Source organism: Streptomyces sp. NPDC031670 (genome assembly GCF_055580545.1).
Map to the genome: position 1 here is coordinate 277,244 of NZ_JBVILC010000002.1, position 56,076 is coordinate 333,319.

54 protein-coding genes (2 of these 54 only partly in view) are annotated in these 56,076 nt (G+C 72.5%); 13 read left to right on the forward strand and 41 right to left on the reverse strand.

All coding sequences use genetic code 11. The features are described 5' to 3' along the window. The 7 genes from ACZ5ID_RS05295 to ACZ5ID_RS05325 all read right to left on the reverse strand — a co-directional run. A protein-coding gene (locus ACZ5ID_RS05295; RefSeq protein ID WP_468893621.1) for a hypothetical protein crosses the window boundary here: on the reverse strand, positions 1-35 show its beginning. The gene continues 1,252 nt to the left of window position 1, outside the view; 35 of the gene's 1,287 nt are visible here — the first part of the coding sequence; the start codon lies at positions 33-35; the stop codon falls past the left edge of the window. Then, positions 32-703, reverse strand: coding sequence for a SigE family RNA polymerase sigma factor (locus ACZ5ID_RS05300; RefSeq protein WP_406555246.1), 672 nt, complete (start codon positions 701-703; stop codon positions 32-34). Before ACZ5ID_RS05300 ends, ACZ5ID_RS05295 begins: the two co-directional genes overlap by 4 nt. 295 nt (positions 704-998) lie before the next feature. Further along, positions 999-2,054, reverse strand: a complete 1,056-nt coding sequence (locus tag ACZ5ID_RS05305; RefSeq protein WP_468893623.1) for an aspartate-semialdehyde dehydrogenase — start codon at positions 2,052-2,054, stop codon at positions 999-1,001. Further along, complete coding sequence (locus ACZ5ID_RS05310) at positions 2,051-3,331, reverse strand: aspartate kinase (protein WP_406555248.1); 1,281 nt, start codon at positions 3,329-3,331, stop codon at positions 2,051-2,053. The genes ACZ5ID_RS05305 and ACZ5ID_RS05310 overlap by 4 nt, the downstream gene beginning before the upstream one ends. Before the next feature lie 206 nt (positions 3,332-3,537). Beyond that, a complete protein-coding gene (locus ACZ5ID_RS05315; protein ID WP_468893626.1) occupies positions 3,538-4,197 on the reverse strand; it encodes a DUF5063 domain-containing protein in 660 nt (219 codons plus the stop codon). Next, positions 4,190-4,789 carry a recombination mediator RecR gene (gene recR / locus ACZ5ID_RS05320; protein WP_406555250.1) on the reverse strand — a complete coding sequence of 200 codons (600 nt, stop codon included), beginning with the start codon at positions 4,787-4,789 and terminating at the stop codon, positions 4,190-4,192. Before recR ends, ACZ5ID_RS05315 begins: the two co-directional genes overlap by 8 nt. Before the next feature lie 126 nt (positions 4,790-4,915). Beyond that, a complete protein-coding gene (locus ACZ5ID_RS05325; protein ID WP_358833675.1) occupies positions 4,916-5,251 on the reverse strand; it encodes a YbaB/EbfC family nucleoid-associated protein in 336 nt (111 codons plus the stop codon). A 338-nt stretch (positions 5,252-5,589) separates the two neighbouring features. On the opposite strand from ACZ5ID_RS05325, the gene ACZ5ID_RS05330 reads away from it, so the two are divergent. Continuing rightward, positions 5,590-6,315 carry an SLATT domain-containing protein gene (locus ACZ5ID_RS05330; RefSeq protein ID WP_468893629.1) on the forward strand — a complete coding sequence of 242 codons (726 nt, stop codon included), beginning with the start codon at positions 5,590-5,592 and terminating at the stop codon, positions 6,313-6,315. Between the two features lie 403 nt (positions 6,316-6,718). Here ACZ5ID_RS05330 and ACZ5ID_RS05335 read toward each other — a convergent pair whose 3' ends face one another. The 5 genes from ACZ5ID_RS05335 to ACZ5ID_RS05355 form a co-directional block, all read right to left on the reverse strand. Beyond that, entirely contained in the window at positions 6,719-7,594 is an 876-nt protein-coding gene (locus ACZ5ID_RS05335) for a class I SAM-dependent methyltransferase (RefSeq protein WP_468893631.1), read from the reverse strand. A gap of 92 nt (positions 7,595-7,686) precedes the next feature. Further along, positions 7,687-8,337 (reverse strand): hypothetical protein, encoded by a 651-nt coding sequence (locus ACZ5ID_RS05340; RefSeq protein WP_283142795.1) that lies wholly within the window; start codon positions 8,335-8,337, stop codon positions 7,687-7,689. 176 nt (positions 8,338-8,513) lie between these two features. Then, entirely contained in the window at positions 8,514-10,928 is a 2,415-nt protein-coding gene (locus ACZ5ID_RS05345; protein WP_468893633.1) for a glycosyltransferase, read from the reverse strand. Continuing rightward, positions 10,925-11,590, reverse strand: a complete 666-nt coding sequence (locus ACZ5ID_RS05350; protein ID WP_406555676.1) for a GntR family transcriptional regulator — start codon at positions 11,588-11,590, stop codon at positions 10,925-10,927. Before ACZ5ID_RS05350 ends, ACZ5ID_RS05345 begins: the two co-directional genes overlap by 4 nt. Positions 11,591-11,763: 173 nt before the next feature. Further along, a complete protein-coding gene (locus ACZ5ID_RS05355; RefSeq protein ID WP_468893635.1) occupies positions 11,764-13,125 on the reverse strand; it encodes an aminotransferase class III-fold pyridoxal phosphate-dependent enzyme in 1,362 nt (453 codons plus the stop codon). 418 nt (positions 13,126-13,543) lie between these two features. Here ACZ5ID_RS05355 and ACZ5ID_RS05360 point away from each other — a divergent pair, with 418 nt between their 5' ends. Further along, complete coding sequence (locus tag ACZ5ID_RS05360) at positions 13,544-15,364, forward strand: serine/threonine-protein kinase (protein WP_468893637.1); 1,821 nt, start codon at positions 13,544-13,546, stop codon at positions 15,362-15,364. Between the two features lie 146 nt (positions 15,365-15,510). Here the strand turns inward: ACZ5ID_RS05360 and ACZ5ID_RS05365 are convergent, their stop codons facing one another. After that, positions 15,511-16,794, reverse strand: a complete 1,284-nt coding sequence (locus ACZ5ID_RS05365; RefSeq protein WP_358832208.1) for an adenylosuccinate synthase — start codon at positions 16,792-16,794, stop codon at positions 15,511-15,513. Positions 16,795-16,937: 143 nt separating this feature from the next. On the opposite strand from ACZ5ID_RS05365, the gene ACZ5ID_RS05370 reads away from it, so the two are divergent. Then, positions 16,938-17,777, forward strand: a complete 840-nt coding sequence (locus tag ACZ5ID_RS05370; protein WP_468893639.1) for a diacylglycerol kinase family protein — start codon at positions 16,938-16,940, stop codon at positions 17,775-17,777. A gap of 21 nt (positions 17,778-17,798) precedes the next feature. On the opposite strand, the gene ACZ5ID_RS05375 is transcribed toward ACZ5ID_RS05370, so the two are convergent. From ACZ5ID_RS05375 to ACZ5ID_RS05450, 16 genes are all read right to left on the reverse strand, one after another. Beyond that, entirely contained in the window at positions 17,799-19,058 is a 1,260-nt protein-coding gene (locus ACZ5ID_RS05375; RefSeq protein WP_468893642.1) for a cytochrome P450, read from the reverse strand. A gap of 400 nt (positions 19,059-19,458) precedes the next feature. Beyond that, the gene (locus tag ACZ5ID_RS05380; protein WP_468893644.1) at positions 19,459-20,169 is read right to left on the reverse strand and encodes a response regulator; all 711 of its coding nucleotides are present in this window, start codon (positions 20,167-20,169) and stop codon (positions 19,459-19,461) included. Continuing rightward, on the reverse strand, positions 20,166-21,479 hold the full coding sequence (locus tag ACZ5ID_RS05385) for a sensor histidine kinase (protein WP_468894200.1): 1,314 nt from the start codon (positions 21,477-21,479) through the stop codon (positions 20,166-20,168). The genes ACZ5ID_RS05380 and ACZ5ID_RS05385 overlap by 4 nt, the downstream gene beginning before the upstream one ends. Positions 21,480-21,712: 233 nt before the next feature. Next, a complete protein-coding gene (locus ACZ5ID_RS05390; RefSeq protein ID WP_468893646.1) occupies positions 21,713-22,603 on the reverse strand; it encodes an alpha/beta hydrolase family protein in 891 nt (296 codons plus the stop codon). A gap of 550 nt (positions 22,604-23,153) precedes the next feature. Continuing rightward, a complete protein-coding gene (kynU, locus tag ACZ5ID_RS05395; protein ID WP_468893648.1) occupies positions 23,154-24,344 on the reverse strand; it encodes a kynureninase in 1,191 nt (396 codons plus the stop codon). Further along, complete coding sequence (locus ACZ5ID_RS05400; protein ID WP_468893650.1) at positions 24,337-25,170, reverse strand: tryptophan 2,3-dioxygenase family protein; 834 nt, start codon at positions 25,168-25,170, stop codon at positions 24,337-24,339. The genes kynU and ACZ5ID_RS05400 overlap by 8 nt, the downstream gene beginning before the upstream one ends. A gap of 102 nt (positions 25,171-25,272) precedes the next feature. Continuing rightward, positions 25,273-26,100 carry a DUF3152 domain-containing protein gene (locus tag ACZ5ID_RS05405; protein WP_468893652.1) on the reverse strand — a complete coding sequence of 276 codons (828 nt, stop codon included), beginning with the start codon at positions 26,098-26,100 and terminating at the stop codon, positions 25,273-25,275. 210 nt (positions 26,101-26,310) lie between these two features. Continuing rightward, positions 26,311-26,724, reverse strand: coding sequence for a DUF3151 domain-containing protein (locus ACZ5ID_RS05410; RefSeq protein WP_468893654.1), 414 nt, complete (start codon positions 26,722-26,724; stop codon positions 26,311-26,313). Positions 26,725-26,918: 194 nt separating this feature from the next. Next, the gene (locus ACZ5ID_RS05415; protein WP_468893657.1) at positions 26,919-28,376 is read right to left on the reverse strand and encodes an MFS transporter; all 1,458 of its coding nucleotides are present in this window, start codon (positions 28,374-28,376) and stop codon (positions 26,919-26,921) included. A gap of 97 nt (positions 28,377-28,473) precedes the next feature. Then, the gene (gene fbaA / locus ACZ5ID_RS05420) at positions 28,474-29,502 is read right to left on the reverse strand and encodes a class II fructose-bisphosphate aldolase (protein ID WP_468893659.1); all 1,029 of its coding nucleotides are present in this window, start codon (positions 29,500-29,502) and stop codon (positions 28,474-28,476) included. A 307-nt stretch (positions 29,503-29,809) separates the two neighbouring features. Further along, complete coding sequence (pyrE, locus tag ACZ5ID_RS05425) at positions 29,810-30,349, reverse strand: orotate phosphoribosyltransferase (protein WP_468893662.1); 540 nt, start codon at positions 30,347-30,349, stop codon at positions 29,810-29,812. 10 nt (positions 30,350-30,359) lie between these two features. Then, positions 30,360-31,166 (reverse strand): aldose epimerase family protein, encoded by an 807-nt coding sequence (locus tag ACZ5ID_RS05430; protein ID WP_468893664.1) that lies wholly within the window; start codon positions 31,164-31,166, stop codon positions 30,360-30,362. Between the two features lie 69 nt (positions 31,167-31,235). Beyond that, positions 31,236-32,279: an SRPBCC family protein gene (locus ACZ5ID_RS05435; protein WP_468893666.1), complete on the reverse strand. Its 1,044-nt coding sequence runs from the start codon at positions 32,277-32,279 to the stop codon at positions 31,236-31,238. Between the two features lie 105 nt (positions 32,280-32,384). Then, positions 32,385-33,965 (reverse strand): polyamine aminopropyltransferase, encoded by a 1,581-nt coding sequence (locus ACZ5ID_RS05440; RefSeq protein ID WP_468893668.1) that lies wholly within the window; start codon positions 33,963-33,965, stop codon positions 32,385-32,387. A 122-nt stretch (positions 33,966-34,087) separates the two neighbouring features. After that, the gene (locus tag ACZ5ID_RS05445; protein WP_468893670.1) at positions 34,088-34,612 is read right to left on the reverse strand and encodes a DUF2617 family protein; all 525 of its coding nucleotides are present in this window, start codon (positions 34,610-34,612) and stop codon (positions 34,088-34,090) included. Between the two features lie 334 nt (positions 34,613-34,946). After that, positions 34,947-35,243, reverse strand: coding sequence for a hypothetical protein (locus tag ACZ5ID_RS05450; protein WP_468893672.1), 297 nt, complete (start codon positions 35,241-35,243; stop codon positions 34,947-34,949). 86 nt (positions 35,244-35,329) lie between these two features. Between ACZ5ID_RS05450 and ACZ5ID_RS05455 the strand changes: the two genes are divergently transcribed. Further along, on the forward strand, positions 35,330-36,532 hold the full coding sequence (locus tag ACZ5ID_RS05455; RefSeq protein ID WP_468893673.1) for a pyridoxal phosphate-dependent aminotransferase: 1,203 nt from the start codon (positions 35,330-35,332) through the stop codon (positions 36,530-36,532). 111 nt (positions 36,533-36,643) lie between these two features. After that, positions 36,644-37,780 (forward strand): hypothetical protein, encoded by a 1,137-nt coding sequence (locus ACZ5ID_RS05460; RefSeq protein ID WP_468894202.1) that lies wholly within the window; start codon positions 36,644-36,646, stop codon positions 37,778-37,780. A 10-nt stretch (positions 37,781-37,790) separates the two neighbouring features. Here ACZ5ID_RS05460 and ACZ5ID_RS05465 read toward each other — a convergent pair whose 3' ends face one another. The 4 genes from ACZ5ID_RS05465 to clpB all read right to left on the reverse strand — a co-directional run bounded on the left by ACZ5ID_RS05465 (position 37,791) and on the right by clpB (position 43,052). Next, positions 37,791-38,345, reverse strand: coding sequence for a type III secretion system chaperone family protein (locus ACZ5ID_RS05465; protein ID WP_468893674.1), 555 nt, complete (start codon positions 38,343-38,345; stop codon positions 37,791-37,793). Between the two features lie 120 nt (positions 38,346-38,465). Then, positions 38,466-39,056, reverse strand: coding sequence for an RloB family protein (locus tag ACZ5ID_RS05470; RefSeq protein WP_468893676.1), 591 nt, complete (start codon positions 39,054-39,056; stop codon positions 38,466-38,468). Next, positions 39,034-40,314 carry an AAA family ATPase gene (locus ACZ5ID_RS05475; RefSeq protein WP_468893678.1) on the reverse strand — a complete coding sequence of 427 codons (1,281 nt, stop codon included), beginning with the start codon at positions 40,312-40,314 and terminating at the stop codon, positions 39,034-39,036. The genes ACZ5ID_RS05470 and ACZ5ID_RS05475 overlap by 23 nt, the downstream gene beginning before the upstream one ends. A 140-nt stretch (positions 40,315-40,454) precedes the next feature. Next, the gene (gene clpB / locus ACZ5ID_RS05480; RefSeq protein WP_468893680.1) at positions 40,455-43,052 is read right to left on the reverse strand and encodes an ATP-dependent chaperone ClpB; all 2,598 of its coding nucleotides are present in this window, start codon (positions 43,050-43,052) and stop codon (positions 40,455-40,457) included. Between the two features lie 117 nt (positions 43,053-43,169). On the opposite strand from clpB, the gene ACZ5ID_RS05485 reads away from it, so the two are divergent. Beyond that, positions 43,170-43,622: a pyridoxamine 5'-phosphate oxidase family protein gene (locus ACZ5ID_RS05485; RefSeq protein ID WP_468893682.1), complete on the forward strand. Its 453-nt coding sequence runs from the start codon at positions 43,170-43,172 to the stop codon at positions 43,620-43,622. Between the two features lie 140 nt (positions 43,623-43,762). On the opposite strand, the gene ACZ5ID_RS05490 is transcribed toward ACZ5ID_RS05485, so the two are convergent. After that, positions 43,763-44,083 (reverse strand): Rieske (2Fe-2S) protein, encoded by a 321-nt coding sequence (locus ACZ5ID_RS05490; RefSeq protein ID WP_283142738.1) that lies wholly within the window; start codon positions 44,081-44,083, stop codon positions 43,763-43,765. Between the two features lie 398 nt (positions 44,084-44,481). On the opposite strand from ACZ5ID_RS05490, the gene ACZ5ID_RS05495 reads away from it, so the two are divergent. Further along, complete coding sequence (locus tag ACZ5ID_RS05495) at positions 44,482-45,411, forward strand: helix-turn-helix transcriptional regulator (protein ID WP_406555640.1); 930 nt, start codon at positions 44,482-44,484, stop codon at positions 45,409-45,411. Positions 45,412-45,429: 18 nt separating this feature from the next. Here the strand turns inward: ACZ5ID_RS05495 and ACZ5ID_RS05500 are convergent, their stop codons facing one another. Together ACZ5ID_RS05500 and ACZ5ID_RS05505 are read right to left on the reverse strand one after the other, a co-directional pair. After that, positions 45,430-45,936 (reverse strand): hypothetical protein, encoded by a 507-nt coding sequence (locus tag ACZ5ID_RS05500; RefSeq protein ID WP_468893685.1) that lies wholly within the window; start codon positions 45,934-45,936, stop codon positions 45,430-45,432. A 13-nt stretch (positions 45,937-45,949) separates the two neighbouring features. Then, positions 45,950-46,333 carry a helix-turn-helix domain-containing protein gene (locus ACZ5ID_RS05505; protein ID WP_406557461.1) on the reverse strand — a complete coding sequence of 128 codons (384 nt, stop codon included), beginning with the start codon at positions 46,331-46,333 and terminating at the stop codon, positions 45,950-45,952. A 588-nt stretch (positions 46,334-46,921) separates the two neighbouring features. Here ACZ5ID_RS05505 and ACZ5ID_RS05510 point away from each other — a divergent pair. The 4 genes from ACZ5ID_RS05510 to ACZ5ID_RS05525 all read left to right on the forward strand — a co-directional run bounded on the left by ACZ5ID_RS05510 (position 46,922) and on the right by ACZ5ID_RS05525 (position 50,702). Continuing rightward, a complete protein-coding gene (locus ACZ5ID_RS05510; protein ID WP_468893686.1) occupies positions 46,922-47,437 on the forward strand; it encodes a hypothetical protein in 516 nt (171 codons plus the stop codon). Continuing rightward, a complete protein-coding gene (locus tag ACZ5ID_RS05515; protein ID WP_468893688.1) occupies positions 47,434-47,637 on the forward strand; it encodes a helix-turn-helix domain-containing protein in 204 nt (67 codons plus the stop codon). The genes ACZ5ID_RS05510 and ACZ5ID_RS05515 overlap by 4 nt, the downstream gene beginning before the upstream one ends. Before the next feature lie 287 nt (positions 47,638-47,924). Next, on the forward strand, positions 47,925-49,355 hold the full coding sequence (locus ACZ5ID_RS05520) for a vanadium-dependent haloperoxidase (RefSeq protein WP_468893690.1): 1,431 nt from the start codon (positions 47,925-47,927) through the stop codon (positions 49,353-49,355). 75 nt (positions 49,356-49,430) lie between these two features. Further along, positions 49,431-50,702 (forward strand): lactonase family protein, encoded by a 1,272-nt coding sequence (locus ACZ5ID_RS05525; RefSeq protein ID WP_468893692.1) that lies wholly within the window; start codon positions 49,431-49,433, stop codon positions 50,700-50,702. A 135-nt stretch (positions 50,703-50,837) separates the two neighbouring features. On the opposite strand, the gene ACZ5ID_RS05530 is transcribed toward ACZ5ID_RS05525, so the two are convergent. Continuing rightward, on the reverse strand, positions 50,838-51,725 hold the full coding sequence (locus ACZ5ID_RS05530; protein WP_468893694.1) for a sigma-70 family RNA polymerase sigma factor: 888 nt from the start codon (positions 51,723-51,725) through the stop codon (positions 50,838-50,840). Between the two features lie 117 nt (positions 51,726-51,842). On the opposite strand from ACZ5ID_RS05530, the gene ACZ5ID_RS05535 reads away from it, so the two are divergent. Together ACZ5ID_RS05535 and ACZ5ID_RS05540 are read left to right on the forward strand one after the other, a co-directional pair. Then, positions 51,843-52,283 carry a hypothetical protein gene (locus tag ACZ5ID_RS05535; protein ID WP_468893696.1) on the forward strand — a complete coding sequence of 147 codons (441 nt, stop codon included), beginning with the start codon at positions 51,843-51,845 and terminating at the stop codon, positions 52,281-52,283. Positions 52,284-52,308: 25 nt separating this feature from the next. Further along, positions 52,309-52,566: a hypothetical protein gene (locus ACZ5ID_RS05540; RefSeq protein WP_468893697.1), complete on the forward strand. Its 258-nt coding sequence runs from the start codon at positions 52,309-52,311 to the stop codon at positions 52,564-52,566. Between the two features lie 130 nt (positions 52,567-52,696). Here ACZ5ID_RS05540 and ACZ5ID_RS05545 read toward each other — a convergent pair whose 3' ends face one another. The 4 genes in view from ACZ5ID_RS05545 to dnaK are tightly spaced (at most 45 nt apart) and all read right to left on the reverse strand, a layout consistent with a single transcriptional unit that may run on beyond the window. Next, on the reverse strand, positions 52,697-53,143 hold the full coding sequence (locus ACZ5ID_RS05545; RefSeq protein WP_468893699.1) for a heat shock protein transcriptional repressor HspR: 447 nt from the start codon (positions 53,141-53,143) through the stop codon (positions 52,697-52,699). Position 53,144: 1 nt separating this feature from the next. Continuing rightward, positions 53,145-54,329 (reverse strand): molecular chaperone DnaJ, encoded by a 1,185-nt coding sequence (gene dnaJ / locus ACZ5ID_RS05550; protein WP_468893701.1) that lies wholly within the window; start codon positions 54,327-54,329, stop codon positions 53,145-53,147. A 45-nt stretch (positions 54,330-54,374) separates the two neighbouring features. Beyond that, the gene (gene grpE / locus ACZ5ID_RS05555; protein ID WP_468893703.1) at positions 54,375-55,034 is read right to left on the reverse strand and encodes a nucleotide exchange factor GrpE; all 660 of its coding nucleotides are present in this window, start codon (positions 55,032-55,034) and stop codon (positions 54,375-54,377) included. Next, positions 55,034-56,076, reverse strand: the 3' portion of a protein-coding gene (gene dnaK, locus ACZ5ID_RS05560; protein WP_468893705.1) for a molecular chaperone DnaK. Its footprint extends 811 nt past the window's final position; only the last 1,043 of its 1,854 coding nucleotides appear in the window; its start codon lies off the right edge, out of view; the stop codon is at positions 55,034-55,036. Before dnaK ends, grpE begins: the two co-directional genes overlap by 1 nt.

Consider the following 56,076-nt stretch of genomic DNA (forward strand, 5'->3'; position numbering starts at 1 on the left):
CTGTCCCCGAATCCCGCATTCCACTTGGCGCTCATACCGGTGCCTCCATGGCTATCCGGAGGGCCGCGATACCGCGCGAGCCGTATGCCTTCACCGAGCCCAGGGATATCCCCAGCGTCTCGGCGACCTGGGACTCGGTCATGTCCGCGAAGTACCGCAGCACGAGCACCTCGCGCTGGCGGCGCTGGAGGCCGCGCATGGCCTTGATCAGCGCGTCCCGCTCCAGCTGGTCGTACGCCCCCTCCTCGGCGCTCGCCATGTCGGGCATCGGCTTGGAGAGCAGCTTCAGCCCGAGGATGCGGCGGCGCAGGGCGGAGCGGGAGAGGTTGACGACGGTCTGGCGCAGATACGCGAGGGTCTTCTCGGGTTCACGCACGCGCGAACGGGCCGAGTGCACGCGGATGAAGGCCTCCTGGACGACGTCCTCGCAGGAGGCCGTGTCGTCGAGCAGCAGCGCGGCGAGCCCGAGCAGCGAGCGGTAGTGCGCGCGGTAGGTCTCGGTGAGATGGTCGACGGTGGTCCCTGCGGCCATGGTGTCGTCAGTGCCCTCGCGGGCCGACGTCGGCTGCGCGGGGACGCGGGTGGGGCGCGCGGTCGGCATGGGGGCGATCACCGGCATGCCGCCGGCAGGCCACGGCCGCCGGAGCGGACGGACCACTGCGCCGCGTACCGGAATCGCGGTGATATCGAGAACCTCTGCCACGCCAGTTGGACACGCTTCCCCCCGTCAGGGTTGTACGCGTACGACACCGTTTTTGACAGTGCGACAAATGCCCTCATGCGTACTCGCTCTTCCCCAATGCCCCGATATTTACGGCACCTTGATGGGCGACCGCATAGACGCTCCATGCCGGGCTGCCGGTTGCAGGGACACGGAAATGAATCGTGTAACAGGGCAACGGCGCAGTTCAAGTGGTACAGACCAGCGACTTGCTCACAGAGCGTTCACAGATCGTACAAACTCTGTGGCCTTCTCCGCCGGGAAATCGCTCGGGTGTTCAGCGGGGGAATTCGCCGGCCGCCAGCTCGGCGATCTGAGCGGCGTTCAAAGCCATGCCCTTGCGGAGGTTGTCTCCGCAGACGAAGAGATCGAGCGCGCACGGATCGTCGGGCGAGCGCCGGACCCGTCCCACCCAGGCGGGATCGGTGCCGACCGCGTCGGCGGGCGTGGGGAACTCCCCCGCGGCCGGGTCGTCCAGGAGCACCACGCCGGGCGCGGTCGCCAGGATCTCGTGGGCCCGCGCCACCTCGACCTCGTTCTCGAAGGTCGCGTGGACGGAGACGGAGTGGGTGGTGACCACCGGGACCCGGACACAGGTCGCGGCCACCGCGAGCCGCGGCAGGCCGAGCACCTTGCGGGTCTCCTCGCGCAGCCCCAGCTCCTCGCTGGACCAGCCGTCCCCGGCCGGGTCCCCGGACCAGGGCACCACGTTGAGCGCCACCGGCGCCGCGAACGGCCCGGTGTCCTCGCCCACGGCCCGGCGCACATCGCCGGGCGCGGTGCCCAGTTCCGTACCGGCGACGAGGGAGAGCTGTCCGCGCAGGGCCGCGACACCGGCCCGGCCGGCGCCGCTGACCGCCTGGTACGTGGAGACGACCAGCCCGCTCAGGCCGTACTCGGCGTGCAGCGCGCCCACCGCCACGATCAGCGCGAGGGTGACGCAGTGCGGGGAGGCCACGATCCCGCGCGGACGCAGCCGTACGGCATGGGGGTTGACCTCGGGCACCACCAGCGGCACGTCCGGGTCCAGCCGGAAGGCGGCCGAGGTGTCGACGACCACGGCGCCCTTGGCCGCGGCGACCGGCGCCCACTGGGCGGCGACCTGCTCGGGCACCAGGAAGAGGGCGACGTCGACGCCGTCGAGCGCCTCCTCGTCCAACGCGAGGACCTCGCACTCCTCGCCGCGCACCGCGAGCTTGCGGCCCGCCGAGCGCGCGGAGGCGACCAGCCTGATCTCGCCCCAGACGTCCGCGCGCTGGGACAGGATCCGGAGCAGCACCGCGCCGGCGCTCCCGGTCGCACCGACGACCGCGAGCGCCGGCTTGCGGGTCATCGTCCGGTGCCCCCGTAGACCACCGCTTCGTCGGAGTCGGAGTCGAGGCCGAAGGCGGTGTGCACGGCGCGGACGGCCTCGTTGACGTCGTCCGCGCGGGTGACCACCGAGATACGGATCTCGGAGGTCGAGATGAGCTCGATGTTGACCCCGGCGTCGCTGAGCGCCTCGAAGAACCCGGCCGTGACACCCGGGTTGGTCTTCATCCCGGCGCCGACCAGCGAGATCTTGGCGATCTGGTCGTCGTAGCGCAGCGACTCGAAGCCGATGGTCGCCTTGGCCCGCTCCAGGGCGTCGATGGCCTTGCGGCCCTCGGACTTGGGGAGCGTGAACGAGATGTCGGTCAGCCCGGTCGAGGCGGCCGACACGTTCTGCACGACCATGTCGATGTTGATCTCGGCGTTGGCGATGGTCCGGAAGATGGCCGCGGCCTCGCCCGGCTTGTCGGGGACCCCGACGACCGTGATCTTCGCCTCGGAGACGTCGTGGGCGACTCCGGAGATGATGGCGTGCTCCACCTGCTGACCTTCCGCCCGGGTACGTGGTTCGTTGCTGACCCAGGTGCCCTGAAGTCCGCTGAAGGACGAGCGCACATGGATCGGGATGTTGTATCGGCGTGCGTACTCGACGCAGCGGTGCAGCAGCACCTTGGAGCCGGACGCGGCCAGCTCCAGCATGTCCTCGAAGGAGATCCAGTCGATCTTCCGGGCCTTCTTGACCACCCGCGGGTCGGCGGTGAACACCCCGTCGACGTCGGTGTAGATCTCGCAGACCTCGGCGTCGAGCGCCGCCGCGAGGGCGACCGCCGTGGTGTCGGAACCGCCGCGGCCGAGCGTGGTGATGTCCTTCTTGTCCTGGGACACGCCCTGGAACCCGGCCACGATCGCGATGTTGCCCTCGTCGAGGGCGGTGCGGATGCGGCCCGGCGTGACGTCGATGATCCGCGCCTTGTTGTGGACCGAGTCCGTGATGACGCCGGCCTGGCTGCCCGTGAACGACTGGGCGTTGTGGCCCAGGTTTTTGATCGCCATGGCCAGCAGGGCCATGGAGATCCGCTCTCCGGCGGTCAGCAGCATGTCGAACTCACGGCCGGTAGGCATCGGGGATACCTGCTCGGCGAGATCGATCAACTCGTCCGTCGTGTCGCCCATCGCGGAAACCACGACAACGACCTGGTGGCCGTTCTTCTTGGCTTCCACGATCCGCTTGGCGACGCGCTTGATGCCCTCGGCATCCGCAACGGAGGAGCCTCCGTACTTCTGCACGACAAGGCCCACGTGCGCTCCTCGCTCAGTCCATTACTGCGGTCGGCTCAGTCTAACGAGCGGGCCGGATCCGCCCGGGAGGTGCCACATCGTGAGATGTCCCGCTCGCGATGCGGCGAGTCCCGGGAGGGGGGGTCGGATCCGGTCCGCTCGTGAAGGCGCACCTGCCCCTCCACCTCGCGGATACGCACGGTGTGGGACGGCTCACAGACCGCGGGCTACTTGACCGTACGCAGACCCAGCGGGCCCGCGATCTCCTCGGCCATCACCCGGCCCGCCGCGTCCGCGAGCGACTCCTCGGACAGGTCCTCGTCCGTGTCCAGGCCGTCCAGCTCCTCCAGGGGCTGGTTGAGGCGGACATGGGCGACCAGGGACTGAAGGGCGCGCAGGGTGGCGGAGGCGGTGGAGCCCCAGTTGGAGAAGTAGGAGAACTGCCACCACCACAGGGCCTCGCTGACCCGGCCCGCGCGGTAGTGGGCGAGGCCGTGGCGCAGGTCGGTGACGACATCGGCCAGGTCGTCGGAGATCCGGCAGGGGACGGGCGCCTTGCGCGGCTCGTACGGGTCGAAGACCTCCGAGTACACGTCGATCGGCTCCAGCAGGGCGGCGAACCGCTCGCGCAGGTCGTCGACGTCCGGCTCGGGGCCGAGGTCCGGCTCGTACCGCTCGTCCGGGACGATGTCCTCGTGCGCGCCGAGGCGGCCCCCGGCGAGCAGCAACTGGGAGACTTCCAGGAGCAGGAACGGCACGGCGCTGTCCGGCTCGTCGCCCTTGGCCACCTCGGTGACCGCGACGATGAAGGACTCGACCTGGTCGGCGATCTGGACCGCGAAGGAGTCCGGATCCTGGTTGACCGCGTGCAGCGTTGCGTCAGACATCGAGAAGTCGCCTTCCTTCAAAGGCCCGCCCGAGCGTGACCTCGTCCGCGTACTCAAGGTCTCCCCCGACGGGGAGTCCGCTGGCCAGCCGGGTGACCCGCAGGCCCATCGGCTTGATCATGCGGGCGAGGTACGTCGCCGTGGCCTCGCCCTCCAGGTTCGGGTCGGTGGCCAGGATCAGCTCGGTGACCGTGCCGTCGGCGAGCCGGGCGAGCAGCTCGCGGATGCGCAGATCGTCCGGGCCGACCCCCTCGATGGGGCTGATGGCTCCGCCGAGCACGTGGTAGCGGCCCCGGAACTCACGGGTCCGCTCGATCGCCACGACGTCCTTGGGCTCCTCCACCACGCAGATGACGGCCTGGTCGCGGCGCGGGTCGCGGCAGATGTTGCACCGCTCCTCCTGCGCCACGTTGCCGCACACCGCGCAGAACCGGACCTTGTCCTTCACTTCGAGCAGGGCGTGCGCGAGGCGGCGCACATCGGTGGGCTCGGTCTGGAGGATGTGGAAGGCGATCCGCTGCGCGCTCTTGGGACCGACGCCGGGCAGCCTGCCCAATTCGTCGATGAGGTCCTGGACCACGCCTTCGTACAACGGACTGCCTCTCGTGGGTCTTCCGGGTGCTTACGGTAGTTGGTGGGCGGGCGCCGCAGAAGGGCGGACCCGCGTTGTTCACCACTGTTCACATGGGCGGTACGGACGGCCGGGGCGCGCCCCGGCTCAGAAGGGCAGGCCCGGCATGCCGCCGAGGCCCTGCGCCAGCGGGCCGAGCTTCTGCTGCTGGAGCTGCTGGGCGTTCTCGTTGGCCGCGCGGACGGCCGCGACGATCAGGTCGGCGAGGCCTTCGGTGTCCTGCGGATCGACTGCCTTGGGGTCGATGACGAGGCCGCGCAGCTCGCCGGAGCCGGTCACGGTCGCCTTCACGAGACCGCCGCCGGCCTGGCCGTCGACCTCGGTCGCGGCGAGCTCCTCCTGCGCGCGGGCGAGGTCCTGCTGCATCTGCTGCGCCTGCTGGAGCAGCTGCTGCATGTTGGGCTGGCCACCACCAGGGATCACGGTGCACTCCGTCTTCGCGTCGACTACTGCTGTCTGCTCGGTGCCGGAAGGGTCCGGCACCGCCGGAAGGGTCCGGCATTCCGAGCCTACGTGGTCTCCCCGCGCCCTGCTCCGCAACTCTTTCGAGTGACTCGACGGAGGTTCTCCGACCTGATCAAGACCCACTTACGGGGTGAAATCCCGGGATATCGGCCCTGGCTCCCACCATTCGGCGGTAGGAAGGGCCGTCACGTCTCGGGAAAGGCCGAAAGACGTAACTGTACGTTACGTCACCGTCACTGTCGCCGTCCGTCTGCGGTGACGTGGGATGTCGATACGCACCGCGGAGGGAGCGCCGGGTGAGCCAGCCGGAGATGCAGCCCGAGGGGCCCCCGGGACCGCCCCGGGACGAGCGCGACCTGACCGGACGCCCGTTCCCGCTCGGCGACTGGGGCGAACCCGCGGAACGGCTGGACGAGCTGTACCGGTGGGTCGAGGCGGGGGCGCTGCGCACGGCGGAGTGGTACCTGGCGGACCGGCTGTGGAAGCGGCGCGGGGCGCGGGTGCTGCGGGTGTGCACGGCGGGAGGCGCGATCGCGGGGGCCGCGCTGCCGCTGCTCGATGTGACGGGGGCGCTGTCGGGCGCCGCCGGCTGGGGCTATGTCTTCCTCCTGCTCGGCGCGGCCTGCCTGGCCTGCGACCGCTACTTCGGGCTGACCTCCGGGTGGATGCGGGACGTGGCGACGGCGCAGGCGGTGCAGCGGAGGCTGCAGGGTCTCCAGTTCGACTGGGCGTCGGAGAGCGTGCGGGAGGTGCTGGGGCCTACGGAGGGGACGGCGGGGGAGGCCGCGGAGCGGTGCCTGTCGGTGCTGCGGCGGTTCTCGGAGGACGTGACGGAGTTGGTGCGGTCGGAGACGGCGGACTGGATGGTGGAGTTCCGGTCCGGGCCGGCGCCGCTGGTGACGCAGTCCCTGGCGTCGTCGTCGCCCCGGCCGGACGTGGTGCCGGGGCCCGGGCGGTTCCCGCTTCCGCCGGGGACCCGGCCGAATATGCCGCGGCAGCGTCCGCCGGAGTCGCCGCGGTAGCGGTTACCCGGGGGGTGGGGGGGTGAGGTGGGGTGGGCTGCCGCGGGTGCCTGCCCCCGGGCCCCCTTCTTTGTTCTTTTGTCAGCGGCTCCGGTGGTGGGCTGGTCGCGCAGTTCCCCGCGCCCCTGGGGGGTACGGGCCCGGGCAACTCCAAGCCCTCGGGCGGTGGGGCGATATCCGGGGCCAGGCACCTCCAGCCCCTCCGGCGTTTGAGGAGCGGGGGCCGGGGCGGAGCCCCGGGCGGGGTGCAGGGGCCGCAGGCCCCGCCGGGGGGCGGGCGCGGAGCCCCGGGTGGGGTGCAGGGGCCGCGGGCCCCGCCTGGGGGGTCGGGGGCGGAGCCCCCGGGAAGACCGTTCCCGCCCCCACCCCCGGAGGGTTCAGGGAAGGGGCGGGGTGGGGGGACTCAGCGGCGCGGCAACAGCGTCCTCGCCAAGCGGCGCGTCAGCGGGGCGCGCGGCTTCGGCGTCGCCGCCACCGGCGCGGGCCCGGGCTCGGGCTCGGGCCGCGGGGTCACGGCCGCGTGCCGGGATCGCGGGTGCTCCGGCGCCACCGCCTTCTTGCCGGAGATCCGGATCAGCGGCGCCCCCGCCACCTCCTCCACCCCGTGCCACAGGTCGGGACGCGACCCCAGCCACGCGAGCAGCTCGGACCGCACCGGCTCCGGATCCGACCACGTGCCGTAGAACTTCGTGCCCGTGATGCACACCGGCCGCAGCCCGTGCGTCGCCACCGCGCCCCACACCGCCGCCGCCACCCCGGGGCAGTGCTCCGCCCGGAAGTCGTCGAACGCCACGATCCCGTCCGGCGCGATCAGCTCCCGCGCCGCCTCGATGTCCCCGTACACGTGCTCGTACAGATGCGAGGCGTCCACGTGGACGAAGCGGCAACTGCCGGGCCGTACCCGCGAGGTGATCACCGATGTGGGGGCCTGGACCACCACCGGCAGCTCGTCGTGGAAGGCGAGGTAGTTCGCCTCGAAGGCCCGCCGCGTCAGGGTCGCGTACGAGCGGTCCATCTCCTCGCTGTTGGGGTCGTCCGGCGCGGGCGAGTCGAACAGGTCGCAGACCGTGAACGTCTCGCCCGCCCGCAGGTACGACCCGAGGAAGATCGCGCTCTTGCCCAGGTACGCGCCGAGTTCCAGCAGGTCACCACGGAGTTCCTGGCGCTCCTGGCGGGCCAGGAACCAGTCGAAGAGCAGTTGGTCGGCGGGCCAGAACCACCCCTTGACGTCGGAGAAGCGGGCCGGAGCGGCGCTCGGGGCGCTCGTCGTTTGTGCCATGGACCCGGTCCTACTCCCGCCCGATGGCGCGGAGTTTACGGCGAGGGGTGGGGCGGGTGGTGCCCCGGCGACATCCCCCCGCCGACCGGGCCCTAGCTGAAGATGATCATGGAGCCCTGCGCCAGCGACCGCGTCGCCGCCGCGTGCAGCCCCAGCCACACATGCCGCTCCCGGGCGAAGGGGCTCTCGTCGTACGGAATCGGCCCGGCCGGCTCCTCCAGCGAGGTCGGGCGGTCCGGCGGGGCGGGCGCCATCGGCGGGTTCACCGGGTCTATGCCGATCGCGGGGGCCACGAACTCCAGCTCCCGCAGCAGCCCGTGGGTGGAGCCCAGCGGGCCGCCCCCGGCCAGCAGCTCCTCGTTGGCGAGCGGGGTGCGGAAGTCCACCGGCACATACGCGCCCGCGTGGTCGTAGTGCCAGACCAGATGGGACTGCTGGGCCGTCGTCTCGAACATCTCCAGGAGCTGTTCGTAGTCGCCGCCGAGCTCGTCCACCGGCGTCACCGCGAGGCGGCAGAGCTGGAGGAGGTAGGCGCGGCGCAGGAAGTGCAGCGCGTCGTAGTCGAAGCCCGCGACCGGGGCGACATCGCCCGAGAGGCCGGGCATGTACGCGAAGACGGGCACGGGCGGCAGCCCTGCCTCACCGAGCGCCTTGTCGTACGAGGCGATCTCCTCGGCGAACGGGTTGTCGGGGCTGTGGCACAGCACGTCGACGAGGGGGACCAGCCACAAGTCACAGGCCACGGGGCTCCTTACGAGGTCGCGATGGTCGGGACAGCGTAGTCCGCCGAGCACGCTCCGCGAAGCTCGCCCGTCAACTCCCGTGCGGAGTACGCGTCAACGCGCCGCCCGGGCATCGACTCAGCAGTCCCACACGCCTCAGAAGACCCGTGGGGACGCATACCCATGGCGGCGGGAGCTCAACGGCCCACGTCCCAGATCCATACCCCGTCCACCCGGCGGCCCTCCCTGCCGAGCAGCCGTGACACCGTCGTGTACAGCGCCTCCTCGTTGTCCTGCGGCGGCAGGACGACGAGCCCGGCCCTCCAGTACGCCAGGTCCGTCCGCGCCCGGGCGCGCCAGCCCTCGTCGATGTCGGGGATCGCGGCGCCGTAGCGCACATCGCGCAGCAGATTGGAGGTCCAGCGCGGCGAGGCGCCGTAGATGCCGATCCGGTCCGGGCCCCAGGGGCCGTTGAAGTAGCCGCCGGGCAGCGGGAAGCCGAGGCCCGCGCGGACCTGCCAGTGCAGGGCGTCGGCGGCGGCCGGGTCCGGCAGCGGCACGGTCACCACGGACTCGCCGGGCTCCAGATACGTCCGCCACAGCCCGTCGGCGAAGAACGACGGCACCGGAGTCCGCTCGGTCACCGGGAAGGGGGTCGGGACGATCGGCAGCAGCGCTGCCGCCACCGCCGCGAGGCCCACCAGGCGGTTCACCCGGCCGGCCGTGGCCAGCCGTCCGGCCGCGAGCGCGACCAGCGCGCCGAGCGCCGGGGCGCAGATCATCCCGACCCGGCCCTCGATGACCGACTCGAAGAGCGGCCGGTGGGCGAGGGCGCGCCAGGGGCCGGGCAGCACCACGTCCGTGTGGGGGAGGCGGATCTTCTGGCCGAGCGAGAGCAGCGCGGCGGCGACCGCGGTGAGCGCGAGCGCCTTGACCAGGGCGTGCCGCCACAGCCGTACCGTGATGGCGAGGGCCAGGGCGATCAGCGGCCAGCCGTAGAAGGCGTTCTGCTCGGTCCGGTTGAGCGCCAGCCTGTCCGCCGTGGCCTCGTCGCCGAGCAGCGCCCGTCCGGAGAACTTCCAGAAGGACAGCGGGCTGTTGCCCGCCGCGTCGCCGTGCAGCACCGAGTGGTAGCTCTGCTCGCCGAAGAACTGCCGGGTCAGCGGGTAGGCGACCAATGCCAGACAGACCAGGGCGGCCACCCCCAGGCCCTTGGCGAGGGCGGGTCCGGCCTGTCCGATCACCTCGCGACGGGCCAGCGCGTACGACAGGGCGAAGAGCAGCATGCCGAGCGAGGCGAGCAGCAGCACCTCCTCGCCGAGGAAGATCTGGTACGCGCCGAAGAGCCCGAGCAGCACACCGTCGCGGCGCACGTCCGCGGCCGGTGAGCACAGCCGCAGGGCGCGGTCGACGATCACCGGGATCATGAACAGGACGCAGAAGTTGGGGTGCGCGTTGGCGTGCGAGACCATCGGCGGCGCGAAGGCGGCGAGCGCGCCGCCGAGACCCGCCGCCCAAGGGTTGTCGGTCACCCACCGCGCGAAGAGCCGGTACCAGGCGTACGCCGTGGCGGTCAGGCCCAGGGTGAGGACGAGCGCCCAGGTGACGGTCGGGCCGAGCGCCAGCGTGACCGGCGCGAGCGGTACGGACAGACCCAGCATGGGTGTGTTGCCCATGAGGTTCACCCCGTCCGGGAAGCCCTGGAGGGTGGTGAAGAGCGGGTCGCGCAGATGCCGGACGTTGTCGGCGGTGACCGAGAAGAACCACTCCCACTGGTTCTGGTCCTGCCCGGAGTCGGCGAGGTAGCCGTGGCCGAGGTCGCTCCACAGGTCCTTGTAGAGCAGGACCGAAGAGAGCAGGAAGAGCCCGAACAGGGCGAGGTTCGCCCGGCCGGCGGAGCGCGCCTTGAGGCGGACGAGTTCGAGGAGTACCCGGCCGTAGTCGGCGGGGCCGACCTTGGAGCCCTCCTGGTGGGACCAGCGGACCGGGACCTCGGCCACGGCCCAGCCGCGGCGGCGGAAGTACTGGAGTATCTCCACGTCGATGCCCCAGCCGTCGAGGCGGGCGTCCGCGAAGGCCGCGCGCGCCTTGTCGCCGTCGAAGAGCTTGAAGCCGCACTGGGTGTCGTGGATGCCGGGGACCGCGACGGCACGTATCAGCCGGTTGCCCATCCGCCCCAGCCACTCGCGGACGCGGCTCTGGTGGACGGCTATGTCGGCGTCGGGGTGGGCGCGGGAGCCGATCGCGGCGGCGGCCTCGGCTCCGTCGAGCTCCTTGGTGAGCCGGTCGAGCTCGGCGACGGGGGTGGCCAGGTCGGCGTCGGTGAGCAGCACCCGGGCGCCCCGGGAGGCGGCGACACCGAGCCGCAGGGCGTGGCCCTTGCCGTGGTTGCGGTCGGCGGCGACGAGTCGCACCCGGGGGTCGGCGCCGGCCGCGTCCCGTGCCACGTCCGCCGTGCCGTCCCGGGAGCCGTCGTCGACGACGATCAGCTCCCAGGAGAGCGGGGCGTCGCGCAGGTGGTCCCGGATCGCGTCCAGGGTGGGGCCCAGGCGCCGTTCCTCGTTGTACGCGGGGACGACGACCGAGAGGTCGAGCAGGCCGCCGTCGGTCACCGCTGCAGCCGCTCCGCCCAGGTGAGGGAGTGGTCGTTGTACGCGCTGATCACGGCGTACGCGGCGTCCCCGTCCCCCTGGACGACGGCGTCGACGAGGTCGCCGTGCCCGTTCCACAGCCAGTCGCAGAGGTCGGAGCGGCCCCGCAGATACGGCACGGCGAAGACCCAGCACTGCATCCGCAGCCGGTGCAGGAAGTCCGAGATGTAGGGGTTCCCGGCGAGGGCGCCGAGCTCCCGCCAGAACCGCAGGTCGTACCCGATGAGGATGTTCAGGTCCCCGCTGCGGGCGGCGCGGGCGCACTCCTCGGCGCGGCGCCGCACGGAGACGAGCGCGGGGCCGTGCCCGGCGCCCAGCTCCGTGATCTTCCGGAAGATGCCGTTGACCACGACCGACCGGGCCTCGACCATGCCCCGGTAGTCGTCGACGGAGAACTCGTGGACGCGGAAGCCGCGGTGCTGGTCGGAGTCGAGCAGCCCCTGCGCGGTGAGGTCGACGAGCGCCTCGCGCACGGGGGTGGCGCTCACCCCGTACTGCTCGGCGATCTGCTTGACGGTGAACTCCTCGCCGGGCTGGAGCCGCCCGGCCAGTATCTCGTCGCGCAGCGCGTCGGCGATCTGCTGCCGCAGCGTACTGCGGGTCACGCCGCCACTCGCGGGCACGGGCGCCCCTCCCCTCGTCGGTGTTCCGCACACGATAGGCCAGGGGGCCCTGGGCGGGCGGCGGGGCGGGGTGAGCCGCGTCTTCGCCCGCGGGCCGGTGGGGGCCTGCCGCACGGTTCCCACCGGCCCGGGGGCGAAGGACGAAAGGGGGCCCGGGCGCGGACCCGGAGGGCTCAGACCGTGTACTCGTCCGCCACCGACAGCGCCTCGTCCAGCACCGCCAGGCCCTCCTTCGCCTCCGCCTCGGTGATGTTGCAGGGCGGGACGACATGGGTGCGGTTCATGTTGATGAAGGGCCACAGGCCGTTCTTCTTGCACGCCGCGCCGAAGGCGGTCATGGGGGCGGCGTCGGCGCCGGAGGCGTTGTACGGGACGAGCGGCTCGCGGGTCTCCCGGTTCCTCACCAGTTCGAGCGCCCAGAAGACGCCGGTGCCGCGCACCTCGCCGACGGCGGGGTGGCGGGCCGCCAGCTCGCGCAGACCCGGCTCCAGGACGGTCGCGCCGATGTGGGCGGCGTGGCCGACGACGCCCTCGTCCTCCATCACGCCGATGGTGGCGACGGCGGCGGCGCAGGCCAGGGGGTGCCCGGAGTAGGTGAGTCCGCCGGGGAACGGCCGCTTGTCGAAGGTGGCGGCGATCTCGGCGGAGATGGCGACGCCACCGAGGGGGACGTACCCGGAGTTCACGCCCTTGGCGAAGGTCATCAGGTCGGGGGTGACGCCGTACAGGTCCGCCGCGAACCACGATCCGGTGCGGCCGAACCCGGACATGACCTCGTCCAGGACGAGGACGATCCCGTACCGGTCGCAGATCTCGCGGACGCCCGCGAGGTAGCCCGGCGGCGGGGTCATGATGCCGGCGGTGCCGGGGATCGTCTCCAGGATGATCGCGGCGATACCGGCCGGGCCCTCGAAGGCGATGGTGTCCTCGAGGTGGGTGAGGGCGCGGGCGCACTCCTCGGCCTCGGTGGTGGCGTAGAAGGGGGAGCGGTAGAGGAACGGGGCCCAGAAGCGGACGACGCCCGCCGAGCCGGTGTCCGAGGCCCAGCGGCGGGGGTCGCCGGTGAGGTTGATGGCCTGGGCGGTGGCGCCGTGGTACGAGCGGTACGCGCTCAGCACCTTGTGGCGTCCGGTGTGCAGCCTCGCCAGCCGGACGGCGTTCTCCACGGCCTCGGCGCCGCCGTTGGTGAAGAAGATCTTGTCGAGGTCGCCCGGGGTGCGCTCGGCGATGAGCCGCGCGGCCTCGGAGCGGGCCTCCACGGCGAAGGCGGGCGCGAAGGTGGCCAGTTTGCCCGCCTGCTCCTGGATCGCGGCGACGACCTTCGGGTGCTGGTAGCCGATGTTGGTGAAGACGAGGCCGCTAGAGAAGTCGAGGTAGCGGTTGCCGTCGTAGTCCCAGAAGTACGAACCCTCCGCGCCGGCGACGGCGAGCGGGTCGATCAGTCCCTGGGCGGACCAGGAGTGGAACACGTGCGCACGGTCGGCGGCCTTCACGGCCGCGCCGGTCCGGGGGTCGGGGTCGACATGAGGGGTCATGGGGCTCAGGTTAAGGAGTGGGGGGTGGGGGTGGGGATGGCCAGGTTGTCTGCCGTGAGGTCCGTGGGTCGGCAGGGTGTCGCCCCTGCGGGGCGTTCCCGTGCCGGCGGCATCCGGGAGCCAGGCTTCACGGTCACCCGCGGACCGTCCCGGGCTGATCGCGCAGTTCCCCGCGCCCCCAAACGGCAACCCGTGGCCGAGCCAACATTCCCGGCCACGCCCGACCCCCCAGGGGCGCGGGGAACTGCGCGAGCAAGCCACCACCGGGCCGCACACGAAAGACACGTTTCACCGTCACCCGCGCCCCCAACGACAACCCGCAGCCGAGCCAAATTCGCTCAGCCCGGGACGGCCCTCCTCCGCCGCGCACTATCCTCAGGCCGTTGAGCTCGTTCGAGCGAGGGGGGCGGCGGGCGCCATGGAGAGGCTTACCGACGGGGATCCGCAGCGGATCGGCGCGTACCGGCTGCTCGCGCGCCTCGGCGCGGGCGGCATGGGCCAGGTCTATCTGGCCCGCTCCGACCGCGGTCGCACCGTCGCCGTCAAACTCGTGCGCGAGGACCTCGCCGCCCGCGAGGAGTTCCGCGGCCGGTTCCGGCAGGAGGTGCGGGCCGCCCGGCGCGTCGGCGGCCGGTGGACCGCCCCCGTCCTCGACGCCGACACCGACGCCCCCGTCCCCTGGGTCGCCACCGGGTACGTCGCCGGCCCCAGCCTCCACACCGTGGTTGGCGGCGACCACGGCCCCCTGCCGGAACGTTCCGTACGCGTCCTGGCCCGCGGCCTCGCCCACGCCCTCCAGGACATCCACGCCGCCGGGCTGATCCACCGCGATCTGAAGCCCTCCAACGTCCTCATCACCCTCGACGGCCCCCGCGTCATCGACTTCGGCATAGCCCGCGCCCTGGAGACCACGGCCGGCGAGGGCCTGACCCGTACCGGCGCGCTCGTCGGCTCGCCCGGGTTCATGGCCCCCGAGCAGGTGCGCGGCGACCGGATCACCCCGGCCTGCGACGTCTTCTGCCTGGGCTCCGTGCTGGCGTACGCGGCCAGCGGCACGCTCCCCTTCGGCGGCAGCGACAGCGGTGTGCACGCGCTGATGTTCCGGATCGCCCAGGAGCCCCCGGAGCTCGACGGCGTCCCGGAGTCCCTGCGCGACCTCGTACGCGACTGTCTGCACAAGACCCCCGAGTCGCGGCCCTCGCTCGCGGAGATCCTGGAGCGCCTCGGCCCCGAGGACGCCTCGACGGGCCCCTGGCTCCCCGGGCCCCTGACGGCCGAACTCGGCAGCCGGGCCGTGCAGTTGCTGGACGTGGAGAACCCCGAGGGCGGCACGGCACCCGCTCCCGTCCCGCCCCCCATGCCCGCGCTCCCGCCGGGCCCCCCGCCCGCGGCCCCCGCGCCCGTCCCCACGCCGACCGTGATCCCTCCCCACGGGACGGGCACACCGCCGCCCGCGCTCCCGCCGCCCTTCGTCAACGGGGGCGGCCACAGCTACCCGCCCCAGCACCTGCACCCGTACCCCCACCCGAACGCGAACCCGAACCCCACCCCGAATCCGTACCAGAACGCCCACCCGTCCCCCGCCTACGGCTATCCCCACCCCCACCCCGCGTACGGCTACGGCCCGCCCCCGCCCCCCGAGGAGGAGCCGCGCCGCAGCACCCGGTCCACGATCGCGCTGGTGGTCGTGGCGCTGGTCGTGGCGGTCGGCGCGGGCGGCTCGGTGTACGCGTACATGAACGGCGACAGCGGGAAGCCCAAGGGAGCGGGCGGCTCCTCGGCCTCACCCACCCCCTCCGCCGAAGGGCCGACCTCGGGCCCGACCACCAGCGGCCCGACGCCCAGCCCCGGTCCCAGTGAGAGCGCGGCCGGGGACATCCCCCGGAAGTACCTCGGCACCTGGGCCGGCGCCATCGAGGGCGGGTCCGGGTCCAACAGCCGCCGACTGGTCATCGAGCCCGGCAAGGTCGGCGACACGGTGCTCACGCTCACGGCCGACGGCCCGCTGGACTCCGGCGGTACGTACCACTGCGTCTTCCGCGCCAAGCTCGCCGCCGCCCCGGCCGGACCCGACGACCCGCTGAAGCTCGGCCCGTCGACCGTCGAGTCCGGCCCGGCCACGACCTGCTCCCCGGGCGCCGCCACCACCGTCACGCTCCTCGCGGACGGCCGGCTGCGCCGCGAGAACGACGACACCGGCGAGCAGCTCACGTACGACAGGCAGTCCGAGGCGCAGTAGCTCGCGTGAGGCGCGTGAGCATGTTGGGTCGCATGGGCTGTCTGGGCCGGGGTGGGCCGCCTGTGCCGCGTGCGGTCACGGGCGCCTATGCCGAAGGGCCCGCCGGTACGTACGTACCGGCAGGCCCCTCGGGACGAGCGTCCGCCCTACAGGAACGAGTTGATCTCGATCGTCTCGGTCCGGCCGGGGCCGACACCGATCGCAGAGATCGGCGCGCCCGACATCTCCTCCAGCGCCTTCACATACGCCTGCGCGTTCTTCGGCAGGTCGGAGAAGGTCTGCGCCTTGGTGATGTCCTCGGACCAGCCCGGCAGCATCTCGTAGACCGGCTTCGCGTGGTGGAAGTCGGTCTGCGAGTACGGGAGCTCCTCGACGCGCTTGCCGTCGATCTCGTACGCCACGCAGACCGGGATCTGCTCCCAGCCGGTGAGGACGTCGAGCTTGGTGAGGAAGAAGTCCGTCAGCCCGTTGACCCGGGTGGCGTAACGGGCGATCACCGCGTCGAACCAGCCGCAGCGGCGGTCGCGGCCGGTGGTCACACCGCGCTCGCCACCGATGCGGCGCAGGTCCTCGCCGTCCTGGTCGAACAGCTCGGTCGGGAACGGACCGGCGCCGACGCGGGTCGTGTACGCCTTGAGGATGCCGATCACGCGGCTGATCTTCGTGGGGCCCACGCCCGCGCCCGTGCAGGCACCGCCGGCGGTCGGGTTCGACGAGGTCACGAAGGGATACGTGCCGTGGTCGACATCGAGGAGCGTGCCCTGGCCGCCCTCGAAGAGGACGACCTTGCCCTCGTCGATGGCGTCGTTGAGGATCAGCGTCGTGTCGGCCACGAACGGCTTGATCTGCTCCGCGTACTGGAGCATCTCCTCGACGATCTTCTCCGCCTCGATCGCGCGGCGGTTGAAGACCTTGGCGAGCAGCTGGTTCTTCGACTCCAGCGCCGCCTCGACCTTCTGCGTCAGGATCGACTCGTCGTACAGGTCCTGGACGCGGATACCGACGCGGTTGATCTTGTCCGCGTAGGTCGGGCCGATGCCGCGACCGGTGGTGCCGATCTTGCGGGAGCCGAGGAACCGTTCCGTCACCTTGTCGAGAGTGACGTTGTACGGCGTGATCAGGTGAGCGTTTCCGCTGATGAGCAGCTTGGACGTGTCGACGCCACGCTCGTTCAGCCCGCTCAGCTCGGAGAGCAGGACCGCCGGGTCGACGACGACTCCGTTGCCGATGACCGGGGTACACCCCGGCGAGAGGATCCCGGAAGGGAGAAGATGCAGCGCGTACTTCTGGTCGCCGACGACGACGGTGTGGCCGGCGTTGTTGCCGCCCTGGTAACGCACTACATAGTCAACGGATCCACCGAGGAGGTCGGTGGCCTTTCCCTTGCCTTCGTCACCCCACTGAGCACCGAGCAGCACAAGTGCGGGCACAGGCGTACACCCCTTCCGGGCGGGGCATGTCCAAGGTCAGGGGCGTGTCGCCGCCTCACCAATGTGCCCCGGAATAGACGAAGCCCCTGGCGCAATAGCGCAAGGGGCTCTTGCACAAAGATGCTACCCGAGGAAGGACCGACGTGTCGGCTGCCGACCGGCTACTGGTGGTCATCGACCCGGTCGCCCGCCGTATCGACGGCGAGTCCGTACGGATCGCGAAAGATGTGCTGTGTGCGGGTGCACAGGCGAAAATATGCTGGCCGGAGGGGGTGGCGGAGTTCTCCCGGGCACTGGCCAGACGGGGCGATCGGCGGCTGGTGGTGGTGGGTGACGACCGGGCCCTGCTACGTACCGTGACCTTGTTGCAACAAGAACACGGGCCGGCCGCCCCGGCCCTGTCCGCGGTGCCCGTGGGCACCGCCTCCTGTGTGGAAATCACCAGGTCACTGGGGGTGCCGATGGGCGCGGTGGCGGCGGCCCGGGCGGTGCTCGACGGCACCCCCCGCCGGCTCGGCCTGCTGGTCGACGACGGCGGCGGCGTGGTGCTGGGGGACGTGCGCATCCCCGCGCCCCCGCCGGCACCCGTGCGGGCCACCGGGCCGACGGTGTGGGGGACGTGCCGCTCGCTCGTCCGGACGCTGGTGGGAGCGCCGACGCCGGTGGCGGCGGCGGTGGCGCACCATCTGCGGATCGAGACGGACGGCACCCTCCTGACCGACCTCGACCGTCCCCTCACGGGCGTGTCGGTGGGGTGCCGGGACGGGGTGGCGCAGGTGATGGTGGAGGAGTGCGGGGGGCTGGTGGTACGGGGACGGGCGTCGGTGGTGTCGGTGTCGGCGGGACCGACGGTGTACGGAGGCGGGGACCCCGGGGGCGGTGAGGGGTTCCGGTACCGGGTGGGGCCGGTGGTGGTCGGGCCGGTGCGGAGCCGTACGTGGACGGCGGGGTCCTGGGCGCTGACACTGCCGGCCGGGGGCTGAGGCGGCCCGCGGCGGCGCGGGTCAGACCTCCACCTGGAGGGCGGTGAGGCCGCGGATCACGTACCCCGGTTTCCACTCCGGCTCGGCCAGCAGCCGCATACGCGGGGCCTCGCGCAGCAACAGACCGAACGACGTGGCCAGTTCGAGACGGGCCAGGGGGGCTCCGAGGCAGTAGTGGATGCCGGCACCGAAGCTGACGTGGCGGTTGGCGGCGGCCGGACGACGTACGTCGAAGGTCTCCGGGTCCGTGAAGACCGCGGGGTCGCGGTTGGCGGAGCCGAAGAGCAGGGCGACTTCGCAGCCGCGGGGGATGACGGTGCCGCCCACCTCGATGTCGTCGAGCACCCAGCGTTCGAAGAGCTGCAACGGGGTGTCGTAGCGCAGCAGTTCCTCCACGGCGCCGGGGAGGAGGGCGGGGTCGGAGCGCAGGAGGGCGAGCTGCTCGGGGTGGCGGAAGAGGGTCCACCAGCCATTGGCCGTGGTGTTGACGGTGGCCTCGTGGCCGGCGTTGAGGAGCAGGACACAGGTGGAGATCATTTCTTGTTCGGTGAGGGTGGTGGGGCCGGCATGGGTGGTGGGGGTGGCGTCGTCGCCGGCGTTGCCTTCCGTGTCGTGGACGGCGATGAGGGCGGAGACGAGGTCGGGGCCGGGGGCGCGGCGGCGCTCCCGGATCAGCTCGCGCAGGTAGGCGGAGAACTCGACGGACGCCCGGACCGCGCGGGCGGCGGTCTCCTCGTCCGGGTTGAGCTCGTACATCCCGCAGATGTCGGCCGACCAGGGCCGCAGCAGATGCCGGTCGGCCTGGGGGATGCCGAGCATCTCGGCGATCACGGCCACGGGGAGGGGCTCGGCCACCTCCGCGAGCAGGTCCCCGCCGCCGGCCGCGACGAAGTCGCCCACGAGCCGGCGGGCGATCCGCTCGACGACGGGCCCCAGCTCCGCGACCCGCCCGGGCGTGAACGCCTTCGCCACCAGGCGCCGGATACGGGTGTGGTCCGGGGCTTCGAGGTCGAGGATGCCGTGGTCGTTGAGGGTGTGGAACGGCTCCTGGGAGGGGGGCGGGGGCGTACGGCCGAACTCCTCGTGGGTGAAGCGGTGGAGATAGGTGCGGCCGAGGCGACGGTCCCGGAGGAGCGCGGAGACGTCGGCGTGGTGCGGGATGAGCCACTGGTGGGTGTCGGGGTGGTGGTGGGTTCGGCCGGTGCGGCGGAGTTCTTGGTAGGCGGGGTAGGGGTTGGCGACGAAGTGGGGGGATGTGGGGTGGAAGAGGTGGGTGCTCATGGGGGGTTCTTCCCCACCCCGCCCCTTCCCGTAAGCCCTGGGCGGGCGGCCGGGCCTGTCCTGGACGGGGGTTCGTCTGCGGGCCGGCGGTGGGTGGGCTGATCGCGCAGTTCCCCGCGCCCCTGCGAGGCCGGACTTCGACCGCGGGCTGTCGTGCGTTGCTCGCGCAGTTCCCCGCGCCCCTAGGAGGCCGGACTTCGACCGCGGACCGTGCTGGGCTGAGCGCGCAGTTCCCCGCGCCCCTGAAAGCCTGGCTGAGCCTTGTTGTCCGGGGGGCGGTCGACCCCCTCAGGGGCGCGGGGAACTGCGCGCTCAGCCCACCGCCGGGCCGCAGACGAAAGCGGGGCTCACGGGGCGGAGCCCCGGTGTGGTCCCGCCGCTGAGGGGGGCACGGCCGGGCTTACGACGGGGTGACCAGGCGGGACTCGTACGCGTAGACCGCCGCCTGCGTCCGGTCCCGCAACCCCAGCTTCACCAGCACCCTGCTCACATGCGTCTTGATCGTCGACTCCGCCACCACCAGCCGGTCCGCGATCTCCGCGTTGGACAGGCCCTGGGCGATCAGGACCAGGACCTCCGTCTCGCGGTCCGTCAGCTCCTCCACCTGCACCGCCCCCGCCGGACCCGCCGGACCCGCCGGCCCCCGCCGCGCCGGTGCCGCCCGGGCGAACTCGGTGATCAGGCGGCGCGTCACCGACGGGGCGAGCAGCGCGTCCCCGGAGGCCACCACCCGTACCCCCTCGGCCAGTTGCCGCGCGGACGCGTCCTTCAGGAGGAAGCCGGAGGCGCCCGCCCGCAGCGCCTGGTACACGTACTCGTCGAGGTCGAACGTCGTCAGCACCAGCACCCGCGCCCCCGCGTCCGCCGCCACGATCTCCCGCGTCGCCTCGATCCCGTTCATCTCGGGCATCCGGATGTCCATCAGGACGACGTCCGGGCGCAGCTCGCGGACCTTGGCCACCGCCTCCCGGCCGTCGACCGCCTCGCCGACGACCTCGATGTCCTGCTGGGCGTTGAGCAGGACCGAGAAACCCTCCCGGACCATCATCTGGTCGTCGACGATCAGGACACGGATGCCCGTACCGGCGTTCACGCTCGCGCTCACGCTCATGCCTCCACCTGCTCCACCCGCTCCGCCGCCGCGTCCCGCGCGACCGGGACGAAGACCGCGACCTCGTAGCCGCCGTCCGCCGTCTCGCCCGCCGTCATCTCGCCGTCCAGCATCGCCACCCGCTCCCGCATCCCGGTGATCCCGTGACCGCTGCCGGGCGAGGCGGGGGCCGCGCCGGTCGGCGGGCCGTTGACGACCCGCAGGCCCACCCCGCCCAGCACATAGCCGACCTCCACCCGCGCGGCGGCCCCCGGCGCGTGCCGCAGGGCGTTGCTGAGCGCCTCCTGGATGATGCGGTACGCCGAGAGCTCGACGCCCTGCGGGAGTTCGCGCACCGCGCCGGTGACCGCCTTGGTCACCTCAAGCCCCGCGTCGCGTACGTTCGCGAGGAGCCGGTCGAGGTCGGCGAGGGTGGGCTGGGGCGCGTCCGGCGCCTCGTAGTCCTCCGCGCGTACGACACCGAGGACGCGGCGCAGCTCGGTCAGCGCGGCCACCGCGTTCTCCCGGATGGTGGCGAACGCCGCCGTCAGCTCGGCGGGCGGGTCCTCGACGCGGTACGGGGCCGCCTCGGCCTGGATCGCGACCACCGACATGTGGTGCGCGACCACGTCGTGCAGCTCGCGCGCGATGGTGGTGCGCTCTTCGAGCACGGTCCGCTTGTCGCGTTCGACGGCGGTGACCGACTGCTCGACGGTGATCTTCCGCTCGGCGTCCCGGCGTACGTTCACGAGGACGGCGATCAGGAGCAGGATCGCGGACGTCACGGCCATCGGTCCCTCGTCCGACGCGCCGTAGCCGCCGTAGTCGCCCACTCCGGTGGGGAACTGGAGCACGGAGCCGAGCAGCAGCGTCAGGAGCCACATCCAGGCGGCGGTGCGGGGCCGGGTGCGCAGCGCCACCACGACCATCACCGCGAGCTGCGAGAGGAAGCCGCCCGGCCCCCAGGGCCAGACGGAGGAACCGTTCCCGCCCCCGCCGATGACGGCCATGACGACCGTGCACGCGCACACCGTCCACCAGGCGCCGACCGGCCGTATCAGCGTCATGGCGACGGGGAGCGCGGTGAGCAGACCCGTGGCCATCCAGATGACCAACCACGGGCCCGAGCCCTGGGCCCGGTCGGTGTACGTGATCATCGCGGCGCAGAAGGCGACGAAGAGCACGGCCGCGTGCCGGCTCCAGGCTGCGTACCGGCGCAGCCGGGCGGGCAGATGGCGGACGAGCGGGCCGTCCGTGCGCATCGGCGGCAGCGGCCGGTAGGCGAAGGCGTCCCGGAACAGGTCCCGGCGGAGCCCGGCGAACAGGTCCATGGCGAGCAGGAACTCGGGGCTGCGTCCGCCGCTGCCCGGCGTACCGCCCGGCGGGGGGCTGAGGGTCTCGTTCACGTGACCACGGTAGGCGGGGGCGGGTGGGCGGGGCGTCCCCTGCGCTGCGGATCCGTCGGGGTCCCTCTCAGGTACTACGGCGGGTGCTGCGGCAGATGCTGCGGCAGGTAGTACGGCAGGTAGTACGGCAGGTAGTACGGCCGACGCGTCCGGCCGCGCTAGTACGCCAGTTGCGCGATCTCCTCCGCCACGACCGCGCAGGCGTCGGCGGCGGGGTCGATGAGGGGGAAGTGGCCGACGCCGTCGAGCACGGTGAACCCGACGGGCTCCCCGGCCCGGGCGGCGGCGTCGACGTACGCCTCGGCGACGGCCCTCGGCACGACGATGTCGTCCCGGCCCTGGACGAGGGTGGTGGCGATGCCGGTGGGCAGGAGGGCGGCGGGGTCCGCACTCGCGACCCTCCGCTCGGCCTTCCCCTCACCTCCCGGCCCCTCGCCCCCGAGGAGCTGGAGCACGGCTCCCTCGCACACGTCCAGCGCCAGGGCGGTGGCGAAGTCGGCGATGGGGGCGAGGGCGACGACGCCGCGGAGGGGGACGGGGGCGGGGGTGTGCCACGGGGAGGCGGGCGGCAGTACGTGGCGGGCGGCGGCCCACAGCGCGAGGTGGCCTCCGGCGGAGTGGCCGGTGAGGACCGTACGGCGGAGGTCGGCGGTGGGGAGGTGGGTGCGGGCGAGGCCCGGGAGGGCGTCGAGTGCGGCGGCCACGTCGTCGAACGTCTCCGGCCAGCGTCCGGCGACGGGCGGGCCGCCGCCCTGTCGGGGCAGCAGGCCGCCGCGCCGGTACTCGACGCTGGCGACGGCGAATCCGCGGCGGGCGAGGAAGTCCACGAAGGGGGTGAGGTGCGCCCGGTCGTACCGCTCGCGCCAGGCGCCGCCGTGGAGGGCGACGACGAGGGGGGTGGCGACGAGGGGGGTGTCGCCCCGGGGGCGGTAGAAGTCGATGACCTGGTCGGGGTGGGGGCCGTAGGGGGCGGTGGTGTCCGGGGGGACGTGGGGGTGCGAGAAGGCCGAGGCGACTTCGGCGGCGTCCCGGGCGGTGGGGTCTTGCATGGGGCACCTCTCTTGGGGTGGCGGGCGGGACGGTATCAGGGGCGGGGCCTGGTTGGTGGGGGGGTGTGTGTGGGCCAGGGGTGGGTTGCTTTGCGCGGTTCCCCGCGACCCTGGGGGGCCGGGGGGTCGTCTGCGGGCCGGTGGTGGGCTGCTCGCGCAGTTCCCCGCGCCCCTTAAGGGCCCGGACTTTGGCTGCCGGTCGAGCTGAGTTGCTCGCGCCGTTCCCCGCGCCCCTGCTGGTGCCGGGGGGCGTCTGCGGGCCGGTGGTGGGCTGGTCGCGCAGTTCCCCGCGCCCCTTAAGGGCCCGGACTTTGGCTGCCGGTCGAGCTGAGTTGCTCGCGCCGTTCCCCGCGCCCCCTTCGGGGACCGGGGTTGCCTGCGGGCCGTGGGGGCCGGTCGCGCCCCTGAAAGCCGGTGGCCGGGGCAATTGTTCTGGCTGCGGCCGACCGCCTCAGGGGCGCGGGGAACCGCGTGGCCGGCCCGCTACGGTCGGCAGACGCAAGAAGGGGGCCGGGGCGCGGCCCCGACGTGGGGTGTGGGGGTCGTGGGGCTAAGCCAGTGCCGACGACACCGCTCGCGCCGCCCTCTCCGCGTCCCCAAACCCCACATACAGCGGCGTGAACCCGAACCGCAGCACATCCGGCCGGCGGAAGTCCCCCACCACACCCGCCGCTATGAGCGCGCGCATCACATCCCCCGCCCCCTCACACCGCAGCGCCACCTGGCTCCCCCGCTCCGCGTGCGCGGACGGCGTCACGGACTCCACCCGCCCGGGCGGCACATACGCCGCCACGCACTCCAGGAAGAAGTCCGTCAGCGCCAGCGACTTGGCGCGGACGGAGTCGATGGAGACGCCCGTCCAGACGTCGAGGGCCGACTCCAGGGCCAGCATCGACAGGATGTCCGGTGTGCCCACCCGGCCCCGCACGGCGCCCGCCCCCGGCTCGTACTCCGCCCGCATCCCGAAGGGATCCTCGTGCGAGTTCCAGCCGGGCAGGGGGGAGTCGAACGAGGGCTGGTGGTCGCCCCGTACGTACAGATACGCCGGCGAACCCGGCCCCCCGTTCAGGTACTTGTAGGTGCAGCCGACCGCGAAGTCCACCCCGTGCGCGTCGAGGCCGACGGGCAGCGCGCCCGCGCTGTGGCACAGGTCCCACACGGTGAACGCGCCCGCCGCGTGCGCCGCGGCGGTGATGCCGGGCAGGTCGTGCAGCCGGCCCGTGCGGTAGTCGACGTGGTTGACCAGGACCGCCGCCGTGCGCGCACCCAGCGCCGACACCATCTCGCCGGGCGCGACCGCCCGGACGGACCGGCCGGTCATCCGCGCCGCGGACCCCGCCACGTACCCGTCCGTCGGGAACGTCGACGCGTCGACGAGGATCTCGTCCCGGTCCGAGGGCGCCAGGCGCACCGCCGCCACCAGGGCCTTGAAGACGTTCACACTCGTGGAGTCGCCCACCACGACGCGCCCCGGCGCGGCGCCGACGATCGGCGCTATCCGGTCGCCTATCCGCTCCGGCGCCGTCCACCAGCCGCTCTCGTCCCAGGAGCGGATGCGCAGCTCACCCCACTCGCGGGTGATGACCTCCTGCATCCGCGCCGGGACGTGGCGCGGCAGTGCGCCCAGCGAGTTCCCGTCGAGGTAGACCGTGGTGTCGTCGAGGGCGAACAGCTCGCGGTGCCCCGCGAGTTCGTCTGCGGCGTCCAGCGCCGCGGCCTTGGCGGCCAGCGACTCAGACATGGCTGCGCGCCGTCCACAGCTCGGGGAACACGCTCTTCGTGGCCCGCTTCTCCAGCCAGGCCACGCCCGCGGAGCCGCCCGTGCCGGTCTTCGCGCCCATCGCTCTCCTCGTCGCCACCAGGTGGTCGTTGCGCCAGCGCCACACGAGCTCGCCCACATCGGTCAACGCCTCACCCAGGCGTACGAGTTCCCCGTTCTGGTCCCCGGTGTAGAGCTCCGCCCAGACGGCCTCGACCTCGGGGGAGGGCTCGTACCGCTGGGACAGGTCGCGCTCCAGGACCGCGGCCGGGACGGCGTGCCCCCGGCGGGCGAGCAGGGCAAGCACCTCGTCGTACAGGCTGGGCTCCTGGAGCGCCTTCTCCAGCTCGGCGTACACACGCGGCGCGCCCCGGTGCGGCACCAGCATCGACGCCGACTTCTCGCCCAGCAGGAACTCCATCCGCCGGTACATCGCGGACTGGAAACCGGAGCCCTCGCCGAGCGCCGAACGGTAGGAGTTGAACTGCGCCGGGGTCAGCTGGGCGAGCGGCGTCCAGGACGCGTTGAGCGCCTCCAGCTCGCGTACGGACCGCTTGAGCGCGTCCACGGCCACCTGCACGCGGTCCTCGCGCAACGCGCGCGTGGCGGTCTCCCACTCGTGGACGATGACCGTGAACCACAGCTCCATGACCTGGGTGGTGACCAGGAAGACCATCTCGCCGGGGTCGTCCGAGCGCAGATGCTGGAGGTGGGTGAGGACGTCCGCCTGGACGTAGTCCTCGTACGGAGTCGTGCCCGCGAAGTCCAGATGGGGGGCGTCGGCCGGTTCGGACATCTTTGATGACATCGCTGTCTCCTCGACGTGTCCGGGTAGCGGTCCGCCCCTTCCTTCATCGGCATCGGAGCCCCGGTCCCCACCCGCATCATAAACACGCCCCCTCCCCCGTCGTCAGGGCACGGACGGGCCTTCCACGAAGCTGCCCGACTCGGTGTACGGCCAGGCGTTGGACTTGCAGCCGTTCAGGCCCTTGATCTGCTGCTGCATCACCGGGGCGGCCTTGCCCGGCCCCGGGCAGGCCATGTGCCGACGGAAGCCGATCATGTGGCCTACCTCGTGGTTGATGATCAGATGCCGGTACTCGGCGGGCGGCCCGTCGTACTGCGGCGAGCCCTTGACCCACCGCTTGAGGTTGACCACCACACCGTCGGCGACCTCGCAGTTCAGCTCGCCGTGGGTGTCGCCGTTGGCCGCGCACAGCTTGTCGGTGGTGGCGGGGGTGGCGATCTTTATCGTCACGTCGGCACCGCCGTCGCCGGAGACCAGCTGGAACCGGGCGCGGCCGTGCGCGGCCCAGCCGCGGGGGTGGGCGAGTATCGCCTGGATCTCGGTGGCGGCCTGAGCGGGCGAGACGTCGACGCCGTCCTCGACCAGGACCTTGTAGCGGCGCAGGGGGCCACCGGTGCCGACGGGGGCGCCGGAGGCACGGGCGGGGGTGAAGGTGCCGGGCCCGGCGGCGGGCACGTCCTTGTCGTCGTCGGCCGGCAGGGGCGCGCGGGAGCCGAGGGGCGTCTCGGCGGCGTACCCGGGCCGGGCGGCATCGTTGTCGCCGCCGCGCCCCTGGGTCAGCGCGGCGCCGCAGACGAGGGCGAGGCCGAGGAGGCCGCCCGCGAGGAGGAGGGCGCGGGGACGGAGCGGGGCCGAGCGTCTCTCACCGCTACGGGGTCGGGTGTGGCCATGGCCACGACGGGCTCCGTTGCGGGCTGCTCGCTTGCCCAAGACAGATTTCTCCCCTGCTCACGGCTGGAGTTGGGGGGAGAGGTGTGGGGCCTCGTGCGCCAGCGCCGTCTTGCGGTGTCCGACATCGATGTCGACGTGCGGTGTGCGATGTCGGCGTGCGGTGTCGGCGTTCGATTGTCCGGTATTCGATGGTGCGTGCGATCGTACCGTCCGCACGAGAATTGTCCGGACGGTACGAATCCGCGCAGGTCAGCTCAGCGTGTCGGCGGCGAGCGGGGAGGAGTCCCGCAGGAACGCGGTGCAGCGCTCGAACTCGGCCTGCTCGCCGATGGCCTGGGCGGCGCGGGCCAGGGCGTGCAGGGCGCGCAGGAAGCCGCGGTTGGGCTCGTGCTCCCACGGCACCGGGCCGTGGCCCTTCCAGCCGGCGCGGCGCAGCGAGTCGAGGCCGCGGTGGTAGCCGGTGCGGGCGTACGCGTACGACTCGACGGTGCGGCCCGCGTCGAACGCGTCGTCCGCGAGCTGGGCCCAGGCGAGGGAGGAGGTGGGGTACTTGGCGGCGACGTCCGCGGGAGCGGTGCCCTGCGCGAGGAGTTCGCGGGGCTCGGGGTCGTCGGGGAGGTGGGTGGGGGCGGGGCCGCCGAGGAGGTTCTCGTGAATGGACATGGGGCCAGTCTGCCGCGTCCGACCGACAACCGGGCCTTCTCCCCCACGCTGCCCGTTCCCTCCCCGGTCTTCCAGGGGCGCGCGGAACTGCGCGACCAGCCCACCACGGTCCCCAGACGACAAGCGGGTTCGGGGCGCAGCCCCGCTCGGGGGTTCGGGGGCGCAGCCCCCGAGCGGGCCCCGCACCACCCCGGTCACCCCTCCCGGTTGCGCTCCAGGGGCGGACCCGTCACCCCGCAGGACACCCGGCACTCCGGATGGCATCCCGCCCGCGGATGCCGCACGGTCGCGTACGCCAGCACCGCCCCCACCACCAGCACCCCCGCACACACCGGCATCGCCCGGCGAAACGTCGAGCCGAACTCCGCCGCCGAGCGGTACGCCGACGGGGACATGCCCGCCACCAGCGGCAGCGCCGCCACCGCGATCAGACCCGCCGCCCGCGCCGCCGCGTTGTTGATACCGCTCGCCAGCCCTGCCCGCCCCGCGTCCACCGACCCCAGCACCGTCGCGGTGAGCGGCGCGACCAGGGTCACCATGCCCAGGCCGAGGACGACGACCGCGGGGAGCACGTCCCGCGGATAGGACGCGCCCACCCCCACCCGCAGCATCAGCAGCATCCCGCCCGCGCACAGCAGCGGCCCCACCGTCAGCGGCAGGCGCGGGCCGATCCGCTCGCCCAGGGCTCCGGAGCGGGCCGAGAGCAGAAGCATCAGGACCGTGGTGGGCAGCAGGGCCGCGCCGGCGCCCAGCGCCGAGTACCCCGCCACCACCTGGAGCTGGAGCGCCGCCAGGAAGAAGAATCCGCCGAACGCCGCGTACACGCACACCGTCACCACGTTCACCGCCGTGAACTGGCGCGAGGCGAATATCTCCGGCGGCAGCATGGGGTCGGGCAGCCGCCGTTCGAGCCGCAGGAAGGCGAAACCGGCCAGCACGCCCGCCACCGCCGCGCCCAGCACCAGCGGCGACGCCCCCTGCCCCGACGCCTCGATCAGCGCGTACGTCACCAGCGCCAGCGCCAGCGCCCCCAGCGCCGCGCCCGTCACATCGAAGCGGGCCGTGTGCACGCGCGTGTCCCTGGACTCCGGGACGTGCTTCAGCGCCACCGGTACGCACAGCGCGGCCAGCGGCACGTTCAGCAGGAAGACCCAGCGCCAGCCGGGGCCGTCCACCAGCCAGCCGCCCAGGAACGGCCCCACGGCCGCCCCGACGCCGCCCAGCCCGGACCAGACGCCCACGGCCGCCGCCCGGTCGCCGGGATCGAAGCTGGCCTGGATGAGGGCGAGGGAGCCGGGGGTGAGGAGCGCACCGCCGATGCCCTGGAGGGCGCGGGCGGCGATCAGCACGCCCGCGTCGGGTGCGAGCCCGCACAGCAGGGAGCCGGCGGCGAACCAGACGACGCCCACGACGAAGACCCTGCGGCGGCCGTACCGGTCGCCGAGCGCCCCGCCGAGCAGGATCAGCCCGGCGAGCGTGAGCATGTACGCGTTGACGGTCCACTGGAGCACCGCCATGTCCGCGTCCAGGTCCGCCCCGATGCGCGGCAGCGCCACATTGACCACGGTCGAGTCGAGCATCGCCATCCCGGACCCGAGCACGGTCGTGAACAGCACCCACCGCCCCGCCGCAGTCCCCATCGTCACGCTCATGGACTCCACTCTCGCCGAACGCACCGGGCCCGGCACCCCCCGCGAGGGGGATACCGGGCCCGGACGGGGGAGCGCGGGCGGCGGGCCCGCGCGCCCGTTACTTCAGCTTCGTGCCGGTCGAGCGCAGGTTCGCGCACGCCTCGGTGACGCGCTTGGCCATCGACGCCTCGGCGAGCTTGCCCCAGGTGCGCGGGTCGTACGTCGACTTCTTGCCGACCTCGCCGTCGACCTTCAGGACACCGTCGTAGTTGCGGAACATGTGGTCCGCGACCGGGCGGGTGAAGGCGTACTGGGTGTCGGTGTCCAGGTTCATCTTCACGACGCCGTTCTCCAGCGCGGTCGCGATCTCCTGCTCGGAGGAGCCGGAGCCGCCGTGGAAGACGAAGTCGAAGGGCTGGCTGCCGGCCTTGCCGTGCTTGGCGGCGACACCCTCCTGGAGGTCCTTGAGGAGCTCCGGACGCAGCACGACGTTGCCCGGCTTGTAGACGCCGTGGACGTTGCCGAAGGAGGCGGCCAGCAGGTAGCGGCCCTTCTCGCCCAGGCCCAGGGCCTCGGCGGTGCGCAGCGCGTCGTCGACGGTGGTGTACAGCTCGTCGTTGATCTCGTGGCTGACGCCGTCCTCCTCGCCGCCGGTCGGGGTGATCTCGACCTCAAGGATGATCTTGGCGGCGGCGGCCTTGGCGAGCAGCTCCTGGCCGATGGCCAGGTTGTCCGCGAGGGTCTCGGCGGAGCCGTCCCACATGTGCGACTGGAACAGCGGGTTCAGGCCCTTGGCGACGCGCTCGGCCGAGACCTCCAGGAGCGGACGTACGTAACCGTCCAGCTTGTCCTTGGGGCAGTGGTCGGTGTGCAGCGCGACGGTGATGTCGTACTTGGCGGCGACGATGTGCGCGAACTCGGCCAGCGCGACCGCGCCCGTGACCATGTCCTTCTTGTACTGGCCACCCAGGAACTCGGCACCGCCGGTGGAGATCTGGATGATGCCGTCGCTCTCGGCCTCCGCGAAGCCGCGCAGGGCAGCGTGCAGGGTCTGGGTCGAGGTCACGTTGATGGCCGGGTAGGCGAACTTGCCTGCCTTCGCCCGGTCGAGCATCTCGTTGTAGACCTCGGGGGTTGCGATGGGCATCTGTCCGCTCCTTGTGATGTGCGGGGTGTGCGATATGTGCTGGCCCTGACCTGGGGGCGACGTCATCGTCGCGGCCCATCTTTCCAGACTCTGCGCCCGGCTCCACCCTGCGGACGGAGGAGGGGGCGGCTGTTTCACGTGAAACAGCCGCCCCCTCGTCGAAAGCGCAGGTCAGAGCGGGTAGGCATGAGCACCTTGGCTCGGACCACCACTTTCGGAGTGCCCGTCAGTCGATCATGCCGAGTACCCCGGACCGGTTACGCCCACGGTGGCCTCCGGGGCGTTGTGCCCACAAGCGCCGGACCCGTCAGGCCAGGCCCAGGTCACCGAGCTGGTAGCCGGTGAGGTACGTCAGACCCGCTCCGGTGATGGCGTCGGCCGCGCCCCGGTCGACGATCGTGGCCACGGCGACGACCTCGCCGCCCGCCTCGCGCACCGCCTCGACGGCCGTCAGCGGCGAGCCGCCGGTGGTGGAGGTGTCCTCGACCACCAGGCAGCGGCGGCCCCTGACCTCCGCGCCCTCGATCCGGCGCTGCATACCGTGGGCCTTCTGCGCCTTGCGTACGACGAAGGCGTCCAGGCGCCGGCCGCGCGCGGCGGAGGCGTGCAGCATCGACGTCGCCACCGGGTCTGCGCCGAGGGTCAGCCCGCCCACGCAGTCGAAGTCGAGGTCGGCGGTGAGGTCGAGCATGACCTGACCGACCAGCGGCGCGGCCTCGCCGTCCAGCGTGATCCGCCGCAGGTCGATGTAGTAGTCGGCTTCCCGGCCCGAGGAGAGGGTCACCTTGCCGTGCACCACGGCCTTGTCCTTGATCTGCTGGAGCAGGTCGGCTCGTACGTCAGTCATGCCCGCCAGCTTAGAGGCGGCGCCAGCTCCAGGTCGTCGCCAGCTCCAGCGGGTCCACCGGCGTCACCAGCCGCGGCAGGGTGTTGAGGCCGTTGGGCGGGCCGGACTGCGGCTCCACGCACACCGCCTCCTCCTGCTCGTCGTAGACCACCACCCACTCGCTGCGGCTGGCCACCTTCAGCTCCAGCTGCCCCGGCCAGGTGAGGGTGACGTCGACGCCGTCGGGCATGCCGAAGCAGTCGTCCCAGGGGCCCGGCAGGGGGTCGATGCGGCGGCCGGTGGGCAGGTGGTCGTCCCCGCGCTCCTCCTGCCAGCCGGGGCTGAACTCCAGCCGCACGTCCTCGCCGCCGAGGCTGCGCCGGAACCAGGGGTGCCAGCCGACCTGCGCGGGGAAGGAGTCGCCGTACGTCTCCACGCCCATGGTGATCGTCAGCGCGCTCTCGGACAGCTCGAAGATCTGCGTCACGCGTCCGGTGTACGGCCACGGCTCGGCCAGGTCGTACGTGAAGTGGGCCTCCGCGTGGCCGGTCTCCGTCTCGCCGGTGCGCACCCCCTTCCAGACCGTGTCGCGGCCGGTGCCGTGGATGGCGTGCGGCGCGGCGTTCAGCGGCAGACGGTGCTTGGTGCCGCCGTTGCGGAACTCGCCGTTCTCCACCCGGCCGCACCAGGGGACCATCGGGAACGAGCCGTACTTGTCGCCCTGGCGCAGCACTTCCGTACCGCCGATGCGCAGGCTCTCGATCCGGCACCCGAGGTCCGGACGGACCGTCAACTCGACCTCGCCGGCCGCCAGCCGGACACTCTTGTCGCTACTCACGCCCCTGACACTACTTGCGTCGGCGCGTCCCCCGGCGCGCGCGTCGCCGTGTCCGGGGCGGGTGGCGTGTCAGCGGCGTCGGCGCAGGGCGCGGCCGACCACCACCGCGGAGGCGAGCGCGAGCGCGGCGGCCGGGGCGGCCCACCGCAGGGTGGCACCCGCGCCGGAGCCGGCCGGGGCGGGCACGGGCGCGTACCGCCCGCGCGGCGGCGCGTGGTCGACCTCCTCGGCGCTGCGGCCGATCATCGTCCGGCGGGCGTGCGCGGCCTCGGCGGGCAGGTAGTCGGCGTCCCCCGAGAGGTCGAACTCGTCCTCGGCGAGCGGGTCGAGCGAGGGCGGCGGGACGGCGGCGTCGAAGACGGAGTGGCCGAGGCCGGGGTCCTCGGCGGGGTCCTCGCCGCGCGCCTCGGCGTCCACGTCCGCGTCGGCGTCCGGAGTGGCGTCCGGGGCCGCGCCCGACCCCGACCCGGAGGTGGTGGGCCCGGCGGGTCCGGCCTCGGGCTCCCCGGGCGCGGCGGGCCCGGTGGCGGCGCGGGGCGCGGCGTCGTGGGGGGCGCTGTCGGGCGCGGGGATCTGGGGCGCGGCGGCGTCGGGTCCGGAGGCCTCCACGCCCTGGACGGCCGCCCCGCCCTCCGTCGCGTCCGGCTCGCCGGCGCCCTCGGCCGGGCCGCCGGTCTCCTCCCCGGCTCCCTGCGCGTCCGCCGCCAGCGCCGCGCCGAAACGGTCCAGCAGGCGGGCGGCGGCGGCCCGGGTGCCCTCGGGGGTCGCGGTGGCCACCCGGCCGTCCGCGGTCGCCGTGGCGGTGACGGACATCCGGGTGCCCTCGTCCTGGGGCGCGAGCCGGAGGGTGAGGGAGAACCTGCCCGCGCCGGTGCCGCGCGCCTCGGTGCCCTCGGCCTCCACGCCGAAGGTGTCCTCGTCCAGCTCGGTGATCCGCATGGTGCCGCGGTAGGTGATCGTGTGGCCCTCGACGCGGAGCTTCAGCCGCCCGGCCACCGGTGGCTCGCCCGCGTCCTGCTGGAGCCCGGGGACGCAGCGGGCGACCCGCGCCGGGTCGCGCAGCGTCCGACGCAGGGACTGGACCTCAACCGGAACGAACACCTCATGCTCCATGAGTCACGAGCCTACTCAGGGGTGGCCGTCCCGTCTCCGCAACCGACGCGCCGAGCCGTACCGAACCCGCCCGTCCGGGCCCCGCGCGGGGCCCCGGGCCCGCCGTCAGCCCGAGTAGCGCGGATGGACCAGGGTCGAGGGCGGCAGCTCCTCGCGGGGGCGCTCCTCGCCCAGCGGCTCCAGCTCCGGGGCGAGCGGGACGCCCGGGGGCCCGGAGGGCGAGGCGAGGACGAAGCCCCAGTCGTGCGGGGCCCCGGTGGCGCCCGAGGCGCGGTCGGGGCCCGCCGTGAAGCCGGTGAGACGGCCCGTCGCCCGGTAGGGCACGGTCCACAGACCGGCGGCCCGGACCGTCGACTCCACCGTCCAGTACGTGTGCGACCGCGTCGCGACCGGCCCCGCGTGCACCGCGAGACGGCCGCCCGGCGCCAGCACGCGCGCGGCCAGGCCGAAGAACTCCTGCGAGTACAGCTTGGTGCTGGGGGTGATGCCCGGGTCCGGCAGATCGGAGATCACCACGTCGAAGGGCCCGGCCGTCCGGCCGGCCCCGCGCAGCCAGCCGAAGGCGTCCGCGACCACCGCCCGCACCCGCCGGTCCTCGTACACATGGCCGTTCAGGGCCGACAGGGCCGGGTCGTGGCGGGCCAGGCCGACCACGCCCGCGTCCAGCTCGACCAGGGTCACCGAGCGCACGTCCGTGAAGCGCAGCGCCTCGCGGGCGGCCAGGCCGTCCCCGCCGCCCAGGACCAGCACCCGCCGGTGCCGCCCGGACTCCATCGCGGGGCCCACCAGCGCCGAGTGGTAGCGGTGCTCGTCCCGGCCGCTGACGCGCAGCCGGCCGTCGAGGAACAGGTCGAGCGGACCGCCGGGGCCGTGCCCGGTGCGGCTGCCGGTGAGGACGACCTCCTGCACACCGGTCTGCACCGCGACCCGCACCTGCCCTCCGTACACCGCGCGCCGCGCCGCCTGCTCGAAGGCGCCGACCAGCGCGGTGGTGATCGCCAGGACCGCGATGACCAGCACGTTCGCCGCCAGGAGCCACCAGCGGGCGCGGGGGGTCAGATCGCGCCGGAAGAGCCACAGCACCAGCGCCCCGCCCGCGACCGCGTTGACCGCGCCGGTCAGCAGCGCACCGGTCAACTGGCCCAGCAGCGGCAGCAGGAGGAAGGGGAAGGCGAGGCCGCCGACGAGGGCTCCCACGTAGTCGGCGGCGAACAGGTCCGCGACGGTGCCGCCCGGGTCCTGCCGCGAGACGCGCTGCATCAGCGTCATCAGGAGGGGGATCTCGGCGCCGATGAGCACACCGATCCCGAGCGAGAAGGCGACCAGGGCGTATCGCGCGCCGCCGAGCCAGGCGAACGTCGCGTACAGCACCATCGCCGAGCAGCCGCCGACCAGCGCGAGGGCCGCCTCGATCAGTCCGAAGCCGGCGGCGGCGTGCAGCCGCAGCTGCTTGGCGAGCAGGGAGCCGATGCCCATGGCGAAGACCATCACGGACAGCACGACGGAGGCCTGGGTGACCGAGTCGCCGATCAAGTACGAGGCGAGGGCGACCAGTTCGAGTTCGTAGACGAGTCCGCAGGCCGCGCAGATGAACACGGTGCCGAGCACGATGAACCGCGCGGTGCTGCGCCGGGGCACCGGCGGCGGGATGCCACTGGGCAGGACGGGCACAGACGGTTCGATCATGATGGGAACGCTACGTCACGACTCGCTCGCATCTTGTCACCCACAAGGGTGCAACTCGCGCACGGCGGAGGGAATTACGGCTCCTTCAGTGGCGGTGCGCCCCCTCCTACCTGCACGCATTCTCACCGCGCGGCCGGTACCGCCGTCCGGACACCGACCCTCGTTCGGGTCACCACCAACTGCCCCTCCTGCGGGTACGCGTGCCAGGTCCGCCACCGCACCTGGCCCTCGCCGCGCTGCGCGAGCATCGCGGTGAAGGCGTGCGGCGAGCCGGGAAACGTCCCCGCGAGGCCGTTGGGATGGTCGGCGACCAGCGCCAGCAGCTCCTGGGCGCGCCCCGCGAACGACCCCTCGGACAGCGTCTCCACCCGTGCGGCGAACTCGTACTCCCACTCCCCCAGACGTTTCGCCACCCCGAGGGGGAGCGGGGTGCTGCTGCCGGGCATACAGGCGACGGTCTCCGAACAGGAGCCCTGCTCCTCTTCGAGGAGTACCTGGTGGGAGGCGCCCAGCAGCCTCAACTGCAGTCTGGCGCCGGTGAGTTCCAGGTCGAGGACGGCCAGGGCGGGCAGCGGCTCCCGCCCCAGAGCCCAGGCGAGGTCGCTGGCACGCGTGTCGGTGTAGGCGGTCTTGAGAGTCGTGAGCATGGGTGGGCTCCGCAAAACACACATGGGGAGGGTGGACGACCGGGGGCGCCCCGGAACCGGTGCGGGGAAGGGGGGACCGTCGGCTCGGGTCCGCCCGGTGGGGGAGGTCCGTGGGCTGCGTTTCTCAACAGCGAGGCAATCATGAAGTGGGCCGCACTCACAGCGTTTTTACCCAACTTGACGGGGTTTCCATCCCTGGGAGGCAACACGGTTCACCTGTTCACTGCGAAGGCGCGCGTGAGGGCGCCCGGCGGGTGGAGACCCCGCCGGGCGCGTGGATGAGGCGTGCGGACGGAATCGGCTGCCCCGTGTCAGCCGCGACCGCCGCACGCGGTCAGCTGGAGCCGCCGCAGCCGCCGCCCCCGCAGGACGAACCGCCGCCGCAGGAGGAGTGGCCACCACCGCACGAGTGGCTGCCGCCGCACGAGTGGCCGCCGTGGTGGCCGTGGCCTCCCCCGCTGTCACCGGCCCACCAGGCGCCGGACGAGCCCGCCGCGCCGGAGGAGCCGCCCGCCCCGGACGAGTACCACCCCCGCCGCCGCCGGCCGCGGCTCCCCCTGGTCACCTTGCCGACGACGTACCAGATCAGTACCAGTACGGCCCCCGCGACGACATATCCCATCTCCCCCACCGTCCTTCTCCTGTGTGTGACAGGGGGATGCCCTCGCCCCGCGCGCGCGAAAGCAGACTTGAGCAACTCCAGAGGTTGCCCACAGGATGGCCGCCATGACCTCCAGCGCGCGTCCTCACCTCAACCGCCGCCTCGCCGAGTTCGGCACCACGGTCTTCGCCGAGATGTCCGCCCTCGCGGTGTCGACCGGAGCCATCAACCTCGGCCAGGGCTTCCCCGACACCGACGGCCCCGAGGAGGTCCGCGAGGCCGCCGTGCGGGCCCTGCGCGACGGACGCGGCAACCAGTACCCGCCGGGTCCCGGCGTGCCCGAGCTGCGCACCGCGATCACCGACCACCAGCTGCGGCGCTACGGGCTGACGCTCGACCCGGACCGCGAGGTGCTGGTCACGGTGGGCGCCACCGAGGCGATCGCGGCCTCGCTGCTCGCCCTGGTGGAGCCGGGGGACGAGGTGATCGCGCTGGAGCCGTACTACGACTCCTACGCGGCCTGCGTCGCCATGGCGGGCGGCACACGGGTGCCGGTGACGCTGCGGCCGGACGGCGACCGCTACCGGCTGGACCTGGACGAGCTGCGCGCCGCCGTCACCCCGCGCACCCGGCTGATCCTGCTCAACACCCCGCACAACCCGACCGGGACCGTGCTGAGCCGCGAGGAGCTGACCGCGATCGCGGAGCTGGCCCGCGAGCGGGACCTGCTGGTCGTCACCGACGAGGTCTACGAGCACCTGGTCTTCGACGGCGAGCACGTGCCCATCGCCACCCTGCCGGGGATGCGCGGGCGCACCCTCACCATCGGCTCGGCCGGCAAGACGTTCTCGTTCACCGGCTGGAAGGTCGGCTGGGTGACGGGCGCGCCCGAGCTGGTGGCGGCCGTGCGCTCGGCCAAGCAGTATCTGACGTACGTGGCCTCCGGCCCCTTCCAGTACGCCGTCGCCGAGGCGCTGCGGCTGCCCGACGCCTACTTCGACACCCTGCGCGAGGAGATGCGGGCCAGGCGGGACCTGCTGAGCGCGGGGCTCGCGGCGGCCGGGTTCGCGGTGTACCGCCCGGCGGGCACGTACTTCGTCACCACCGACATCCGTCCGCTCGGCCGGGAGCTCTCGCACGACGGCGACGGCTTCGCCTTCTGCCGGGCGCTGCCGGAGCGCTGCGGGGTGGTGGCGATTCCCAACGCCGTCTTCTACGACCACCGGGACGCGGGCGCGCCTTTCGTCCGATTTGCCTTCTGCAAGAGGGAGAGTGTGCTCGAAGAGGCCGTCTCCCGGCTGAAGGCGCTCGCGGGCTGAGCTCGCGGGACGAGGCGCCGCGAGAGGCCGGGGAGGACCGACCACGCGCGCGCCCGGAGGTGCACCCTGTCCGCCGAGATCACCGCCCTCGTACGCCGGTCCGCGGACGCCCTGTCCACACCGCGCCGGCTGACCGCGCTGCGCCGGGCGGCCCCCGCGCTCGGGCTGTTCGCCGCCGCCCGGCTCGCCGGGATGCTGTTCCTCGCGGGCTGGGCCTGGCACCTGGGGCGCTCGCCGCGCGCGCTGCTCGCCACCGCGTGGGACGCCGACTGGTACATCAAGATCGCGGCGCACGGCTACGGGCGCACCCTGTACTGGCCGGACGGGACGGTCCAGAGCGACCTGGCGTTCTTCCCGTTCTACCCGAGCCTGATGCGGCTGGTGACGACGGCGCTGCCGGTGGCGGGGGGCACGGCCGGGCTGCTGGTGTCCTGGACGGCGGCCGGGGCCGCGGCCTGGGGCATCCACGCGGTCGGGGAGCGGCTGGCGGGCCGGCGCACGGCGACCGCGCTGGTGCTGCTGTGGGGTCTGCTGCCGCACTCCATCGTGCTGTCGATGGCGTACACCGAACCGGTGATGACGGCGCTGGCCGCCTGGTCGCTCCGGGCGGTCCTGGATCGGCGCTGGCTGTGGGCGGGCGGGCTGGCGGTCCTGGCGGGCCTCTCGCGGCCCAACGCGATCGCGGTGGCCGCGGCGGTCACCGCCGCGGCGGCGGCGGCCCTGTGGGACGGGGAGCGGGGCGCACGGCGCGACTGGCGGGTGTGGACGGCCGGGGCGGTGGCGCCGCTCGGCTGGTGCGCGTACGTCCTGTCGGTCGGCGCCCGAAGGGGTGATCCGCTGGGGGGTTACTTCGCGGTCCAGGCCGCCTGGACGTCCCGTTTCGACTTCGGCCGGGGCTCGCTGCGCTTCGTGCGGAAGCTGGCCACCGGGCCCTTCGACCTCGGCTACACGATGGCGTTCCTGATCACGGTGGCGGCGCTGCTGCTGTTCGCCCTGTTCGTGCTGGAGCGCCCGCCGCTGCCGCTGCTCGTCTACACGGCCGTACTGCTGCTGATCACGGTCGGCGGCTCGGGGTTCTTCGAGTCCAAGCCGCGGTTCCTGCTGCCGGCGTTCCCGCTGCTGCTGCCGCTGGCGGCGGCGCTGACGAAAGCCCGGACCGGGGCGGCGGTCACCGTGACCGCGGCCCTGGCCGGGCTGTCGTTCGCGTACGGGGCGTATCTGCTGACGCTCGCCCCGATGGCGCTGTGAGTGCCGTGCCTCAGGCGTCGTCGCCGGGCGTGTCGCCCGCGTCGCCCTCGTCGCCCTCGGCGCCGTCGACGGCCTTCTCCAGGCCGAGCTGCTCCACGAGCCACTTGTCGAACTCGATCGAGGCGCGGACCCAGCTGACCGTCGAGGAGACGAAGTGCTCCAGGGCGACGCCGGTGCCGATCAGCATCTGCGCCTCACCGATCAGACGGACGGCGCCGTCGTCGTGGGTGTGCGTGTAGACCTTGGGCCACAGGGTGCGGCGGTTCCAGTCGTCGATCGTCTCCAGCAGCGCGAGCTTGTCGTCGATGCTGTGGGGGCGGTCGTAGAAGGTCCGCACCGAGAAGACCTGCTGGTCCTCCTCGCCGCGGAACATGAAGTACGTGCGGAACTCCTCCCACGGCGCGGCGAGGTCGCCCTCGTCGTCCACGACGTACTTGAGCTCCATCTGGTCCAGGAGCTGCTTGACCAGATCCTGGTCGGGTACGACGGGCCCGGCCGGTCCACCGGTGGGCTGCGGGCCGGGCTGAGCCCCGAAATTCGGAATCGAGGACGGGTCGATGCTCATCGTGAATCTTCCTTCGTACGGTTCCGGTCATCCTCTCCCATGCCGGGCGGGGGCTGGCAACCCCCGCCACGGGTATCCGCTGACGGCTGACCGAATCCCCTCACGTGTGGCGTAAGCGCGTCAGCGCTTCGTCATGCGATCGGTGAGGCGCCAGACCCCGGTGGAGGGATTGAGCAGGTGGTCCGCACCGGTGGGGTCCAGCTTCCGCGCCCGTTCGGCGGCCTCCTGATGACGACCTTGGTAGGCGGCGAAATCGAGCCGGGTCTTGTCGTACCCGGGAAGGTGCTTCTGCAGGTGGGGCAGGAGCTGTTTGTACGTGGCGGCGTACGCGCGGTGGTCCGCGAAGTGGAGCAGCAGCCAGAGCTCGAAGCACGGATTGGACACGGCGGCCCTGATGCCGCTGCGACGGGCGGCTGTGACGGCCTCCGCGACATCGGCGTACTGGTCCACGTCGAAGACGCACCACACCTCGTCGTAACCGCCCCGGTTGAGGTCCCGCTGCTGGCGGGCGTACGCGACGAGCTGCGTCGGGGAGCAGGCCTTGCCCCGGACCACGAGGGAGATCGCCGGGTTGCGCAGATGGTCCCGTAACCCCTGGAGGTATTGGCGCTCGGTCTCCTTGCCCCCGCAGACGATCAGCAGGGTGCGGGACGACTGGCGGACCGGGCGACGTCGGCGGCCCGATCCCTCACGCGGGAACTGCCTTGCCATGCGCCCCCCAGTACTTCCTGACCATGTCCTCGAACGCCGTCTCCGGCAGGAGCGGTACCGCGCCGTAGCTGCCCGCCAGGTAGCGCCGCTCGAAGTTCTCGCCCTTGCGCGGCTTGAAGTCGCTCAGCGGATAGAGCTCGGAGGTGCCCGTCTTGGCGTCCTTCTCCACGAACCAGACCTGGTCCCGGCGCAGCACCTGCTCACCGAGCATCGTGCCGAGGAGGGTGGCGTCGTGGGTGGTGAAGACGAGCTGGGCGCCGAGGGGATTGAGCTCGGGGTTCTGGAAGAGGGAGAGAAGCTTGGCGGTGAGCAGGGGGTGGAGGCTCACGTCGATCTCGTCGATCCACAGCTGGTCCCCGTGGAGAACGGCCAACAGCGCCCTGAACACCAGGTTCAGCCACGTCTTGGTGCCGGCCGACTCCGCTTCGACCGGCAGGACGAATTCCTCGTCGCCGACGCGATGGACGAACTCGAGCGGTTTCGACATCGCCTGCGCCAGCCCGGCGGAAATGGTCTCGGGGACCCTCGCTCCCTCAAACGCGGCGTTGCGCCCCGCCGCCGGACGGACACCGTGCACCCCGAGGTCCGCAGCGGCGAGCACCTCCGCACCGACAGGCAGCCCCACTCGCCGCAGTTCCTCGAAGCCCTCTGCCACGAGCGCCCCCACGGCGGCGTGCGTGATCGTCTGCCGGTGGTCATCGGTGACCACTGCCGACTTGCTCGCCAGAGCCTTCCAAATCCTGCTGAGCAACCGGTGAGCGGACTGCGCAGCCGCCGACAGATAGAGGCTGTTCGGCCGCATGATCCGTTCGGCGGCGACCCGCTCGCCACTCAGCGTCGCACCGTAATCGATCTTCATTCCGTTGCGTTCGAACAGGACGCGCTTGCGCGCCTTGGGGTACGCGTAGAGCCATTCCTCGCCCACAGCGGCATCCGTGACGCTGAAGCCGTACACGTAGCGCACTCCGTCGACGAGCAGGTCGGCCGCGTACGACGCGGGCTCCTCGCGACTCACATGGTCGAGTAGGAAAGGACGCCTCGGCACGGGTGCGCCGGGCAGCCACTTCGCCTGGGAGTCCTCCACCGTTTCCGTGAAGAACCGGAACGCGTCCACCACCGTGGACTTCCCGGAAGCATTGGCTCCGTAGATCGCCACGACCGTCACGGCGGGCCGGTCGTCCTCGTACGCCGGGACCAAGTTCAGTTCCTGCGGTTCGCGCAGGGAGCCGTGGTTGGCGACACGGAAGCTCAAGAGCATGTGCTCATCCCTCCCACACCCGCTTGTGAACAAGTGAATCGCGAAAATCGGCTCAGGGCGATCGTAACCCCCGTTCGCGAACAGAGACAGGCCCGCCACCCACGAGGGTGACGGGCCTGTCCACAGCCCGATACGTACGGCTACAGCGTCTTTCCGGTCGCCGCGCCCACGATCAGACCGTCCCCCACCCGGTCGACGCGGACCGTGTCGCCGTCCTTGACCTCGCCCGCCAGGATCTCCTTGGCGAGCCGGTCGCCGATGGCGGTCTGGATCAGGCGGCGCAGCGGGCGGGCGCCGTAGGCCGGGTCGTTGCCCTCGTCGGCGAGCCAGGCCAGCGCCTCGGGCGTGACGTCCAGGGCGAGGCGGCGGTCGGCCAGGCGCTTGGCGAGGCGGGCGATCTGGAGCTCCGCGATGTGCGCCAGCTCGTCCCTGGTGAGCGCCGAGAAGACCACCAGGTCGTCGAGGCGGTTGAGGAACTCCGGCTTGAAGGACGCCCGCACCACCTCCAGTACCTGCTGCTTCTTCTCCTCCTCGGAGGTCAGGGGCTCTACCAGGTACTGGCTGCCGAGGTTCGACGTCAGGACCAGGATCGTGTTGCGGAAGTCGACCGTGCGGCCCTGGCCGTCGGTGAGGCGGCCGTCGTCGAGGACCTGGAGCAGGACGTCGAAGACCTCCGGGTGCGCCTTCTCGACCTCGTCGAGCAGCACCACGCTGTACGGGCGGCGGCGGACGGCCTCTGTGAGCTGGCCGCCCTCCTCGTACCCCACGTACCCGGGCGGGGCGCCGACCAGACGGGCCACGCTGTGCTTCTCGCCGTACTCCGACATGTCGATGCGGACCATCGCCCGCTCGTCGTCGAAGAGGAAGTCGGCCAGCGCCTTGGCCAGCTCCGTCTTGCCGACGCCGGTGGGGCCCAGGAAGAGGAAGGAACCGGTGGGGCGGTCGGGGTCGGCGATGCCCGCCCGGGTGCGCCGGACCGCGTCCGAGACCGCGCGGACCGCCTCGGACTGGCCGATCAGCCGGCGGCCCAGCTCGTCCTCCATGCGCAGCAGCTTCTGCGTCTCGCCCTCCAGCAGACGCCCGGCCGGGATGCCGGTCCAGGAGCCGACCACGTCCGCGATGTCGTCCGGGCCGACCTCCTCCTTGACCATGGTGTCCCCGGAGGCCTCCTGCTCGGCCTCGGAGGCGGCCTCGAGCTCGCGCTCCAGGGTCGGGATCTCGCCGTACAGCAGCTTGGAGGCGGTGTCGAAGTCGCCGTCGCGCTGGGCGCGCTCGGCCTGGCCGCGCAGGTCGTCGAGGCGCTCCTTGAGCTCACCGACCCGGTTCAGGCCCTCCTTCTCCTTCTCCCAGCGGGCGGTCAGACCGCGCAGCTCCTCCTCCTTGTCGGCGAGGTCGCGGCGGATCTTCTCCAGCCGCTCCTTGCTCGCCGCGTCCGTCTCCTTGGACAGGGCCAGCTCCTCCATACGGAGGCGGTCCACCGACCGCTGGAGCTCGTCGATCTCCAGCGGCGAGGAGTCGATCTCCATACGGAGGCGGGAGGCGGCCTCGTCCACCAGGTCGATCGCCTTGTCCGGCAGGAAGCGGGAGGTGATGTAGCGGTCGGAGAGGGTGGCCGCGGCCACCAGCGCGCTGTCCGCGATCTGCACCTTGTGGTGCGCCTCGTAGCGCCCCTTGAGGCCGCGCAGGATCGCGATGGTGTCCTCGACCGTGGGCTCGGCGACCAGGACCTGCTGGAAGCGGCGCTCCAGGGCCGGGTCCTTCTCGATGCGCTCGCGGTACTCGTCGAGCGTGGTGGCGCCGACCATCCGCAGCTCGCCGCGGGCCAGCATCGGCTTGAGCATGTTGCCCGCGTCCATGGCCGAGTCGCCGCCGGCGCCCGCGCCGACAACCGTGTGCAGCTCGTCGATGAAGGTGATGATCTGGCCGTCGCTCTCCTTGATCTCGGAGAGGACGGTCTTCAGGCGCTCCTCGAACTCGCCCCGGTACTTCGCCCCGGCCACCATCGCGCCCAGGTCGAGCGAGACGAGCCGCTTGTTCTTCAGGGACTCCGGGACGTCGCCCTTGATGATCCGCTGGGCCAGGCCCTCGACGACCGCCGTCTTGCCGACGCCCGGCTCACCGATGAGCACCGGGTTGTTCTTGGTGCGCCGGGAGAGCACCTGCACCACCCGGCGGATCTCCTGGTCCCGGCCGATGACCGGGTCGAGCTTGCCCTCGCGGGCCGCGGCCGTGAAATCCGTGCCGAACTTCTCCAGGGCCTTGTACTGGCCCTCCGGGTCGGGGGTGGTCACCCTCCGTCCTCCTCGTACTGTCTCGAATGCCTCAAGGAGCTTCTTGGCGGTCGCGCCCTGCTGGGAGAGGAGCTCGCCGGTACGGCCGCCCTTGGCGGCGAGACCGATGAGCAGGTGCTCGGTGGAGAGGTACTCGTCGCCCAGCTCCTTGGCGCGCTGCGCGGCGTCGGCGATGACGGCCAGCAGGTCGCGGTCGGGCTGCGGCGGGGCGACGGTGGAACCGGCCACCTTGGGCAGCGCGGCGAGCAGCCGCTCCGCCCCGGACCGGACGGCGGCCTGGTCTGCCCCGGCGGCGGCCAGCAGGTCGACGATGTTCTCGTTCTCCTCACCCGTCAGGAGGGCGAGCAGCAGGTGGGCAGGCGTCAGGTCGGGGTGTCCGTCGGACACGGCCCGGCTGCTCGCGGCGTTGATCGCGTCCCGGCTCCTGTTGGTCAGCTCGGCGTCCACGTGCGGTCTCTCCTCCTCGGCGCAGGGGGTACGAACTCCATGACTCATCCAGCGTACATAAAGTTGAGCCTATTCCGCTCAAGGTGACGGGGACGAGTTCCGCGTAGGTTTCGACGCATGACCACGAGCACGGACACGGGCGCCGCCCCGGCCTCCCCCACGCGTACCCCTGTGGACCCCCGGCAGCCCGACGCGGCCTATCTCGCCTTCTGGCGCGAGCGGCACCTGTGCACGCTGACGACCCCGCGCCCGGACGGCAGCCCGCACCTGGTGCCGGTGGGGGTCACCTACGACCCGGACGCGGGCGTGGCGCGGGTGATCGCCAACCGGTCCAGCAGGAAGGTGCGCAACGTACTGGCGGCCGGCGAGGAGGGAGCGCGGGCCGCGGTCTGCCAGGTGGACGGGCGCCGCTGGGCCACCCTGGAGGGCCGGGCGTACGTACGTACCGAGGCGGGGGCGATCGCCGACGCGGTGGCCCGCTACGCCGAGCGGTACGGCCGGACGCCGCGCGAGAACCCGGACCGGGTGCTGATCGAGATCGTCCTGGAGCGGGCGATGGGCAAGGGCTGAGCCGCGTACGGCCACGCGCGCGCGGGTACGCGCGCGTGGCCGTACCCGGGCAGCACAGCGGCGCCACCGTGTTCAGGTCCACGATGGCGCCGCTGTGTGGGGGAAGCGCCTGAGCGATTTACAACGACGGGGGAATCGCTTCAGGCACTGCGGGGGGTGGCGGTAGATGACTCGGGGTCGAACAGTTGGTGGTCTCGCTGGTCCAGATTGACGAACACCATGCCGTAGCGAACGGCACAGCGAATCGGCTGCGGCGCCCCGCGCGGCCGACGCAGGCACCGGTAGGCACGGACGTCCTCGTCGTCCTCACGCGCGACCAGGATCGGCTCGCCGAACAGGGTGACCATCAACGAATCGCCACGGTGGGGGATCGCCGTGACGAGGTCGATGAAGTGCCACCCCGAGCGGTAGGCCGTGGCCATTTCGCGCCGGAAGACCCGGTCGTCCGGCGGGAGGCTCATGCGCTTACACCCGCGGGCGCGACCTCCCAGGTAGGCTCCACTGGAGCCGCCAGGACCCGCGTCGCCGGCTTGTGCTCCCAGGTGGGCTCTCCCGGAGCCGCCACGGTTCCGTGGGACGGCTTGCTCTCCCACGTGGGTTCCCCACTCGCGGCGAGAGCGCAAAGAGCAGCCGCGACAACGGCTATAGCGCTAAGTGCTCGAACCATCCTGCTCATGGCCGATCTCCACCTCTTTATGATCATTCCCTCCCCCCGCGCATAAGACGATGGCTCACTCTGAGCGCTTCCACCAGCGAGGCCAGGCATCATGTTCCTGTAATTCAGGAGTATGAGGGGGGTGTAATCCGGTTGTATCAGGGGCACTTCGGACATAGTCATGGCCCTACAGACCTGTGCGAGATGGGCAAGACCCTCTACGCCACCGCGTTGCGTACCGGCGGAATAACTCGCACGGAAGCCCAGGCCGCTCCCTGTCTCATCGATCTCGCGCTGCTGCGGCCCGACGCGGACGACGCGGAGCAGCTGCGGCCGGTTCCGCCCTCCGTCGTCCTGAACCAGCTCGTGCAGCCCCTGGAACGCGAGATCCAGGAGCGCAGGAAGCTGTCGATGTCACTGGCCAGCACCTTCGAGCCGTTCATGGCGATCACCAGCGAGGACGCGGCGAGCACCCACGCGATCACGGTCCTCGAAGGCCTGGAGCTCATCAACGCGACGCTGGACCGCGTCATCGACGAGTGCACCAAGGAACTGCTCACCATCCAGCCCGGCAGCGGACGCAGACCCGAGACCCTGGAGTCGGGCCTGCGCCGGGTCCAGCCGCTGCTCGACCGGGGCGTGGGCATGCGCACCCTCTACCAGCACACCGCCCGCCACCACTCCGCGACGATCGGGTACGTGGAGCGCATCGCGCCCTTCGGCCTGGAGGTCCGCACGCTGGAAGAGATCATCGACCGGCTGATCATCGTGGACCGCCGGGTGGCCTTCATCCCCGCGCGCAGCGACCGCCGCGTCGCGCTGGAGCTGCGGCACGAGGGCCTGGTGCAGTATCTGGTCGGCGTCTTCGACCAGTTCTGGCTGCACGCGGTGCCGTGGGAGGAGGAGGTCCCGTACGGCTCCTCCAAGGCGGAGGGCATCACCGGCGTCCAGCGCTCCATCGCCAAGCTCCTCGTGGAGGGGCACGTGGACGACTCCATCGCGCGGCGGCTCGGGATGAACGTCCGCACCTGCCGCGCCCACATCGCCAAACTGAACGCCGCCCTGGGCAGCGGCAGCCGGGCCCAACTCGGCTATCTCATCGCCCAGTCGGGAATCCTGGAGCAGGACGACTGAAGGCGCCGGCCGCCCCCTCTATACGTGCGGATGGCTCCCCGGCGGGTCGTCGTCGTCCGTGGGACGGCCGCGCTGGCGCCCGCGCGGGCGGTGTGGCATCAGATCCTTGCCGCGCGCCTCGCCGGTGCCGACGATCGGCAGCGGATGGGCGGGGCGGCCGTCGGGCGTCTGGGGGAACCGCAACAGCCGTCCCGGCGCCGGCGGCCGGCCCGCCTCGGGGTGCCCGGCCGCGTCCCGCCCGCCGTCGCCCTGCGGATGGGCGCCTTCCTCCACCGGACCCCGCGGCCCGTCCCCGCCCCGTCCGTCGGCGCGCCCGCCGCCGTCCGCCGCGCGGCTGACGCGGGCGTGCTCCTCCCAGCCCTCCCGGAACCAGCGGAGCTGCTCGTGCTGGAGCTCCTGGTCGGTCAGGACCCGTACACCGTCGAGGCCGGCGCGCCGGACCTTCTCCCCCAGTTCGATCAACAGGCCGCCCACCACCTGGGCCAGCGCGTCCTGTTCGCCTCCTGAACCGTCGCCGTCCGCCATCCCCCGCCCTCCTTCACACCCCCGGGCTGCCGGCCCCCTCGCGTCCGTCCGGCAGGAACGCCTTCGTCACGCGTACGAACAGCTCGCGCAGTTCCTCGGGCACCCCCATGCGCCGGGCGGCCTCCTCGGGGCTGAGCGGCGTCGCGCCCTCCCCGTCCTGTCCGCCGCGGCTCACGGCGATCGGCAGATCGTCCTCGGAGAGCCTGCCGGAGCGGATGAGCATGTCCCGCAGCGGTACGCCGAGCACGGCCGCCAGTCTGCGCATGGTCTCCAGGTCCGGCATGCTCTGGCGCTGCAACAGCCTGCTCACGGCGGCCCGGTGGACCCCGGCGTCGTCCGCGAGCTTGGACTTGCCGCCGCCGCGCGGGCTGTCGATGTCGTAGTTCCGCAGCCGCATCAGGCGCTCGATCCAGGCGGCGAACTCCTCCAGCCCGTCCGCGTGGCCGCGACCACCGTCACCGCGGTAGCCCTGTTCGTTGCGGGCGCCGGCCCGTGCGCTCGAACCCATGTGGTCGCTCTCCCTCGTCGCGGGAGACAGCGTACCCCCGGCGCGCTCGCGCGACAGTAGGTGCGCGCCCGCACGCATGAGTCGCTTGCGTACGCGCACGCACCATGTCACCCTGATCACGCGTTCGCAATTTGCCGAACTCGTGTTCCCATACGTGGGGAGGGGTTTGCACATGCCCGCACACCTGACCATCCCAAAGACACCCTTGACCTCGGACTTATCCCGAGCGGTGGACGACCTCGACTGGCGCAGGGCCGCCGCCTGCGCGAACCTCCCACAACACTCCGTGTTCGCCCGCGTCCCCTCCGACGCGGAACCGGTATTGCGAGCATGCAATCAGTGTCCCATCCGGAGGGAGTGCGAGGTGGTCGTCGACCCCGCGCACACCTTCTTCGACGGGGTGAGCGGCGGACGGCTCTGGCGCAACGGCCGCGAGGTGAGGCGGCCCTCGGCGCACACGCCCGGGCAGGCCGAGCGATGAGCGGCGAGAGCGCCGACACGATGTGGCTCCAGTCGCTGGCCCGCCGCTTCCCCGACCTCCTCGCCGAGCTCGCCCCGTCCCCCGTGGGACCGCGCGAACGGCCCGGCGGCTCCCCGCGCTCCACCACCGCCCCGATCCGGCTGCACATCTCCGACGCCGTACGGGACATCACCGACGGCGTGGTCGAGCTGGAGGAGGCGGTACGGGAGCGGCTCGGCCTGCGCCCGGCGGCCCCCGCCCCCGTGGTGGCGCGACTCGGCCGCATCGCCCGACTCGGCCCCTCCATTGCCCAGTTGCCCGACCTCGCCGCGCACGTGCGGGAGGAGACCCGGCGCATGGCCCGGCGCTGCGCCCGCGAGCTGGGGGACCCGGAGCAGATGATCCGGATCGGCGGACGCTGCCCCGCCTGCGACTCGGTGTCGCTGCGCATCTTCCCCGAACGCGGCGCCGTGCTCTGTGTGAACCCCGTGTGCCGCCATGTCGTCCGCACGGCCCTGGAGGAGGCGTCGTGACCCCGCCCCCGGTGTCCGGCCTGGTCTCCGGCGAACTCGCCGCCGCCGAGGTGGCCGTCTCGCCCGCGACCCTGCGCAAGTGGGTCCAGCTGGGCCATCTGCGGTCCGCCGGCAGGCAGGGGCGCAGACTGCTCTACCGGCTGGAGGACGTGTTCGCGGCGGAGCGTTCCGTACACCGCGCCGAGATCCCGCACCGCTAGCCGGAGCTGCTCCACAGCCCCCCGTGGCCTCCCCAAAGGGCCCCACCCGCACCCCGGGTGGGGCCCTTGCGCTGTTCCGGCGCGGGCGCCAACCACCGCTCCGAGCAGGCTTGTTGCGCGATCGGGCACCCCGGATCACACTTGGAGCAGCGGCAGAACCGCGCCCACATCCGGGGCGACGGGTCTGCCGCTTCGTGCTGCTCCGGCCGTCTTCCACGCCCCCTCCGCACAGGAGCCGGGCGCCTCGGCCATGCCGTGCGGCACACCACCGTGAAAGGAGTCCCCCTGTGGACCAGATCCTGTTCTGGAACGCGGTGGCCCTGGAGGCCGACCGCACCACCCACACCACGGGCGCCCCCGCCGAGGCCGGCACCCGGGGCCCGTGCGGCGCCTCGCGGGCGCTGGCACTGACCCATCTCGCCATGCACGACGCCTACTTCGCCATCCACCCCGGTCACGACTGCTACCTCGGCGACTCGCTGCCCGAGGCCCCGGCCGGCGCCTCCTCCGACGCGGCCGTCGCCGCCGCCGCGCACGCCACGCTCAGCGCCCTCTACCCGACGCAGAAGGAGTACTTCACCGCCCAGCACCGGGCCGCCGGGCTCCCGGCCGGACCGGGCACCGGCACCGGCCACGCCTTCGGCCTGCGGGTCGCCCGGGCGCTGCTGTCACTGCGCGGCAGCGACCCCGGCCTCGGCGACGACGGCTACGTCTACTCCACCGACCACGGGCACCACCGGCCCGACCCGGTCGACCCCGGCCAGAGCGTCTACGCCGCCTACTACGGCGCCCGCTCCCACCTCTTCGCGGCCACCACCCGCCACCACCTGGACGCCCCGCCGCGGCCGGGCACTCCGCGCTACGAGTCGGCGCTGCGCCAGGTGCGCGCCAAGGGCATCGCGACGCATCTGACCGGCGCGCTGCCCGAGGACCTGCGGGCCGGCCGGCGCACCGCGCAGGAGACGGCCATCGGCATGTTCTGGGCGTACGACGGAGTCATCGGCCTGGGCACACCGCCCCGCTTGTACAACATGATCGTCCGCAAGGTCGCCGAGGCGCAGCGGAACGACACGGCCCAGAACGCCCGGCTGTTCGCCCTGCTCAACGCGGCCATGGCGGACGCGGGCATCCTCGCCTGGACCGACAAGTACGTCTACGACCTGTGGCGCCCGGTCGTCGGCATCCGCGAGCACGACCCCTCCTCGGGCCCGGCCGGCACCGGTCGCGCGGCGCTGAGCGCGGACGCCGACCCCGAGTGGCTGCCGCTGGGCGCGCCCAACACCAACAACCCCGGCGGCAGGGTCAACCGGACCCCGAACTTCCCGTCCTACCCCTCGGGCCACGCCACCTTCGGCGCGGCGGCCTTCCAGTCGGTGCGGCAGTTCTACCGCCACGGCTCGTACGGGCCGGACAACCTGGCCGCCGGTCTTGAGTTCGTCTCCGACGAGCTCAACGGCACGGCCACCGACACCAACGGGATCGCCCGGACCCGGGTGGTCCGCACCTTCCCCGGCGGGCTCTGGGACATGATCCGCGAGAACAGCCTCAGCCGGGTCTTCCTCGGTGTGCACTGGAACTACGACGGCTGGGTCCCCAACGCCTCCGGCGACATGGACCTGAGCCTCAACATCGGCGGCGTCCGGCTCGGCCTCGACATCGCGGACGACATCGCCGCCCACGGTCTGCGTGCCTCCCGCGCGGCCGGTCCCGCGGCCTAGGGCCCGTACGCCATGCATCTGCTGCCCCGCGGCCGAAAGCCGCATGTCGAGAAGGCCAACAAGAAGGAGTCCCCCATGGGTACGAACGAGACCTCCGACGCGTCGACCGGCGCCGTGACCGGGTCCGGCTCCGGCCACCCCGGCGACAACCCGCCCCCGCCCCCGGCGCGGCGCGGCGGCTTCGTCTATGTGATGAGCAACCAGGAGACCGGCAACTCGGTGACGGTCTTCGCCCGTGACGTCTACGGCAACCTGACCCGCAAGGGCACCTACCCGACCGGCGGCCTCGGCGTCGGCCGCAGCTACGACCTGGAGGACACCTCCGACCCGCTGGTGTCGCAGGGCTCGCTGATCGCCTCCGAGGACCGGCGGTTCCTGTTCGGCGTCGACTCCGGCAGCGACGAGGTCTCCTCGCTCGCCGTCGAGGGCGAGCGGCTGCGGCTGGTCAGCCGGGTCGCCACCGGCGGGGTCCGTCCGGTGAGCGTGGCCGTGCACGGCAACCTCCTGTTCGCCGTGAACGCCACCGACGGGTCCATCTCCGGCTTCCGCGTAGGCGACGACGGTTCGCTCACTCCCGTCGAAGGCTCCCGCCGGGCGCTGATCGGCGGGGCGGGGGCGGGCCCCTCACAGATCCAGTTCACCCCGGACGGCACCCAGTTGATCGTCACGGAGCGGCAGACGAACATCATCGACGTCTTCCCCGTCGACGCCTACGGCCGCGTGGGCGAGCCGGTGCGCAACCAGTCGGCCGGCCTGGCCCCGTTCACCGCGACCTTCCACGGCGACGTGCTGATGGTGACCGAGATCATCGGCGCCCCCGGCTTCCTGGGCTCGATGTCCACGTACCACGTCAACCGCGACGGCACCCTCCAGGTGATCAGCGCGTCCGTGACCACCACCGAACTCACCACCTGCTGGACGGCGAACAGCGTCCTGGACCCGGGTGTGGTGTACGTGGCGAACGCCCAGAGCGGTTCGATCGGCGGCTTCCGTATCAACGAGCGGGGCGAGATCACGCTCTTCCCGGCCGACGGCCACCTCGCCGTCAGCAAGAACTCGCACGCGACCCAGGACATGGCCATCACCGACGACGGCCTGTACCTGTACGTGCTGACCGCCGGGATCGACGAGAAGATCGCCGACCCCCGGCTCCCCACCTACGTGGAGGGGACGCCGTACTGCGACAGGATGACGATCAGCGCCTACCGCATCGAGGCGAGCGCCGGGCTCACGACCCTGAAGGGCTTCGGCGTGGCCGACGACCCGCCGCGGGTGGTCAGCCCCGGCGTGCTCGCGCCCAGCGCGGGCGGGCTGGCGCCGGGATCGGAGGGGCTCGTCGCCTTCTGATCCACCGCCCCCGGGTCCGCGGGCCGTGCCCGGCCCATCGCGCCTTCCCGCGCGCCCTCGGGCACGGTGGCGCACCGCGACCGCCGGGCCCACGGCCGTCCCGCGAACGCCGGCCGTGGGCCCGGCCCGGGCCTCTTACGCCGCCAGGACCGCCAGGTCCAGCCGGCGCAGCCGGTCCGGGTCCGCCCGCAGCGTGATCTCGGTGATCCGGCCCTCGGCCAGGGTGAAGCCGATGACCACCTTGAGCTCGCCCCCCGGCGCCCACACGGCGCCCACGGTGCCGTCCACCAGGGCGAGTTGGGCGGTCTGGGCGCGGCCCTTGAACGTGCCGGCCACCGCCATCGCGCCCCGGACCTCACCCATCGCGCCCACCTCCACGGTCGCCCGGTCGGCCCGGACCACCACGTCCGGGTCGAGCAGGTCGAGCAGCGCGTCGAAGTCCCCGGCGCGCGAGGCGGCGAAGAAGGCGTCGACGACCTCCCGCTGGCGCGCCAGATCCGCGTCCGGCACCGGTGCGGACTCCTGCACCCGGCGCCGGGCCCGGCTGGCGAGCTGGCGGGTGGCGACCGTGGAACGGCCCACCACCGGGGCGATCTCGTCGAAGGGCACCATGAACATGTCGTGCAGGACGAAGGCGATCCGCTCGGCGGGCGCCAGCGTGTTCAGGACGACCAGCATCGCCAAGCCCACCGAGTCAACGAGCAGCACCTCGTGCTCCGGGTCGCGCGGCTCCTCGTGCCCGCGCGTGTGCACCGGCACGGGCTCGTCGTACAGCAGCTCGCGCCGGGAGTCGCGTGAGCGCAGCATGTCCAGGCAGACCCGGCCCACGACGGTGGTGAGCCAGCCGCCGAGGTTCTTCACGCACGCCACATCGCTGCGGCTGAGGCGGAGCCAGGCCTCCTGGACGGCGTCGTCCGCCTCGTTGAGGTTGCCGAGTATCCGGTAGGCGACGGCCCGCAAGTGGGTGCGGTTGGCCTCGAACCGCTCGGCCAGCCGTTCGCCCTCGTCCACGTTCACGGTCACGTTGTTCCCCTGCCTCACCCGTAGAGGTGACACCGACTGTATCCGCTGACCCGCCCCGCGGGTACGGCGATCCGGCCCTCAACCTCGTTACGGAACAGGCCATTTGATGGAGGTCCCATGGCCGTACCACCCGCCACACCCGCACCCGGCGCCCCCCGGATCGACGCGGCCCGCGCCCAGCGTCTGGAGGCGCACGGCCGTTCCTGGGCCTTCGAGCTGGGCGGCGAGCTCTTCGAGCTGCCCCGCGAACTCACCCGCGCGACGGCGCGCGCACTGCGCGCCCTGGGCGGCGACGACCTCTCCGCCTCGCTCGAACTCCTCCTCGGCGAGGCCCAGTCCGCGCGGCTGCGCCGCCACCGTCCCTCGCCGCACGACGCCGGGGCGGTCCTCGCGTCCTGGGGCCGCGACACCGGGCTCGGCCTGGGGGAAGGCTGCGCCTCGGCGTGTACGTGGAGAACAACGCCGAGGCGCTGGAAGCCGCGCTCCTGCGCCACTACGGCGTGGACCTCCTGGACTGGCACCGCGGACGGCTCTCCTCCCGCCGTCTTACGGTCCTGATCCGCCATCTACCGAAGGAGCCGTCATGGTGACCAGCGGCCAGGCCGAAGGAGTCGCGATCGAACTGGAGCGGCTGCGGCGCGCGGTGGAGGTCGGGTTCGCCACCACCCGGGGCGATCTGGCGCTGCTGCTCCAGCGCGCCGACCAGACCGACAAGACCCTGGGAGAACACGACAAGCGCCTGGAGGCACTGGAACGCGGGCGCTGGCCGCTGCCGTCGCTGGCGGCGCTGACCTCGGCCGCCGCGCTGGTGGTGAGTCTGTGGCAGGGCGCCGGCCGGTGAGCCGGCGCCGGGAACCGCGCGCCCGCCCGCACCCGAACGGGCGCGCGGTCGGCGGACATCGCCGGTGAACATGGCCGTGGACATGGCCGGTGGACATGGCCGGTGGACGCGGACGGTCCGACGGGCGCGGTCAGTCCGTCGGTCTCTTGGGCCGCCAGACCACCAGCGCGCCGGTCTGCTGCACGTCCTGGTACGGCACCAGATCGCGCCGGTACGACGCGTGGACCTGGGCCTCGCGCTGCCGCATCGCCGCCGCCGCGCCGTCCACCGCCGCCGAGAGCTCGGCGACGCGCTGCTGGAGCGCGGCCACCTGGTTCTCCAGCTCGATGATGCGCTTGATACCGGCCAGGTTGATGCCCTCGTCCTGCGACAACTGCTGGACGGTACGGAGCAGTTCGATGTCGCGGGCCGAGTAGCGCCGGCCGCGCCCGGCCGTGCGGTCGGGCGAGACCAGGCCGAGGCGGTCGTACTGGCGCAGGGTCTGCGGGTGCAGACCGGAGAGCTGAGCGGCGACCGAGATGACGTACACCGGCGATTCATCGGTCAGTTCGAACGGATTGCGTCGTCGGCCGTCCATCTCATGCTCCCTTCGCGGCCTGGAACAGTTCTGCCCGCGGATCGACTTCCGCGGTCGCCTCGCGGAACGCCTCCAGGGCCTCGCGTGCCTTGTCGTCGAGGTCCTTGGGCACCATGACCTCCACGGTGACCAGCAGGTCCCCGCGCGAGCCGTCCTTGCGGACCGCACCCTTGCCACGGGCCCGCATGGTACGGCCGTTGGGGGTGCCCGCGGGCAGCTTCAGGGTGACCGGGGGCCCGCCCAGGGTGGGCACCTTCACCTCGCCGCCGAGCGCCGCCTCCACGAAGGAGACCGGCACGGTGACGGTGAGGTTGTCGTCCCTGCGGCCGAAGACGGGGTGGCTGTCCACATGGACGACCACATAGAGGTCGCCCGCGGGACCACCGCGCTCGCCCGCCGCGCCCTTGCCGCGCAGCCGGATCCGCTGGCCGTCGAAGACGCCCGCCGGAATCCTGACCTGCATGGTCCGCGAGGACTTGGCACGGCCGCTGCCCTTGCAGACCTCGCACGGGTTCTCCGCGATCAGGCCGCGGCCCTTGCAGTCCACGCACGGGTCGGTCAGCGAGAAGCCGCCACCGGTGCCGCGCGAGACCTGCCCGGTGCCGACGCACGTCGGGCACACCCGGGGCGTGCCGTTCTTGTCGCCGGTGCCCGAACAGGCCTTGCAGGGGGCCTGGCTGGAGAGCCGGATCGGGACCGTGGCCCCGTCGACCGCCTCGGTGAAGCTGAGCGTCACCTCGGACTCCAGGTCCTGGCCGCGGCGCGGCTGGGTGCCCCGGGTGCCCGGACCGGCGGTGCCCCGGTTGAAGAGCCCGCCGAACACGTCGCCGAGGCCGCCGCCGAAGCCGCCGCCTCCTCCAGCCCCGCCCTGGGCGCCCCCGAAGAGGTCGCCCAGGTCGAAGTTGAAGCTGCCGCCGCCGGCGCCGGGACCGGCCCGGAAGCCGCCGTTGCCGAAGAGGGCGCGCGCCTCGTCGTACTCCTTGCGCTTCTTGGGGTCACCGAGGATGTCGTTCGCCTCGGAGACCTCCTTGAAGCGCTCCTCCGCCTTGGCGTCGCCCTTGTTGGCGTCCGGGTGGAACTCGCGGGCGAGCTTGCGGTACGCCTTCTTGATCTCGGCCTCGGTGGCGTCCTTGGGGACGCCGAGGACCTTGTAGTAGTCCTTCTCGACGAAGTCCTTCGTGCTCATCGACGTCCCTCCTCCCGGACGACCACTTCACCCATGACCGTCACGTCAGCCCTCGTCCGGGCCACCGCTCTCCTCTTCGGCCTTGCCGCCGCTGCCTTCCTTGGCCTCCTTGCCCTCCTTCGCCGCGCCCGGCTGGGGCTCGGCGACGGCGACCCGCGCGGGGCGGATCGTACGCTCGCCGATCCGGTACCCGGGCTGGAGGATCGCGACGCACGTCGTCTCGGTGACGTCCGGGGCGTAGCTGTGCATCAGGGCCTCGTGGACCGTCGGGTCGAAGGGCTCGCCCTCCTTGCCGAACTGCTGGAGGCCCATCTTCGCGGCGACCGTCTCCAGCGACTCGGCCACCGACTTGAAGCCGCCGGTCAGTTCGCCGTGCTCACGGGCCCGGCCGATGTCGTCGAGCACGGGCAGCAGCTCGGTCAGGAGGCCGGCGACGGCGATCTCCTTGACCGTGACGCGGTCCCGCTCCACGCGGCGGCGGTAGTTCTGGTACTCGGCCTGGAGGCGCTGGAGGTCCGTCGTGCGCTCGGCGAGCGCCGTCTGGGCCTGGTCCAGCTGGGCCTGCAGGGCGATCTCCTTGGCTGCGTCCCCGGCCGGGGCCGCCTTCTCCTCCTTCGAGGAGTCGGCGGCCTTCGGCTCGGCGTCTTCCTGTGCGCCGGAGGGGACGTCGGGCTTCTCCTCGAAGCCCGGGGTCTCCTCAGACATCAGGCCGCGCCACCCTTCGCGTCGCCCGGCTTCTCGTCGTCGACGATCTCGGCGTCCACGACGTCGTCCTCGGCCTTGGGGGCCTCGGCGCCCTCGGCTCCGGCGGCACCCTGGGCGGCCTGGGCGTCCGCGTACATCGCCTGGCCGAGCTTCTGGGAGACGGCCGCGAGCTTCTCGGTCGCGGTGCGGATCTCCGCGGTGTCCTCGCCCTTCAGCTTCTCCTTGAGCTCGGTCACCGCGGTCTCGACCTCGGTCTTGACCTCGCCCGGGACCTTGTCCTCGTTGTCCTTGAGGAACTTCTCGGTCTGGTAGACGAGCTGCTCGCCCTGGTTGCGGGACTCGGCGGCCTCGCGGCGGCGGTGGTCCTCCTCCGCGTACTGCTCGGCCTCCTCGCGCATGCGGTTGACCTCGTCCTTCGGCAGCGAGGAGCCGCCGGTGACGGTCATCTTCTGCTCCTTGCCCGTGCCCAGGTCCTTCGCGGTCACGTGCATGATGCCGTTGGCGTCGATGTCGAAGGCGACCTCGATCTGCGGGACCCCGCGGGGGGCCGGCGGCAGACCGGTCAGCTCGAACATGCCGAGCTTCTTGTTGTACGCCGCGATCTCGCGCTCGCCCTGGTAGACCTGGATCTGGACGGACGGCTGGTTGTCCTCGGCCGTCGTGAAGATCTCGGAGCGCTTCGTCGGAATCGTGGTGTTCCGCTCGATGAGCTTGGTCATGATGCCGCCCTTGGTCTCGATGCCGAGGGACAGCGGGGTCACGTCGAGGAGCAGGACGTCCTTGACCTCACCCTTGAGGACACCGGCCTGGAGGGCGGCGCCGATGGCGACGACCTCGTCCGGGTTGACGCCCTTGTTGGCGTCCTTGCCGCCGGTCAGCTCGCGGACGAGCTCGGCGACGGCGGGCATACGGGTGGAGCCACCGACGAGAACGACGTGGTCGATCTCGGAGAGCTGGATGCCCGCGTCCTTGATGACGTTGTGGAACGGGTGCTTGCAGCGCTCCAGGAGGTCCGCGGTCAGCTGCTGGAACTGGGCGCGCG

Bases quoted from the DNA above. Each gene is read 5' to 3' on its own strand.
- ACZ5ID_RS05305 (WP_468893623.1), bottom strand. From the start codon at position 2,054: ATGACCCGCAAGCCGGCGCTCGCGGTCGTCGGTGCGACCGGGAGCGCC.
- ACZ5ID_RS05315 (WP_468893626.1), bottom strand. From the start codon at position 4,197: ATGTCTGACGCAACGCTGCACGCGGTCAACCAGGATCCGGACTCCTTC.
- ACZ5ID_RS05335 (WP_468893631.1), bottom strand. From the start codon at position 7,594: ATGGCACAAACGACGAGCGCCCCGAGCGCCGCTCCGGCCCGCTTCTCC.
- ACZ5ID_RS05355 (WP_468893635.1), bottom strand. From the start codon at position 13,125: ATGACCCCTCATGTCGACCCCGACCCCCGGACCGGCGCGGCCGTGAAG.
- ACZ5ID_RS05360 (WP_468893637.1), top strand. From the start codon at position 13,544: ATGGAGAGGCTTACCGACGGGGATCCGCAGCGGATCGGCGCGTACCGG.
- ACZ5ID_RS05375 (WP_468893642.1), bottom strand. From the start codon at position 19,058: ATGAGCACCCACCTCTTCCACCCCACATCCCCCCACTTCGTCGCCAAC.
- ACZ5ID_RS05380 (WP_468893644.1), bottom strand. From the start codon at position 20,169: ATGAGCGTGAGCGCGAGCGTGAACGCCGGTACGGGCATCCGTGTCCTG.
- ACZ5ID_RS05385 (WP_468894200.1), bottom strand. From the start codon at position 21,479: ATGGACCTGTTCGCCGGGCTCCGCCGGGACCTGTTCCGGGACGCCTTC.
- ACZ5ID_RS05390 (WP_468893646.1), bottom strand. From the start codon at position 22,603: ATGCAAGACCCCACCGCCCGGGACGCCGCCGAAGTCGCCTCGGCCTTC.
- kynU (WP_468893648.1), bottom strand. From the start codon at position 24,344: ATGTCTGAGTCGCTGGCCGCCAAGGCCGCGGCGCTGGACGCCGCAGAC.
- ACZ5ID_RS05400 (WP_468893650.1), bottom strand. From the start codon at position 25,170: ATGTCATCAAAGATGTCCGAACCGGCCGACGCCCCCCATCTGGACTTC.
- ACZ5ID_RS05410 (WP_468893654.1), bottom strand. From the start codon at position 26,724: ATGTCCATTCACGAGAACCTCCTCGGCGGCCCCGCCCCCACCCACCTC.
- ACZ5ID_RS05415 (WP_468893657.1), bottom strand. From the start codon at position 28,376: ATGAGCGTGACGATGGGGACTGCGGCGGGGCGGTGGGTGCTGTTCACG.
- fbaA (WP_468893659.1), bottom strand. From the start codon at position 29,502: ATGCCCATCGCAACCCCCGAGGTCTACAACGAGATGCTCGACCGGGCG.
- pyrE (WP_468893662.1), bottom strand. From the start codon at position 30,349: ATGACTGACGTACGAGCCGACCTGCTCCAGCAGATCAAGGACAAGGCC.
- ACZ5ID_RS05435 (WP_468893666.1), bottom strand. From the start codon at position 32,279: ATGGAGCATGAGGTGTTCGTTCCGGTTGAGGTCCAGTCCCTGCGTCGG.
- ACZ5ID_RS05440 (WP_468893668.1), bottom strand. From the start codon at position 33,965: ATGATCGAACCGTCTGTGCCCGTCCTGCCCAGTGGCATCCCGCCGCCG.
- ACZ5ID_RS05445 (WP_468893670.1), bottom strand. From the start codon at position 34,612: ATGCTCACGACTCTCAAGACCGCCTACACCGACACGCGTGCCAGCGAC.
- ACZ5ID_RS05455 (WP_468893673.1), top strand. From the start codon at position 35,330: ATGGCCGCCATGACCTCCAGCGCGCGTCCTCACCTCAACCGCCGCCTC.
- ACZ5ID_RS05465 (WP_468893674.1), bottom strand. From the start codon at position 38,345: ATGAGCATCGACCCGTCCTCGATTCCGAATTTCGGGGCTCAGCCCGGC.
- ACZ5ID_RS05470 (WP_468893676.1), bottom strand. From the start codon at position 39,056: ATGGCAAGGCAGTTCCCGCGTGAGGGATCGGGCCGCCGACGTCGCCCG.
- ACZ5ID_RS05475 (WP_468893678.1), bottom strand. From the start codon at position 40,314: ATGCTCTTGAGCTTCCGTGTCGCCAACCACGGCTCCCTGCGCGAACCG.
- ACZ5ID_RS05485 (WP_468893682.1), top strand. From the start codon at position 43,170: ATGACCACGAGCACGGACACGGGCGCCGCCCCGGCCTCCCCCACGCGT.
- ACZ5ID_RS05490 (WP_283142738.1), bottom strand. From the start codon at position 44,083: ATGAGCCTCCCGCCGGACGACCGGGTCTTCCGGCGCGAAATGGCCACG.
- ACZ5ID_RS05495 (WP_406555640.1), top strand. From the start codon at position 44,482: ATGGGCAAGACCCTCTACGCCACCGCGTTGCGTACCGGCGGAATAACT.
- ACZ5ID_RS05500 (WP_468893685.1), bottom strand. From the start codon at position 45,936: ATGGCGGACGGCGACGGTTCAGGAGGCGAACAGGACGCGCTGGCCCAG.
- ACZ5ID_RS05505 (WP_406557461.1), bottom strand. From the start codon at position 46,333: ATGCGGCTGCGGAACTACGACATCGACAGCCCGCGCGGCGGCGGCAAG.
- ACZ5ID_RS05510 (WP_468893686.1), top strand. From the start codon at position 46,922: ATGAGCGGCGAGAGCGCCGACACGATGTGGCTCCAGTCGCTGGCCCGC.
- ACZ5ID_RS05525 (WP_468893692.1), top strand. From the start codon at position 49,431: ATGGGTACGAACGAGACCTCCGACGCGTCGACCGGCGCCGTGACCGGG.
- ACZ5ID_RS05535 (WP_468893696.1), top strand. From the start codon at position 51,843: ATGGCCGTACCACCCGCCACACCCGCACCCGGCGCCCCCCGGATCGAC.
- ACZ5ID_RS05540 (WP_468893697.1), top strand. From the start codon at position 52,309: ATGGTGACCAGCGGCCAGGCCGAAGGAGTCGCGATCGAACTGGAGCGG.
- ACZ5ID_RS05545 (WP_468893699.1), bottom strand. From the start codon at position 53,143: ATGGACGGCCGACGACGCAATCCGTTCGAACTGACCGATGAATCGCCG.
- dnaJ (WP_468893701.1), bottom strand. From the start codon at position 54,329: ATGAGCACGAAGGACTTCGTCGAGAAGGACTACTACAAGGTCCTCGGC.
- grpE (WP_468893703.1), bottom strand. From the start codon at position 55,034: ATGTCTGAGGAGACCCCGGGCTTCGAGGAGAAGCCCGACGTCCCCTCC.